The organism is Alistipes sp. AF14-19 (assembly GCF_003461645.1).
Taxonomy (GTDB): domain Bacteria; phylum Bacteroidota; class Bacteroidia; order Bacteroidales; family Rikenellaceae; genus Alistipes; species Alistipes shahii.
Genome location: NZ_QTXM01000008.1, coordinates 1 through 57,312, shown reverse-complemented (window position 1 = coordinate 57,312; position 57,312 = coordinate 1). Strand labels below are relative to the sequence as shown.

The 57,312-nt window shown below is 55.2% G+C and carries 58 protein-coding genes and 1 tRNA gene; 33 read left to right on the top strand and 26 right to left on the bottom strand.

Annotation, left to right across the window (positions count from 1 at the left end; translation table 11 throughout):
• Positions 1–261: 261 nt before the first annotated feature.
• From DWW03_RS16770 to recQ, 4 genes are all read right to left on the bottom strand, one after another.
• Positions 262–501 carry a hypothetical protein gene (locus DWW03_RS16770; RefSeq protein WP_118406646.1) on the bottom strand — a complete coding sequence of 80 codons (240 nt, stop codon included), beginning with the start codon at positions 499–501 and terminating at the stop codon, positions 262–264.
• Position 502: 1 nt separating this feature from the next.
• Positions 503–700 carry a hypothetical protein gene (locus DWW03_RS08665; RefSeq protein WP_015546701.1) on the bottom strand — a complete coding sequence of 66 codons (198 nt, stop codon included), beginning with the start codon at positions 698–700 and terminating at the stop codon, positions 503–505.
• A 3-nt stretch (positions 701–703) separates the two neighbouring features.
• On the bottom strand, positions 704–928 hold the full coding sequence (locus DWW03_RS08660) for a hypothetical protein (protein WP_022061753.1): 225 nt from the start codon (positions 926–928) through the stop codon (positions 704–706).
• A 188-nt stretch (positions 929–1,116) separates the two neighbouring features.
• Positions 1,117–3,309 carry a DNA helicase RecQ gene (gene recQ / locus DWW03_RS08655; protein ID WP_015546699.1) on the bottom strand — a complete coding sequence of 731 codons (2,193 nt, stop codon included), beginning with the start codon at positions 3,307–3,309 and terminating at the stop codon, positions 1,117–1,119.
• 98 nt (positions 3,310–3,407) lie between these two features.
• Between recQ and lptB the strand changes: the two genes are divergently transcribed.
• The 16 genes from lptB (at position 3,408) to DWW03_RS08575 (ending at position 18,936) form a co-directional block, all read left to right on the top strand.
• A complete protein-coding gene (gene lptB / locus DWW03_RS08650) occupies positions 3,408–4,202 on the top strand; it encodes an LPS export ABC transporter ATP-binding protein (protein WP_015546698.1) in 795 nt (264 codons plus the stop codon).
• Positions 4,203–4,204: 2 nt separating this feature from the next.
• Positions 4,205–5,449: a 3-phosphoshikimate 1-carboxyvinyltransferase gene (aroA, locus tag DWW03_RS08645; protein ID WP_022061752.1), complete on the top strand. Its 1,245-nt coding sequence runs from the start codon at positions 4,205–4,207 to the stop codon at positions 5,447–5,449.
• Positions 5,450–5,464: 15 nt separating this feature from the next.
• The gene (locus DWW03_RS08640; RefSeq protein WP_022061751.1) at positions 5,465–6,442 is read left to right on the top strand and encodes a chorismate synthase; all 978 of its coding nucleotides are present in this window, start codon (positions 5,465–5,467) and stop codon (positions 6,440–6,442) included.
• Positions 6,439–7,278 (top strand): peptide chain release factor N(5)-glutamine methyltransferase, encoded by an 840-nt coding sequence (prmC, locus tag DWW03_RS08635; protein ID WP_015546695.1) that lies wholly within the window; start codon positions 6,439–6,441, stop codon positions 7,276–7,278. The genes DWW03_RS08640 and prmC overlap by 4 nt, the downstream gene beginning before the upstream one ends.
• Entirely contained in the window at positions 7,260–7,772 is a 513-nt protein-coding gene (locus DWW03_RS08630) for a regulatory protein RecX (RefSeq protein ID WP_022061750.1), read from the top strand. Before prmC ends, DWW03_RS08630 begins: the two co-directional genes overlap by 19 nt.
• Positions 7,757–9,487 (top strand): M23 family metallopeptidase, encoded by a 1,731-nt coding sequence (locus DWW03_RS08625; RefSeq protein WP_022061749.1) that lies wholly within the window; start codon positions 7,757–7,759, stop codon positions 9,485–9,487. Before DWW03_RS08630 ends, DWW03_RS08625 begins: the two co-directional genes overlap by 16 nt.
• A 58-nt stretch (positions 9,488–9,545) precedes the next feature.
• Positions 9,546–9,929 carry a response regulator gene (locus tag DWW03_RS08620; protein WP_015546692.1) on the top strand — a complete coding sequence of 128 codons (384 nt, stop codon included), beginning with the start codon at positions 9,546–9,548 and terminating at the stop codon, positions 9,927–9,929.
• Positions 9,930–10,044: 115 nt separating this feature from the next.
• A tRNA-Arg gene (locus tag DWW03_RS08615) sits at positions 10,045–10,118 on the top strand.
• Between the two features lie 234 nt (positions 10,119–10,352).
• On the top strand, positions 10,353–10,901 hold the full coding sequence (locus tag DWW03_RS08610) for a 30S ribosomal protein S16 (RefSeq protein ID WP_022061748.1): 549 nt from the start codon (positions 10,353–10,355) through the stop codon (positions 10,899–10,901).
• Positions 10,902–11,017: 116 nt separating this feature from the next.
• Entirely contained in the window at positions 11,018–11,581 is a 564-nt protein-coding gene (locus DWW03_RS08605; RefSeq protein WP_022061747.1) for a ribosome maturation factor RimM, read from the top strand.
• Positions 11,582–11,583: 2 nt separating this feature from the next.
• Entirely contained in the window at positions 11,584–12,783 is a 1,200-nt protein-coding gene (gene mnmA, locus DWW03_RS08600; RefSeq protein ID WP_118406611.1) for a tRNA 2-thiouridine(34) synthase MnmA, read from the top strand.
• Positions 12,784–12,799: 16 nt separating this feature from the next.
• Positions 12,800–13,873, top strand: coding sequence for an SGNH/GDSL hydrolase family protein (locus tag DWW03_RS08595; RefSeq protein ID WP_229095986.1), 1,074 nt, complete (start codon positions 12,800–12,802; stop codon positions 13,871–13,873).
• 455 nt (positions 13,874–14,328) lie between these two features.
• Positions 14,329–14,568: a helix-turn-helix domain-containing protein gene (locus tag DWW03_RS08590; RefSeq protein ID WP_015546687.1), complete on the top strand. Its 240-nt coding sequence runs from the start codon at positions 14,329–14,331 to the stop codon at positions 14,566–14,568.
• Between the two features lie 12 nt (positions 14,569–14,580).
• Entirely contained in the window at positions 14,581–15,399 is an 819-nt protein-coding gene (locus DWW03_RS08585; protein ID WP_015546686.1) for a hypothetical protein, read from the top strand.
• A gap of 165 nt (positions 15,400–15,564) precedes the next feature.
• Positions 15,565–18,294: a pyruvate, phosphate dikinase gene (ppdK, locus tag DWW03_RS08580; RefSeq protein WP_118406610.1), complete on the top strand. Its 2,730-nt coding sequence runs from the start codon at positions 15,565–15,567 to the stop codon at positions 18,292–18,294.
• Positions 18,295–18,474: 180 nt separating this feature from the next.
• Positions 18,475–18,936, top strand: coding sequence for an outer membrane beta-barrel protein (locus DWW03_RS08575; protein ID WP_022061743.1), 462 nt, complete (start codon positions 18,475–18,477; stop codon positions 18,934–18,936).
• A gap of 259 nt (positions 18,937–19,195) precedes the next feature.
• On the opposite strand, the gene DWW03_RS08570 is transcribed toward DWW03_RS08575, so the two are convergent.
• From DWW03_RS08570 to DWW03_RS08550, 5 genes are all read right to left on the bottom strand, one after another.
• On the bottom strand, positions 19,196–19,717 hold the full coding sequence (locus DWW03_RS08570) for a hypothetical protein (RefSeq protein ID WP_022061742.1): 522 nt from the start codon (positions 19,715–19,717) through the stop codon (positions 19,196–19,198).
• Positions 19,710–20,012: a TRL-like family protein gene (locus DWW03_RS08565; RefSeq protein ID WP_015546684.1), complete on the bottom strand. Its 303-nt coding sequence runs from the start codon at positions 20,010–20,012 to the stop codon at positions 19,710–19,712. Before DWW03_RS08565 ends, DWW03_RS08570 begins: the two co-directional genes overlap by 8 nt.
• A gap of 1 nt (position 20,013) precedes the next feature.
• Positions 20,014–20,559, bottom strand: a complete 546-nt coding sequence (gene def, locus DWW03_RS08560; RefSeq protein ID WP_015546683.1) for a peptide deformylase — start codon at positions 20,557–20,559, stop codon at positions 20,014–20,016.
• Positions 20,560–20,693: 134 nt separating this feature from the next.
• Complete coding sequence (gene ruvX / locus DWW03_RS08555; RefSeq protein ID WP_022061741.1) at positions 20,694–21,113, bottom strand: Holliday junction resolvase RuvX; 420 nt, start codon at positions 21,111–21,113, stop codon at positions 20,694–20,696.
• A gap of 1 nt (position 21,114) precedes the next feature.
• Positions 21,115–22,659, bottom strand: a complete 1,545-nt coding sequence (locus DWW03_RS08550; RefSeq protein WP_022061740.1) for a glycine--tRNA ligase — start codon at positions 22,657–22,659, stop codon at positions 21,115–21,117.
• A gap of 341 nt (positions 22,660–23,000) precedes the next feature.
• On the opposite strand from DWW03_RS08550, the gene DWW03_RS08545 reads away from it, so the two are divergent.
• Positions 23,001–24,269 (top strand): BACON domain-containing protein, encoded by a 1,269-nt coding sequence (locus DWW03_RS08545; protein WP_229095987.1) that lies wholly within the window; start codon positions 23,001–23,003, stop codon positions 24,267–24,269.
• 69 nt (positions 24,270–24,338) lie between these two features.
• Here DWW03_RS08545 and DWW03_RS08540 read toward each other — a convergent pair whose 3' ends face one another.
• From DWW03_RS08540 to DWW03_RS08525, 4 genes are all read right to left on the bottom strand, one after another.
• Positions 24,339–24,977 (bottom strand): RadC family protein, encoded by a 639-nt coding sequence (locus DWW03_RS08540; RefSeq protein ID WP_022061738.1) that lies wholly within the window; start codon positions 24,975–24,977, stop codon positions 24,339–24,341.
• A gap of 154 nt (positions 24,978–25,131) precedes the next feature.
• On the bottom strand, positions 25,132–25,911 hold the full coding sequence (gene rnc, locus DWW03_RS08535; protein ID WP_083810279.1) for a ribonuclease III: 780 nt from the start codon (positions 25,909–25,911) through the stop codon (positions 25,132–25,134).
• A gap of 34 nt (positions 25,912–25,945) precedes the next feature.
• Complete coding sequence (gene fabF / locus DWW03_RS08530; RefSeq protein ID WP_015546679.1) at positions 25,946–27,193, bottom strand: beta-ketoacyl-ACP synthase II; 1,248 nt, start codon at positions 27,191–27,193, stop codon at positions 25,946–25,948.
• 43 nt (positions 27,194–27,236) lie between these two features.
• Positions 27,237–27,473 (bottom strand): acyl carrier protein, encoded by a 237-nt coding sequence (locus tag DWW03_RS08525; RefSeq protein WP_015546678.1) that lies wholly within the window; start codon positions 27,471–27,473, stop codon positions 27,237–27,239.
• A gap of 178 nt (positions 27,474–27,651) precedes the next feature.
• On the opposite strand from DWW03_RS08525, the gene pepE reads away from it, so the two are divergent.
• From pepE to DWW03_RS08505, 4 genes are all read left to right on the top strand, one after another.
• On the top strand, positions 27,652–28,353 hold the full coding sequence (gene pepE, locus DWW03_RS08520; RefSeq protein WP_022061736.1) for a dipeptidase PepE: 702 nt from the start codon (positions 27,652–27,654) through the stop codon (positions 28,351–28,353).
• A 16-nt stretch (positions 28,354–28,369) separates the two neighbouring features.
• Positions 28,370–29,212, top strand: a complete 843-nt coding sequence (locus tag DWW03_RS08515) for a prephenate dehydrogenase (protein ID WP_015546676.1) — start codon at positions 28,370–28,372, stop codon at positions 29,210–29,212.
• Positions 29,212–29,577 (top strand): YraN family protein, encoded by a 366-nt coding sequence (locus tag DWW03_RS08510; protein WP_015546675.1) that lies wholly within the window; start codon positions 29,212–29,214, stop codon positions 29,575–29,577. The genes DWW03_RS08515 and DWW03_RS08510 overlap by 1 nt, the downstream gene beginning before the upstream one ends.
• A gap of 112 nt (positions 29,578–29,689) precedes the next feature.
• On the top strand, positions 29,690–30,916 hold the full coding sequence (locus DWW03_RS08505) for a 3-deoxy-D-manno-octulosonic acid transferase (RefSeq protein WP_022061735.1): 1,227 nt from the start codon (positions 29,690–29,692) through the stop codon (positions 30,914–30,916).
• Between the two features lie 351 nt (positions 30,917–31,267).
• Here DWW03_RS08505 and DWW03_RS08500 read toward each other — a convergent pair whose 3' ends face one another.
• The 3 genes from DWW03_RS08500 to DWW03_RS08490 form a co-directional block, all read right to left on the bottom strand.
• Positions 31,268–32,962: an LruC domain-containing protein gene (locus DWW03_RS08500; RefSeq protein ID WP_118406609.1), complete on the bottom strand. Its 1,695-nt coding sequence runs from the start codon at positions 32,960–32,962 to the stop codon at positions 31,268–31,270.
• Between the two features lie 68 nt (positions 32,963–33,030).
• Positions 33,031–34,317, bottom strand: coding sequence for a histidine-type phosphatase (locus DWW03_RS08495; RefSeq protein ID WP_118406608.1), 1,287 nt, complete (start codon positions 34,315–34,317; stop codon positions 33,031–33,033).
• Positions 34,311–35,597, bottom strand: coding sequence for a serine dehydratase subunit alpha family protein (locus DWW03_RS08490; protein ID WP_022061732.1), 1,287 nt, complete (start codon positions 35,595–35,597; stop codon positions 34,311–34,313). Before DWW03_RS08490 ends, DWW03_RS08495 begins: the two co-directional genes overlap by 7 nt.
• Positions 35,598–35,670: 73 nt before the next feature.
• Here DWW03_RS08490 and DWW03_RS08485 point away from each other — a divergent pair, with 73 nt between their 5' ends.
• Complete coding sequence (locus tag DWW03_RS08485; protein ID WP_022061731.1) at positions 35,671–36,228, top strand: NUDIX hydrolase; 558 nt, start codon at positions 35,671–35,673, stop codon at positions 36,226–36,228.
• Between the two features lie 163 nt (positions 36,229–36,391).
• On the opposite strand, the gene DWW03_RS08480 is transcribed toward DWW03_RS08485, so the two are convergent.
• From DWW03_RS08480 to DWW03_RS08475, 3 genes are all read right to left on the bottom strand, one after another.
• Positions 36,392–36,835, bottom strand: a complete 444-nt coding sequence (locus DWW03_RS08480; RefSeq protein ID WP_022061730.1) for a nitroreductase family protein — start codon at positions 36,833–36,835, stop codon at positions 36,392–36,394.
• Complete coding sequence (locus DWW03_RS17070) at positions 36,793–37,068, bottom strand: nitroreductase family (RefSeq protein WP_022061729.1); 276 nt, start codon at positions 37,066–37,068, stop codon at positions 36,793–36,795. The genes DWW03_RS08480 and DWW03_RS17070 overlap by 43 nt, the downstream gene beginning before the upstream one ends.
• 89 nt (positions 37,069–37,157) lie before the next feature.
• Positions 37,158–37,628 carry an HRDC domain-containing protein gene (locus DWW03_RS08475; RefSeq protein WP_022061728.1) on the bottom strand — a complete coding sequence of 157 codons (471 nt, stop codon included), beginning with the start codon at positions 37,626–37,628 and terminating at the stop codon, positions 37,158–37,160.
• Positions 37,629–37,743: 115 nt separating this feature from the next.
• On the opposite strand from DWW03_RS08475, the gene DWW03_RS08470 reads away from it, so the two are divergent.
• Both DWW03_RS08470 and DWW03_RS08465 read left to right on the top strand, forming a co-directional pair.
• Positions 37,744–38,589, top strand: a complete 846-nt coding sequence (locus tag DWW03_RS08470; RefSeq protein WP_118406607.1) for a 4Fe-4S dicluster domain-containing protein — start codon at positions 37,744–37,746, stop codon at positions 38,587–38,589.
• Positions 38,590–38,591: 2 nt separating this feature from the next.
• Complete coding sequence (locus DWW03_RS08465) at positions 38,592–39,029, top strand: GNAT family N-acetyltransferase (RefSeq protein ID WP_022062032.1); 438 nt, start codon at positions 38,592–38,594, stop codon at positions 39,027–39,029.
• Positions 39,030–39,175: 146 nt separating this feature from the next.
• Here the strand turns inward: DWW03_RS08465 and DWW03_RS08460 are convergent, their stop codons facing one another.
• A complete protein-coding gene (locus DWW03_RS08460) occupies positions 39,176–39,610 on the bottom strand; it encodes an Hsp20/alpha crystallin family protein (RefSeq protein WP_015546665.1) in 435 nt (144 codons plus the stop codon).
• A gap of 216 nt (positions 39,611–39,826) precedes the next feature.
• Here DWW03_RS08460 and DWW03_RS08455 point away from each other — a divergent pair, with 216 nt between their 5' ends.
• On the top strand, positions 39,827–40,351 hold the full coding sequence (locus DWW03_RS08455; protein ID WP_022062033.1) for a GNAT family N-acetyltransferase: 525 nt from the start codon (positions 39,827–39,829) through the stop codon (positions 40,349–40,351).
• A gap of 63 nt (positions 40,352–40,414) precedes the next feature.
• On the opposite strand, the gene DWW03_RS08450 is transcribed toward DWW03_RS08455, so the two are convergent.
• The 4 genes from DWW03_RS08450 to DWW03_RS17065 all read right to left on the bottom strand — a co-directional run bounded on the left by DWW03_RS08450 (position 40,415) and on the right by DWW03_RS17065 (position 42,282).
• Complete coding sequence (locus tag DWW03_RS08450; RefSeq protein WP_015546663.1) at positions 40,415–40,645, bottom strand: helix-turn-helix domain-containing protein; 231 nt, start codon at positions 40,643–40,645, stop codon at positions 40,415–40,417.
• Positions 40,646–41,254: 609 nt separating this feature from the next.
• The gene (locus DWW03_RS08445; protein WP_118406606.1) at positions 41,255–41,671 is read right to left on the bottom strand and encodes an aspartyl protease family protein; all 417 of its coding nucleotides are present in this window, start codon (positions 41,669–41,671) and stop codon (positions 41,255–41,257) included.
• Complete coding sequence (locus DWW03_RS08440) at positions 41,652–41,996, bottom strand: hypothetical protein (protein ID WP_181989612.1); 345 nt, start codon at positions 41,994–41,996, stop codon at positions 41,652–41,654. Before DWW03_RS08440 ends, DWW03_RS08445 begins: the two co-directional genes overlap by 20 nt.
• Positions 41,962–42,282 carry a leucine-rich repeat protein gene (locus DWW03_RS17065; protein WP_118406604.1) on the bottom strand — a complete coding sequence of 107 codons (321 nt, stop codon included), beginning with the start codon at positions 42,280–42,282 and terminating at the stop codon, positions 41,962–41,964. The genes DWW03_RS08440 and DWW03_RS17065 overlap by 35 nt, the downstream gene beginning before the upstream one ends.
• Positions 42,283–43,145: 863 nt before the next feature.
• Here DWW03_RS17065 and DWW03_RS08430 point away from each other — a divergent pair.
• The 8 genes from DWW03_RS08430 to DWW03_RS08395 are packed head-to-tail and all read left to right on the top strand — an operon-like array spanning position 43,146 to position 53,373.
• Complete coding sequence (locus DWW03_RS08430) at positions 43,146–44,687, top strand: type I restriction-modification system subunit M (protein WP_118404477.1); 1,542 nt, start codon at positions 43,146–43,148, stop codon at positions 44,685–44,687.
• A gap of 46 nt (positions 44,688–44,733) precedes the next feature.
• Positions 44,734–45,726 carry a site-specific tyrosine recombinase/integron integrase gene (gene xerA / locus DWW03_RS08425; RefSeq protein WP_118404476.1) on the top strand — a complete coding sequence of 331 codons (993 nt, stop codon included), beginning with the start codon at positions 44,734–44,736 and terminating at the stop codon, positions 45,724–45,726.
• A gap of 13 nt (positions 45,727–45,739) precedes the next feature.
• Positions 45,740–46,510 (top strand): restriction endonuclease subunit S, encoded by a 771-nt coding sequence (locus DWW03_RS16880; RefSeq protein ID WP_250793515.1) that lies wholly within the window; start codon positions 45,740–45,742, stop codon positions 46,508–46,510.
• Between the two features lie 15 nt (positions 46,511–46,525).
• Positions 46,526–47,626: a YhcG family protein gene (locus tag DWW03_RS08415; protein ID WP_118404474.1), complete on the top strand. Its 1,101-nt coding sequence runs from the start codon at positions 46,526–46,528 to the stop codon at positions 47,624–47,626.
• Positions 47,627–47,636: 10 nt separating this feature from the next.
• The gene (locus DWW03_RS08410) at positions 47,637–48,440 is read left to right on the top strand and encodes a TIGR02391 family protein (RefSeq protein ID WP_118404473.1); all 804 of its coding nucleotides are present in this window, start codon (positions 47,637–47,639) and stop codon (positions 48,438–48,440) included.
• A gap of 47 nt (positions 48,441–48,487) precedes the next feature.
• The gene (locus DWW03_RS08405) at positions 48,488–49,693 is read left to right on the top strand and encodes a restriction endonuclease subunit S (protein WP_118406603.1); all 1,206 of its coding nucleotides are present in this window, start codon (positions 48,488–48,490) and stop codon (positions 49,691–49,693) included.
• Between the two features lie 10 nt (positions 49,694–49,703).
• A complete protein-coding gene (locus DWW03_RS08400) occupies positions 49,704–50,255 on the top strand; it encodes a restriction endonuclease subunit S (RefSeq protein WP_118406602.1) in 552 nt (183 codons plus the stop codon).
• Entirely contained in the window at positions 50,248–53,373 is a 3,126-nt protein-coding gene (locus DWW03_RS08395; RefSeq protein WP_118406601.1) for a type I restriction endonuclease subunit R, read from the top strand. Before DWW03_RS08400 ends, DWW03_RS08395 begins: the two co-directional genes overlap by 8 nt.
• Before the next feature lie 108 nt (positions 53,374–53,481).
• Here DWW03_RS08395 and DWW03_RS08390 read toward each other — a convergent pair whose 3' ends face one another.
• Both DWW03_RS08390 and DWW03_RS08385 read right to left on the bottom strand, forming a co-directional pair.
• Positions 53,482–55,404, bottom strand: coding sequence for a hypothetical protein (locus DWW03_RS08390; protein ID WP_118404470.1), 1,923 nt, complete (start codon positions 55,402–55,404; stop codon positions 53,482–53,484).
• A gap of 90 nt (positions 55,405–55,494) precedes the next feature.
• Positions 55,495–56,961: a mobilization protein gene (locus DWW03_RS08385; protein ID WP_118406600.1), complete on the bottom strand. Its 1,467-nt coding sequence runs from the start codon at positions 56,959–56,961 to the stop codon at positions 55,495–55,497.
• Positions 56,962–57,312: the final 351 nt, after the last annotated feature.

The following is a 57,312-nucleotide window of genomic DNA, read 5'->3' as shown; positions in this document are numbered from 1 at the left end:
CGCTCGCCTCGATTCAGAACTGAACATGCGCCGGCCGCCGGACAAGATTGTCCGGCGGCCGGCGCATGCAGGGGGGGGGCTGATCGGACAGGACCGAAGATTCGGAGCGACGCTCCGAGCCGGGGTCAACGTCCAAACGACCGGACGAGCGATCCCGGACGAAAGAGCCGCACGGAACCTGCGGACCCCGGAAAACGATTCCGGCCGGGTCACGCACCCGGAACCGGCAAAACGACCGACATCCTCCGGTTACAGCCCCGGTCAGCGTTTCGAACGGCGGCTGCGCTTCTTTTCGAGCCGCTGCCGCTCGCGATTTTCCCGGGCCACGCAGCGCTGCGTCAGGCGGAACGTATAGAGCAGGCCCACGAACCCGATACCGAGCAGCGCAACCCAGAACCACACGGCGATGCCGCGCTCCATGAATTCGATGGCATAGATGACGCCCGCGACAGCCAGCACCATCAGTACGAGGCGCAGGAGCTGCATAAGATTGGTTTTCATGTCAATCCTTATTTTGGGTAACTTTCCTTTTCCGGTGCTGCAACGCGCCGACGGTCATCGCGGCGGATGCCAGGGCCATGATCACGGGAACGTACCAGATGTCCCCTCCGTCGGCGACGGCGACCCGCCAGGCCGAAACCAGGGTCCCTATGAAAAATACGACGGCCATGACGGCCTGAAAACGGTCTATCGCACGCATCGGTCAAGGAATTTTGTGCTTGTTCACCTCATCGAGGTGTCTGCATTTCTTTTTGTTGAACTCGTTATACACCATTCCGACTCCGGCCGCGACGAACAGCACGCCCACGACCAGATCGAACGCATTCACGCAGTTGGAGCGCGTCACCCGCCAATAGACATTGGCCCCGAGCCACCCCAGCGCGCAGATCAGAAAAATCACGGCTAAAGTAAAAGTCTTCTTGTTCATAGGCGTCAAAATTAGGTTATATCGGTTAGTTACATCCTTGCCAGCGGCACCCGAAGGCCAACCCCGTTTCATCTGCTTTTTGATTCCGGAGGAACGGTTTCCGGGCTTCGGGCCCGAGCAGGAGCTGCAAAAACAGGACGGTCCCGGGCCGCAGACGAAGTGCGGAAAACACCCTGTAAAACCGAAAATCAGTTGCCCTGCTCGCACATAAACTTAATGCGCACCAGGCGTATCTCCTCCTCGGTATAATCGGCCCCCAGCTCCTCGATGGCCGCGTCGAGCGAGTCGCTCTCGGCGTCCTCCTTGAAGTAGAGGTAAATGTCCTCGATCTTGTCCTCGTCCATGAACTCCTTCAGATAGTAGGAAATATCGAGTTTCGTTCCGGCGTTGACGATGCCTTCGATCTCGGTCAGCAGTTCGTCGAAGTCGAGGTCCTTGGCGCGGGCGATGTCCTCGAAATCCATCTTGCGGTCGATCGACTGGATGATGAAGATCTTGTTGCCCGACTTGCTGGCCACGCCCTTGACGATCATGTCCTGCGGACGGATGATCTCCTTCTCCTCGACATAGGCCTTGATCAGGCGGATGAACTCCTCGCCGAACTTGCGCGCCTTGCCCACGCCGACGCCCGTGATGTTCTGCATCTCTTCGAACGTGATCGGGTACTGCACAGCCATGTCCTCCAGCGACGGGTCCTGGAAAATGACGAACGGCGGCAGCCCGTGCTGCTTGGCGACCTTCTTGCGCAGGTCCTTCAGCATCGAGAACAGCTCCTCGTCGGCCGCGCCGCCCTTGCCCATCGGAGCCACGGACTCGGACTCCTTCTCCTCCTCGTCGTAGTCGTGGTCGAGGGTCACGGTCACCGGGAACGGCAGGGCGATATAGCCCTCGCCCTTCTTGTTGACCGAAATCAGCCCGTAGTTTTCGATATTCTTGTCGATGAGGCCCAGTATCAAAGCCTGACGCAGCACCGCGCCCCAGAAACGGGCGTCGTGCTCGGCGCCCGCACCGAACCATTTCGACTTGTTGTGCCCGTAGCTCTTGATCAGGGCCGTGGTCTTGCCCACCAGAACGTTGACCAGATAGTCGGCCTTGAACTTGTCTCCGATGTCGCGCAGGGCTTCGAGCGCCATCTTGAGCGCAGCCCGGGCATCGACCTTCGGTTTGGGATTGCGGCAGTTGTCGCAGTTGCCGCAGTTGTCCTCGGTATAGTCCTCGCCGAAATAGTGCAGCAGCGTCTTGCGGCGGCACATCGAACTCTCGGCGTAGGAAACCGTCTCCAGCAGCAGCAGCTTGCCGATCTCCTGTTCGGCGATGGGCTTGCCCTGCATGAACTTCTCGAGTTTCTGGATGTCCTTGTAACTGTAAAAGGTCAGGCAGTAGCCCTCGCCGCCGTCGCGGCCGGCACGGCCCGTCTCCTGGTAATAGCCTTCGAGCGACTTGGGAATGTCGTAGTGGATGACATAGCGCACGTCGGGTTTGTCGATGCCCATGCCGAAAGCGATCGTCGCCACGATCACCTCGACGCGCTCCATCAGGAAGTCGTCCTGATTGGCGGCGCGCGTCGACGCATCCATCCCGGCGTGGTAGGCCAGCGCCCGGATGCCGTTGGCCACGAGCAACTCGGTCAGCTCCTCGACCTTCTTGCGGCTCAGGCAGTAGATGATGCCGCTCTTGCCCTCGTTCTGCTTGATGAAACGGATGATGTCGTGGTCGACGTTGTGCTTGGGCCGGATTTCGTAGTAGAGGTTCGGGCGGTTGAACGACGATTTGAAGACCGAGGCGTCGGACATGCCCAGATTCTTCTGGATGTCGAGCTGCACCTTGGGCGTGGCCGTAGCCGTCAGGGCGATCAGCGGCGCCGAGCCGATCTCGTTGATGATCGGCCGGATGCGGCGGTACTCCGGGCGGAAGTCGTGTCCCCACTCCGAAATGCAGTGCGCCTCGTCGATGGCGTAGAACGAAACCTTTATCTTGCGCAGGAACGCCACGTTGTCCTCCTTGGTGAGCGACTCGGGTGCGAAATAGAGCAATTTGGTCTTGCCGTCGAGCACATCCTGCCGAACCTGCGCCACGGCTGTCTTGTTGAGCGACGAATTCAGGAAATGCGCAATCCCCGACTCGGCCGAGAAGGTGCGCATGGCGTCGACCTGATTCTTCATCAGGGCGATCAGCGGCGATATGACGATCGCAACGCCGTCCATCAGCATGGCCGGCAACTGGTAGCACAAAGACTTGCCGCCGCCCGTGGGCATCAGCACGAAAGTATCCTTGCCTTCCAGCACATTGCGGATCACCGCTTCCTGGTTTCCCTTGAACGACGAAAAGCCGAAGTACTCCTTCAGCTTGTCATGCAGCAGGGAAGAATCAAATTGTTTCATTTCGCCGATAGTATGCTTTAAAAATCATAAAATTCAATGTAAAGATAAAAAACTTTTCGGAAAAAAACATAACTTTGTAAAAAAATTATCGAAACGCAATGCGTCTTTACACCAGCGAGCTCGTCAAGAAATACAAGGCCCGGACCGTCGTCGACCACGTGTCGATCGACGTCAACCAGGGAGAGATCGTAGGCCTTCTGGGTCCCAACGGAGCCGGCAAGACCACGACCTTCTACATGATCGTGGGACTGATCAAGCCCAACGAAGGGCGCATTTTCCTCGAAAGCGACGAAGGCCAGGCCTCCGAACTGACGGACCTGCCCGTATACCGCCGCGCCCAGCTCGGCGTAGGCTATCTGGCGCAGGAGGCGTCGGTATTCCGCCGCCTCTCGGTGGAGGACAACATACGGGCCGTGCTGGAGATGACCTCCTTCTCGAAGGAGTACCAGAACGAACGCGTCGAAGCGCTGATCGAGGAGTTCCGGCTGCAAAAGGTGCGCAAAAGCCTCGGCATACAGCTCTCGGGCGGCGAACGCCGCCGTACGGAGATCGCGCGCGCCGTGGCCATCAATCCGGCGTTCATCCTGCTGGATGAACCGTTCGCCGGCGTGGACCCGATCGCCGTGGAGGACATCCAGTCGATCGTGGCGACGCTCAAGCACAAGAACATCGGCGTGATCATCACCGACCACAACGTCGACGAGACGCTGGCCATCACCGACCGCACCTACCTGCTCTACGAGGGCAAGATCCTGAAAACGGGTACGGCCGAAGAGCTGGCCGCCGACCCGATGGTCCGCAAGGTCTACCTCGGGCAGCATTTCGAGCTGAAGAAGAGCCATCAGCTGACGCAGGAGATGAAAAACCGCAAGGGACAGGAGGTTAATGAGTAAATATGGATAAAACGGTTCCGCCGGGCCGCGTCAAAGGCACGCTGACGCCGCCCTGTTCGAAAAGCTATGCACAGCGTGCCCTCGCAGCGGCACTGCTCTCGGAGGAGGTTTCGGTGCTGCGCAACATCGAATTCTGCGACGACACGCGTTCCGCCCTGCAATGTATCGAGACGCTCGGCGCGCGGGTGCGCCGGGTCGACCCCACATCGCTCTCGATCGAAGGCGGACTGTCCCCGAAGGGCTGCGTGCTCAACGTCGGCGAATCGGGCCTCTCGACACGTCTTTTCACGCCCGTGGCATCGCTCTGCCCCACACCCGTCACCATCGAGGGGCGCGGCTCGCTGCTGCGCCGCCCGATGCAGATGATGTTCGAACCGCTCCGCCGGCTGGGCGTGCGGGTCCGCGACAACGGGGGATTCCTCCCCATCGAGGTCTGCGGCCCGATCCAGGGCGGAGAGGCCGAAGTCGACGGGTCGGTCTCGTCGCAGTTCATCACGGGGCTGCTGCTCGCGCTGCCGCTGGCCAGGCGCGACACCTCGCTGCACGTACGCGGAGCGGTCTCGACACCTTATTTAGATATGACTCTCGACACGGCCGCGCGCTTCGGCATCGAAATCAGCCAGCGCGACTACGAGGAGTTCTACATCCCCGGACGGCAGCGCTACCGTTCGACCTATTTCAGCATCGAGGGCGACTGGAGCGCCGCGGCGATGCTGCTGGTGGCGGGCGCCACGGCCGGAGAGGTCACCGTGCGCAACGTCTCGATGCTCTCGAAGCAGGCCGACACGGCCATCTGCACCGCGCTGGTGCGCGCAGGAGCCGCCGTGATCAACGAGGAGGACTCGGTGACGGCCCTGCACAGGCCGCTCCGGGCCTTCGAATTCGACGCCACGAACTGTCCCGACCTGTTCCCGGCGCTGGCCGCGCTGGCCGCCGCGGCCGACGGAGTGAGCGTCATCCGGGGAACCTCGCGCCTCGAATACAAGGAATGCAACCGCTCGGAGGCCATCCGCGAGGAGTATGCCAAACTGGGCATCGAGGTCGACACCTCGGAGGAGGATCTGATGAAAATACGCGGCGGAAAGGTCCGCGCGGCACGCACGCAGAGCCACGGCGACCACCGCATGGCCATGTCGCTGGCCGTCGCCGCCCTGCGCTCGGACGAAGCCGTGGAGATCGAGGGGGCCGAGAGCGTCGCCAAAAGCTATCCCGGGTTCTTCGAGGACCTGGAACATATTCGGGTCTAAAACACCAAACCGCCCATGAACCAATTCGGACACAATTTCCGGCTCGCCATCTGGGGCGAGTCGCACGGACACCAGATAGGCATTTCGCTGGACGGCGTCCCGGCGGGCATCCCGCTCTCGGAGGAGGACTTCGCCGAAGACCTCGCGCGACGCCGCAGCGGAGCGCCCGGCACGACGCCGAGGCGCGAACCCGACGTACCGCAGATCGTGTCGGGAGTCTACGACGGCTACACGACGGGCGCGCCGCTGACCATCGAATTCGCCAACACCAACACCCACTCGCAGGACTACTCGACCGTCATGCGCCACTACCGCCCCTCGCACGCCGACCTGGTGGCCTACCACAAATTCGCCGGATTCAACGATCCGCGCGGCGGCGGACACTTCTCGGCGCGCCTCACGGTGGCGCTGGTGGCCGCGGGCGTCGTGGCCAAAAAGATGCTGCCCGCAAGCATCCGCTTCGCGACCCGGCTGACCGAGATCGGCGGCTGCACCGACCCCGAACGTTTCAACGAGGTGCTGCATGCCGCGGCGGCCGACCGCGACTCGGTGGGCGGCATCGTCGAATGCCGCGTGCAGGGCGTGCCCCTCGGCCTGGGACAGCCCTTCTTCGACTCGGCCGAAAGCATGATCGCCCACCTGCTGTTCGCCGTCCCGGCGGTCAAGGGGGTCGAATTCGGCAGCGGATTCGCCGGAGCGCGTCTGCGCGGCTCGGAGAACAACGACAGCTTCACCGACTGCGACGGCACGACGGCGACCAACAACGCCGGGGGCATCAACGGAGGCATCACCAACGGCAACGAGATCGTGGTGCGCGCGGCGCTGAAACCCACGCCGAGCATCGGCCGCGAACAGATCACCTACAACCTGGCGACCAACAAGGTCGAACCGCTGGAAATCCACGGCCGCCACGACGTCTGCGTCGCCCTGCGCGGCGCGGTGGTCGTCGAAGCCGCCGTGGCCATCGCCCTGGCCAACTTCATCCGCCAATGACGCGCCGCGGGAGCATCGACGCGCTGGCCGCACGGCTCACGGGACTTTACGACGCACGCGAAGCCCGCAGCATCGCGCTGGCCGCCGTGGCGGAGCTTTCGGGGCTTTCGCCGTCGGCCCTGCTGACCGACCCGGAAGCGGAACTCGCCGTCGAAGGGCTGGAAGAGGCCGCAGCCCGTCTGGCTGCGGGCGAACCGTTGCAATACGTCGTCGGACACACGGAATTTTACGGCCGCCGCTTCGCCGTGCGCGAAGGGGTTCTGATCCCGCGGCCCGAAACCGAAGAGCTGGTCGACGCGATCCTGCACGGGGAGCGCGAAGCCCGGAGGCTGCTGGACGTAGGGACGGGCAGCGGCTGCATCGCGGCTTCGCTGGCTCTGGGGATGCCCGGGACGGAGGTCTTCGCCGCCGACATCTCGGACGACGCGCTGACCGTGGCGGCGGAGAATTTCCAACAACTCGGCGCGGCGGTCACGCTCCGCAAAGCCGATGCCCTGAACGGGCTGGAGGAGGCTTTTCCGGAGCGGTTCGACGCGATCGTATCGAATCCGCCCTACGTTCCCGAGAGCGACCGCGCGGCGATGCACCCCAACGTCCGCGACCACGAACCCGGCCTGGCGCTGTTCGTCCCCGACGACGACGCCATCCGTTTCTACCGCGCCATCGCCCGGGCGGGACGGCAGATGCTGACGCCCGGCGGACGTCTTTGGTTCGAGATTTACGAACGCGCCGCGGCGGAGATCGTCCGCATGCTCGGCGCCGAAGGATACACCGACACCGAGGTCCGCGAGGACCTCTTCGGAAAACCGCGCATGGTATGCACCCGGCTGAAATAAGGAAAAAACGCGACAAAACGCCCGACGAGGCGCTCGCGGCGCTGATGCGCCTCTGCGCCCGCGCCGAAAAGTCGGAGGGCGACGCCCGGCGGTTGATGCGCGGCTGGGGAGTGGCGGAAAAGGATGCCGAGCAGGTGCTCGGCCGGCTGGTGCGCGACCGCTTTATCGACGACAGCCGCTACGCCGAGGCCTTCGTGCGCGAAAAACTGCGGCTCAGCGGCTGGGGCGAGTACAAAATCCGCACGGCGCTCCAACGCAAGGGGGTTTCGAAGGAACGGATCGACGCGGCGTTGTCGCAGGCCGACCGTCCGGCAATGGGCGAGCGGCTCGCGCAGCAGCTCGAACGCAAGGCCCGGACGGTGAAATACACCTCGCAATACGAACTGAAAACCAGACTGATACGCTACGGGCTTTCGCTCGGATACGACTACGAGGCCGTCATGGACGCAGCCTCGGCAATGGTCAGGGAGACGGACACATGCAACGATTTCTAATACTTTTTTTGCTTACGACGGCCTGCCTCGGGGCACAAGGCCAGCAACTCGCCCCCAACGACTACATCTACCCCCTGCGGGAGCTCAAACAACGGCTCTACTCGGCCAATTTCGGCGAAATCCGTCCCGGGCATTTCCATGCGGGCGTGGACATCAAGACCGACGCCGAGGAGGGCAAACCGGTCGTGGCCGCGGCCGACGGCTACGTTTCGCGCGTGGTATTGCAGGCGGGCGGCTACGGGCGCGCCGTCTACCTCACGCTCCGCAACGGCACGACGGTCGTCTACGGCCACCTCCGGCGTTTCCGCGACGACATCGAGCGGCACGTGCGCAGGGAGCGTTACGAACGCCGTTCGAACGGCGTGAACCTCTGGTTCGGTCCCGGAACCTGGCCCGTGAAGCAGGGCGACGTGGTGGCTTACTCGGGCGACAGCGGTTCGTCGGGCGGCCCGCACCTCCATTACGAAATCCGCGACACGGAGACCCAGCGGCTCTACAACCCCGTCCGCGAAGGAATCATCCGCCCCAGGGATGAATATCCGCCGCGCATCGTGCGCCTGCACTACGTCGAGGTCGACACCGTGCAGGGCGTGCCCGTGCGCAGCGTCCCGGAGAGCTACGCCGTGGTCCGCACGGCCGCAGGCCGTTACGCCCTGACCCACGACGGGCCCGTCGGCGTGGGCCGCAGGGGCTATTTCGTGGCCGAAGTCACCGACCGCCGCAACGATGTCTGGAACTCCTTCGGGGTATGGCGCGTCACAGCCTTCGCGGACGGCATCCCCTGCTTCGAATTCCGCATGGACAGCTTCACCTACGACATATCGCGTTGCAGCGATGCCGTGAGCTGTTACCCGATACAAATCAATTCGCACAACGAGGCGATCCGCCTGGCCCAGCTGGAGGGCGCGCCCGACAGTTTCTACCCGACGATGGCGGAACGCGGGCTGATACGCACGGCGGAAGGGCAGGTGCGCCGCATCCGCATCGAGGCCGAGGACGACTGCGGCAATGTCTCGACGCTGGAATTCGCCGTCCGCGGACGCGCCGGGGAGTTCCGCGCCGAGGCCGACACCACGGCCGTGACGCTGCGGCCCGACCGGACTTCGGTCCTGCGCGTCGGACGCGAGGCGGAGGTCCGCATTCCCGAAGGAACGATTTACGAGCCGATCTTCGTCCGTCCCGGACTCGGAGAGGCCCCGCAGGCGGATTCGGGCGTCGTCGTGCTCTCGCCCGCCTACCGTTTCTTCGACCCCGCGACGCCCCTTTTCCGCGCCGTGGAGGTCACGCTCCGCGGCAGCGTGCCGCGCCCGCTGCAACTACGCGCCCAACTGGCCGTACGCACGCGCAGAGGCTCGCTGGCCTGCGTCGGAGGCGCATATGCCGACGGCGCGGTGACGGCTTCGGTGCGGACGGCCGGAGACCTGGCGATCGTAGCCGACACGCTGCCGCCCGCGATCCGTCCGCTCTTCGCCGAAGGCGCCGACCTCACCCGGGCCGAAGGGGTGCGGTTCCGCGCCGCGGACAACTTCTCGGGCATCGCCTCGTGGAGGCTGCACATCGACGGCAAATGGGTTCCCTGCGACCGTTTTCCGATGAAAGGAACGCTGGTTCATTTCTTCGACGCGCCGGCGCAGCGGCGCACCCACGCCGTGCGTCTTTCGGTCACCGACGGATGCGGAAACGCAACGCATTTCGAAGGAACATTTTACCGTTGACGAACGACGGTTTTGGAAAAAATTTCCTATATTTGCGGGAACTGCAACGTAATACACAATGACAGACAACAATACATCCGAACGTAAGCCGTTGATCCTGATTGCAGAAGACGTGGAAAGCAATTACAAGCTGCTGGAAATAATCCTCAAGAAAGAGTATGACCTGCTCTGGGCGAAGAACGGCAAGGAGGCAGTGGCGTATGCGCTATCGCACAATCCCGACGCCGTATTGATGGATATTAAAATGCCTGTGATGGACGGTATCGAGGCGCTGAAGGAGATTCGGCTCCATACGGACAGTCTGCCCGTCATCATGCAGACGGCCTATGCTTTCGACACCGACCGGCGCGTCGCCGAGGAGGCGGGATGCAACGGATTCATCACCAAGCCCGTCATGCCGCGCGAACTGAAAATGTATCTCGACAAATACCTCACGAAATAGAGCCGGGACCGTTTTTCCGGAGTATGGCGGACCGTCCGGGTCCGGAGCAAGAAATCGGACGATAAGTTTGCAGTTGGCCCGAAATTTCTTACTTTTGCAGCGTTGTTTCAACGATGGTCTCGTAGCTCAGTTGGATAGAGCAACAGCCTTCTAAGCTGTCGGTCGTGGGTTCGAATCCCGCCGGGATCACAACGGACGGATTGGTTTTCAGGCAATTGAATTCAATCCGTCTTTCATTTCCGACCCGCCCCGCAACAACCCGAAGCGGCCCGTCCCATTCTTCCGGACAACCCCGTCACAGCCGTGAAATGCAGTTTTTTAGGGCATTTATTTTGCCGGGCGGAATATTTTCCCTACATTTGCAGGCTTAAAAGCCCGAAGGGGTGAGCGTTTTTTATTAATTACAACAAAATTTTATAGCAAATGGCTGTTAAAATTCGTCTGGCACGTCACGGTAAGAAGGGTTATGCCTTCTATCACATCGTTGCCGCAGATAGCAGAGCGCCACGTGATGGTAAATTCATCGAGAAGCTGGGAACCTACAACCCCAACACGAATCCTGCTACGATCGACCTGGACTTCGGGAAAGCCCTGGATTGGTTACAGAAAGGCGCACAACCTACGGACACCTGTCGGGCTATCCTCTCGTACAAGGGCGTAATGTACAAGAAACACCTGCTGGGCGGCGTCGCCAAGGGTGCGTTCACCGAAACCGAGGCAGAAGCCCGCTTCAACAAGTGGATGGAAGCCAAAGCCGGCAAGATCGAAGCCAAGACCAACAAGCTGGCCACCGACGCCAAGTCGGCCGAGAAGGCCCGTCTGGCTGCCGAGGCCAAGATCAAGGAGGAGCGCGCTGCCGCAATCGCCGAGAAGAAGGCCGCTGCCGAGGCTGCCGCCCGTGAGGCCGCCGAGGCTGCCGCTGCGGAGACTGCTGCCGAAGAGGCCGCTCCGGAAGCTCCCGCCGCCGAATAATAAGGCGACACAGGGAAGGGACGCGGCAAGACGTTTCCCGATCCGAATAAAAACGGTAAACTTCCCACGGGAAGATTACCGTTTTTTTTGTATTTTTACGCCATAATTCAACCGACATGATCGTTCCCGCAGGCAGAATCAACAAACTTTTCGGCACGGAGGGCGGAGTGATGCTCTCGCTCTACCCCGCTTTCCCCGAGGATTTCACGACCGACACCCCGCTGCGCGTCACCATCGACGCGCTGGAGGTTCCGCTCTGGTGCGAGCGTTTCGAACGCCGCGGCCAGTCGGGAGCCACGGCGACATTCGCCGATTTCGACACCGAGCGCAGGGCGCAGGAGCTTGTCGGGCTGGAATTCCGGATCGAGATGAACGGCGAAGAGGACGACGACGAATTTTACCTCGAAAACCTGATCGGCTTCGCGGTCGTGGCCGAAGAGGCCGGAGCCTCGTCCGGAAGGGCGGCGACCGCCGCCGGCGAAACCGGGTCATGCGCCTCCGGGAAACTCTGCGGGACGGTCACCGACTACTACGACAGCGACGCCAATCCGCTGTTCGAACTGGAGATCGGCGGACGGCAGGTGCTGGTCCCCGCCGTCGAGGAGTTCATCGCCCGCATCGACTTCGAGGGGCGCACGATGCACCTGGTGCTGCCCGAAGGACTCTTGACATTGGAATAAGGATGGCACGGGTGGTAATCGGACTTTCGGGCGGCGTCGATTCGTCGGTGGCGGCCTGGCTCCTCAAGGAGCAGGGGCATGAGGTCGTAGGGCTTTTTATGATCAACTGGCACGACACGACGGGAACGCTCGAAGGCGACTGTCCGTGGCACGACGACCGGGTTTTCGCCGAACTCGTGGCCAGGAAACTCGACATCGAGCTGCACGTGGTCGACCTCTCGGCAGACTACCGCACGCGTGTCGTGGATTACATGTTCGCCGAATACGAACGGGGCCGCACGCCCAATCCCGACGTGCTGTGCAACCGCGAAATCAAATTCGACGTATTCCTGCGCGAGGCGCTGAAGTTGGGCGCCGACTACGTGGCCACGGGCCACTACTGCCGCAAGGCGGAAGAGACGCTGCCTGACGGGAGGACGATCCATAAGCTGCTCGCAGGCAGCGATCCCAACAAGGACCAGAGCTATTTCCTCTGCCAGCTCTCGCAGGAGCAGCTCAGCCGGGCGTTGTTTCCCGTCGGCGGGCTGCTCAAACCCGAGGTGCGGCGCATCGCCGAGGAGCAGGGTCTCGCCACGGCCAAACGCAAGGATTCGCAGGGCATCTGCTTCGTGGGCAAGGTCGACCTGCCGACCTTCCTCCAGCAAAAGCTCGCCCCGAAAAAGGGCAACATCCACGAAATACTCCCCGCATGGCCGAAATACGTGCGCGAGGAGGTCCCGGCGGAGGGAGAGCCGACGACCGGACAACTCGCGGCGCTGGCCGAACCGTGGCATTACACCGTGCGCGACGGCAAGAAGATCGGCGAGCACAACGGCGCCCATTACTACACCATCGGACAGCGCAAGGGACTCGGCATCGGAGGCCGCAGGGAGTCGCTGTTCATCCTCGCCACGGACACGGTGCAGAACGTGATCTGGGTCGGCGAGGGCGACGCCCACCCCGGGCTGTGGCGCCCCGCGCTGCACATCGCGCCCGGCGAAATCCACTGGGTGAACCCCGCCCGGGAGCTGACCGCCGGGCAGAGCGCCCGGTTCTCCGTCCGCATCCGCTACCGCCAGCTCTTGCAGGGCGCGCGGCTGTTCGTCCGCGACGAAGGGGCTTACCTCGTTTTCGACCGGCCCCAGCGGGGCATCACCCCCGGACAGTTCGCGGCGTGGTACGACGGCGACCAGCTGGTCGGATCGGGCGTGATCGAAGGCTGACCAACTCAAACCAACCATGATAAAACACCTATTATTCATTGCAGCCGGGCTGTCGATGTTTCACGCCGCATCGGCGCAAAAGTACGTCGACGCCTCGACGCTGACCATCATCGGCCGCACCTGCCCGATGGAGGGGCATCCCTATTACCGGGTCGACACGACGCGCTACCGTTTCGACAACGCCACCATCCGCCACTACTGCGGCTACCCGGCCGGCGTGGCCGTGCTTTTCACCACCGACAGCCGCCGGATCGAGGCCCGCTGGACCACCGCACCGCGCAGCTACGGCTGGAACATGACCCCGGTCCTGCAACGCGGCATGGATCTCTACGTCCGCGAAAACGGCGTATGGACGATGGCCGGTGCGGCACGTCCCGGATTACAGGACCGGCACGCCAGCACCATCGTCGAGCACATGGACGGACAGCCCAAGGAGTGCATGCTCTACCTGCCGGCGTGGAGCGAACTGCTGACGCTGGAGATCGGCGTGGACGAAGGTGCATCCGTCACGCCGCTCGAATCGCCTTACAAGCACCGCGTGATCGTCTTCGGATCGAGCGTCACCCACGGAGCTTCGGCCAGCCGCCCGGGCATGACCTATCCTGCGCGCATGAGCCGCATGACGGGCATCGAGTTCGTCAATCTGGGGTACAGCGGCAACTGCATGCTCCAGCCCGAATTCGCGCGGCTGCTCGCCGAGACCGACGCCGACGCCTTCCTGTTCGACGCCTTTTCGAACCCCTCCCCGAAGATGATCCGCGAGCGCCTCGACGCGTTCGTGGCGACGCTCGTCAAGGCCCATCCCGACAAACCGCTGATCTTCATGCAGACCCACTGGCACACCGCAGGCAACCTCGATCAGGAGGCCGCGAAATTCCACCGCGAGCGGATCAACACCGCGGACGGGATGATGCGGCGGCTGGCGAAGCAATACGACAACGTCTACTTCCTCGACGGCGAATGGTTCTTCGGCCGGGACGCCGAGGGAACCATCGACTGCGACCACGGTTCCGACCTGGGCTACGACCGCATGATCTCGGAGCGGCTGCCCCGTATCCGGAAGATCCTGCGCAAATACGGAATCCGGTAGTCCGGGCGCATTGCGCCGGGTTTCGCAATCCGGCGACTGAATCCCTGCGTTTTCAACGCGGGGATTTTTTGCGTATCTCCCGGCTGCAAAAGATATTTGCACTCTTCGACTGGTGTTGTTTGCCGCTTTTTGGTCGGCAAAGCAGCCTTAACCGCGGCGTATGCCGCGGAGGCTTTGTACCTTTTGGTGGCAAAAGGTACCCAAAACCGCTCGCAAGAGCGGTCGTAGGCTTCTGTGCTTCCCACTTGTCCCGGACGCATCCCTCCCGGTGCGGATAATCTTCCGGGCGCACCGCGCCCGTCGTTCGCCCCCAGGGGGGGGGCTGGGGCGAACGAAACACAAAATGTCCATAAATCCGATAAAAGAGACAAAACATCTACCTATACGTAAGCGAATTTAAGTTATAACTAAACTTTCACTCTGGCATCTTTTTTAGTTTTACAACATCTAAACAGATGTTTGTGAAACCGAAAAGCGCGTTCGATAAATACGTCAGTGCAGCTGTCCGCAAAGAGCGGATGGCTCAACGTGTTTCACAAGCGACTTTAGCCTACGGAATCGGGGTGAGCGACGGATTTATCAGCCAAGTGGAAAGCCCCAAAAGTCCTTCGAAATACAACCTCAACCACATCAACGAAATCGCCAAATTCCTCGGCTGCTCGCCCCGCGATTTCCTGCCCGAACAACCACTCTAAACCGGCGGAACCATGTGGCTGCGTCTGCTGATAATTCTCAATTTTTCATTCTTAATTTTTAATTGCCACTCTTACGGGCAACGCCCCATAGGAATCGCTTTCTACGACGTGGACCGGATTTACGACACCGTCCCGGCGCTTTTCTACGACGACGCAGACTACACGCCCGAAGGCCGTCTGCATTGGACCGCAGAGCGTTACGCGCGTAAAATCCGCAACACGGCTGCCGTGATCGACTCAATGGCCCTGCCCCTGGTCGCCCTGTGGGGCGTCGAAAACGAACAGGTCGTGCGCGACATCGCCGCCGCCTGCCGGGGCGACTACTCCTACCTCCACCGCACGCTCAATTCGCTCGACGGAATGGATTTTGCGCTGCTCTACTACGGAGACCTCTTCTACCCGACCCGCGACGAGCCGGGACGCCGCTACCTCTACGTCGAGGGCGAACTCGGACGCGACACCGTGGGGCTGGCGCTGTGCGGCGACGCACGCATGGCCCAATGGGTCGTGCGCGACCTGCGTGCGGAGCGTCCGCACGTGAAACTGATCGTGCTGGGACGCTCGGATCTCCCCGACCCCGGACGCTGGGGACTGCGCGACGCGACCCGGCGCGCCGAACAGGCCGGACGGGGCACGGTACGACGCGGCGGACGGTGGCAGATGCGCGACCGTATCCTCGCGGACACGGCGCTGACCACCTCGGAGGGCGACGTTTTCGCACGCCGCTATCTGGTTGACCAAAAGAGCGGTAACCCCCTCACGACCTACTCCCGCGGGGTTTATCGCGGCGGCTACGGTTATTCGCTTCCGGTATTCATTTACATCCGGTAGAATTTTTTGGATATTTCGAAAAGTTTTCGTATTTTCGCAATCCCTTCGACGGAAATGCATTTTACGGATGCGGTAACGGAAACGTCACCGCAATTTTTCGGCTTTAAGGGTAAGGTAAAAGAAAAAATTTTTATATTTATACTATAATTCAAAACCAAAAAAGTTATGGCAGACGTAAAACGGGTCTATACCTTCGGCAACAAAGAGGCCGAAGGAAACGGCAAAATGCGTGAACTGCTCGGCGGCAAGGGTGCGAACCTTGCGGAGATGAACCTTATCGGCATCCCCGTGCCCCCGGGATTCACCATCACCACGGAAGTGTGTGCGGAATTCTACAAGCACGGCAAAGAGGCCGTCATCGAGATGCTCCGCCCCGAGGTCGAAAGGGCGATGAAGAACATCGAGAAACTGACCGGCATGAAATTCGGCGACAAGGAGATGCCGCTGCTCGTATCCGTACGTTCGGGCGCACGCGCCTCGATGCCCGGCATGATGGACACCATCCTCAACCTGGGCATGAACGACCAGGCCGTGGAGGCCGTGGCCAAGCGCACGGGCAACCCGCGGTTCGCCTGGGATTCGTACCGCCGCTTCGTACAGATGTACGGCGACGTGGTGCTGGGCATGAAACCCGTTTCGAAGGAAGACCACGACCCGTTCGAGGTGATCATCGAGGAGCAGAAGGCCAAGAAGGGCGTGAAGAACGACACCGACCTGACGACCGACGACCTCAAGGAGCTGGTGAAGAACTTCAAGGCCGCCGTGAAGAAGCAGACCGGCGAGGATTTCCCGACCTGTCCGTGGGACCAGCTGTGGGGAGCCATCTGCGCCGTGTTCGGATCGTGGATGAACGAACGCGCCATCCTCTACCGCAAACTCAACAACATCCCCGCCGAGTGGGGCACGGCCGTATCGGTACAGGCCATGGTATTCGGCAACATGGGAGAGAATTCCGCGACGGGCGTAGCCTTCTCGCGCGACGCCGCAACGGGTGAGAACCTCTTCAACGGCGAATACCTGATCAACGCCCAGGGCGAGGACGTCGTAGCCGGCATCCGCACCCCGCAGCAGATCACCATCGAGGGTTCGAAGCGCTGGGCCGTGGCCCAGAAGGTTTCGGAGGAGGAGCGCAAGGCGAAGTTCCCCTCGCTCGAAGAGGTGATGCCCGAGGTTTACAAGGAGCTGGACGAAATCCAGCACCACCTGGAGCAGTACTTCAAGGACATGCAGGACATCGAATTCACGATTCAGGACGGCAAACTCTGGATGCTCCAGTGCCGCAACGGCAAGCGCACGGGCGCGGCGATGGTCAAGATCGCCATGGACATGCTGCGCGAGGGTCTGATCGACGAAAAGACCGCCGTACTGCGCTGCGAGCCTGCGAAGCTCGACGAACTGCTCCACCCCGTCTTCGACAAGAAGGCCATCGCCAATGCGCAGGTCATCACCAAGGGCCTGCCCGCATCGCCGGGAGCCGCCACGGGTCCCGTGGTGTTCTTCGCCGAGGACGCCGAGAAGGTGCTGGAGAAAACCGGCCAGCGCGCCATTCTGGTGCGCATCGAGACTTCGCCCGAAGACCTCAAGGGCATGCTCGACGCGGCAGGTATCCTGACCGCACGCGGCGGCATGACCTCGCACGCGGCCGTCGTGGCCCGCGGCATGGGCAAATGCTGCGTATCGGGCGCCGGCGAATTGCAGATCGACTATAAAGCCCGCACGATCCAGGTGAACGGATTCACCGTGAAGGAGGGCGACTGGATCTCGCTCAACGGCTCGACGGGCGAAGTATACCTCGGTCAGGTAGCCACCAAGGCCGCCGACCTGAGCGGCGACTTCGGACAACTGATGGACCTCGCCGGGAAATATTCGGTGCTGAAGGTCCGCGCCAACGCCGACACCCCGAAAGACGCCGCACAGGCATTCGCCTTCGGCGCCGAAGGCATCGGACTCTGCCGCACGGAGCACATGTTCTTCGAGGGCGACCGCATCAAGGCCATCCGCGAGATGATCCTCGCCGACGACGAAGCCGGACGCCGCGTGGCGCTGGCCAAGCTGCTGCCGATCCAGCGCGGCGACTTCGAGGGGCTGTTCAAGGCCATGAACGGCTACCCCGTGACGGTGCGCCTTCTGGACCCCCCGCTGCACGAGTTCGTTCCCCACGATGAGAAGGGCCAGAAAGAGATGGCCGCCGAAATGGGCGTGCCCCTCCAGAAGATCGTCGCCAAGGTCGAGTCGCTGGCCGAGTTCAACCCCATGCTGGGACACCGCGGCTGCCGTCTGGGCAACACCTACCCCGAGATCACCGAGATGCAGGCCCGCGCCATCATCGAGGCGGCCATGAACGTCAAGGCCACAGGCATCCCCGTTCACGTGGAGATCATGGTGCCGCTGGTGGGCAACCACAAGGAGCTGCGCTACCAGAAGAACATCATCGACACAACGGCCGAGCAGGTGTTCTCGGAGCGCAACGACAAGATCGACTACATGGTCGGCACGATGATCGAGGTGCCGCGCGCCGCCGTGACGGCCAACCAGATCGCCGAAGTCGCCGAGTTCTTCTCGTTCGGAACCAACGACCTGACGCAGATGACCCTCGGATTCTCGCGCGACGACATCGGCAAGTTCCTGCCGGTATATCTGGAGAAGGGCATCCTGAAAAACGACCCGTTCCAGATCCTCGACCGCAACGGCGTGGGCCAGTTGATCCGCGAAGCCGTATTCAAGGGCCGCGGAACCCGCGAAAACCTCAAATGCGGTATCTGCGGCGAACACGGCGGCGAACCTTCGTCGGTGGAGTTCTGCCACTACGCAGGTCTGAACTACGTGAGCTGCTCGCCCTTCCGCGTGCCCATCGCACGCCTGGCGGCCGCACACGCTGCACTCAATCAGAAGTAGCATTTCACGCCCCCTCGGGGCGACACACTCCGGAGGTCCGCGCACGATTGTCGCGGACCTCCTTTTTATTTATAAAAAAGTCGGGTTCATTGAATATATTTGGCCGCAATCGGGAAATTTCCTATATTTGTTTTGGCAAACAGTTTGAAATAACGTTTATTCAATATAAAAAAACGAAACATGAAAAAAATTCTTTTAACGGCGATCGTCGCGCTGTTCGCAGTAACGGCAGCATCGGCGCAGGACAAAGGCAATTGGGCGCTCGGCCCGCGTATGAACATCTACACCAACACGGGTGACGCCGTGGTGGGTCTGGGTGCATTCGGACGTTACAGCTTCACGGACAACTGGCGTATCGAACCGTCGCTGATGGCGCTGCTGCACAGCGGCTGTTCGATCGACATCAGCGTCGACGCGCAGTACGTCTTCCACTTGGGCGAAGGCTGGAGCGTTTATCCGGCAGTGGGTTTCACGGCCAATGACATCGGCAAGTGGGCCGCAGGCCTGAACATCGGCGGAGGTTTCGACTTCGAGGTAGCCCGCAACTGGGACCTTTCGGCCGGCCTGAAATGGCAGCCCATGTTCGACGACTGGCGCAAGAACCCCGTAGTCATCAGCATCGGCGCGGCATACAAGTTCTAACCATAGACGCCTGAAAACAGCGACCGGACCCGATTCATTTCGGGTCCGGTTGTTTTTTTGACACCGGCGCACGAGGCTGGATGCATCGCTTCCGGCCCGCGCGACGCAGCGCCGTGCACCGAGAAACGACAACCCTCCGTTTTTGAGTGTCCCGAAGCGGATTTCGCCATAACGCAGTCCGGTCCGGACAGGAGATACAACCGCATTTCCCGTCCGGACCGGACAAAGCAGGGCGAAAGATGCCCGCGAGAACCGAAAACTACTGTTCGTTTACACGAATCATATCGAATATCCGATACCCTATCGGCGCGTAACTGCGCCATGCGGAGCGTTTGGCGCGATAAACGTACGGCTTTCCCCCGACGTAAACCGTCACCTCGGGCAAAGCCCGCTCGTCGAAGAAGCCGCAGAGTTCCGACCCGTCGGCATCGAAGGTGTACCGGTGCTTCCACTGCTTCTTTTCCGGTTCGAGGTAGAGTTTGTCCACCGGGCCGGACATCACCGCCGCATCCGCCGCGAAACGCACCGAATCGGCCGGCACGGCCTGCGCCATACGGCATGTGAAATTGATCGTGGCGCGCCCGCCGCGATGCTCCTTGTAGGTGATGTCGAAAGTCAGGTCGCCCGCTTCCCGGTTCTCGAAAAGCGTCACGGGAAAGGTGTGGTAGATCACCCCGTCGGTCTCGGCTTTCGAGACGTAATGGTTGCGGATATTCTGCGCCGGGAGCGTCGAGGCTCCGGCGATGCAGAGGGCAGCCGCCAGCAGGAGACGTTTAGTCACCGTAGACGATGATCGTGTAGATCGTGTAGACGCCGACATAGGACTTGGCCTGGTAGTCTACGTGGTGGATGCGCGTGATACCGGCTTCGCGGGCCGCAGCCTGGATGCTCGCATCGCCCAGGGCGACGACACCTACATATCCCTTGGCCTCGGCCGTGCCGACCTTGCTCGACCCGGCGTTGCCCGTCACGGCCAGCCCGTCCTTCACATCGGTATAGATTCCGCCTACGAGGGGCGATTTGACGCATCCCGCCAGCATCATCGCGGCGAATGCAAAAGCGAAAAGTTTTTTCATGCTATCTGGTTTTATAGGCACAGCGGTATTTCCCCTTCGCAAGGTTCAGCAGTTTGCTCTTGAGCAGCTGGCGGCGAAGCGGTGCGATCCGGTCGGTGAAGACCACGCCTTCGATGTGATCGTATTCGTGCTGGATGACCCACGCCTTGAGTCCCGTGAACTCCTCGTCGTGCTCGACAAAGTCGGTGTCCATGTAGCGCATGCGGATCGACAGCGAGCGGGCCACGTCGGCATGAATCCCGGGAAACGAGAGGCAGCCCTCGTTATAGGTCTTCTTCTCCTCGGAAAATTCGTAAATCTCGGGATTGACGAAGGCGCGCTTGTAATCGGCGCACGACGGGTCCTCCTCGGCCCACGGAGTGCAGTCGACGATGAACAGACGAATGTCCTTGCCGATCTGGGGCGCAGCCAGTCCGACGCCTTCGGCCTCTTCGAGCGTGAGGAACATGTCCTCGGCGAGTTTTTTCACATCGGGGTAATCGGGCGCAATCGGCTCGCATTTGCGGCGCAGCACCTCATCTCCGTAAATTACAATCGGGTATATCATAACAAAATCTATAAACAATTTTTCGCAGGCAATCTTGCTTTCGCCCGCCGTTATCGCGGTCTACGACCGCGTTTACAAGTCTGACCCCACCCCAAAACCCTCCCTCGGGAGGGGCTTATCGCGTCGCGTCCGGGTTATCGACAGGAAATGCTTTCCATATAGGACTGGAGGATAATCGTCGCGGAAATCTTATCCACCAACGCCTTGTCGCGGCGGGCCATCCTGCCGATGCCGCTTTCGAGCATCGTGCGGTGGGCCATCACCGAAGTAAAGCGTTCGTCGTAGAAAACCACCTCCTTGTCGGGCCACGCCCGCCGCAGGCGGCCGGCCAGCGGCTCGATGAATCGCCACGTCTCGGAGGGCGTGCCGTCCATCCGCGAAGGCTTCCCCACGACTATCGTACTAACGTCCTCCCGGGCGAAATATTTTGCCAGCCAGGCCTCCAGCCCCTTCGTCTCGACCGTCTCCAGCCCTCCGGCGATCAGGCGCAGGGGATCGCTCACGGCGATTCCCGTGCGCCGGGTCCCGTAGTCTATGGCAAGAATGCGTCCCAAATCAGAGGTTCAGCGTCCTGAACAACTTGCGGTAGGAGCACTCCTCGTCGACCATCGCGTGCAGCGACTCGATCTTGACGCGCTCCTGGGCCATCGTATCGCGGTGGCGGATCGTCACGGTCCCGTCCTCCAGCGTCTGGCCGTCGACCGTCACGCAGAACGGCGTACCGACGGCATCCTGACGGCGGTAACGCTTGCCGACGGAGTCTTTCTCGTCGTAAACGACATTGTAATCGTATTTCAGCAGGTCGACGATCTTCTGCGCCACTTCGGGCATGCCGTCCTTCTTCACCAGCGGCAGCACGGCCACCTTGACCGGAGCCAATGCGGGCGGGAATTTCAGCACGACGCGCGAATCGCCGCCTTCGAGCGTCTGCTCGGTATAGGCCGCCGACATCACCTGCAGGAACATGCGGTCCACGCCGATCGACGTCTCGACCACATAGGGTACATAGCTTTCACCCGTCTCCGGATCGAAGTACTGCAACTTCTTGCCCGAAAACTTCTGGTGGCTGCCCAGGTCGAAGTCCGTGCGCGAGTGGATGCCCTCGACCTCCTTGAACCCGAACGGGAAGTTGTATTCGATGTCCGTCGCGGCGTTGGCGTAGTGGGCCAGTTTGTCGTGGTCGTGGAAGCGGTAGTCATCGTCGCCGAAGCCCAGCGCACGGTGCCAGGCCATGCGGGTGTTCTTCCACTCGTTCCACCACTTCATTTCGGTTCCGGGGCGCACGAAGAACTGCATCTCCATCTGCTCGAACTCGCGCATGCGGAAGATGAACTGACGGGCCACAATCTCGTTGCGGAAGGCCTTGCCGATCTGCGCAATGCCGAACGGGATTTTCATGCGCCCGGTTTTCTGGACGTTCAGGAAGTTGACGAAGATACCCTGCGCCGTCTCGGGACGCAGGTAGATGGTATTGGCGCCTTCGGCCGTAGAACCCATCTGGGTCGAAAACATCAGGTTGAACTGCCGCACCTCGGTCCAGTTGCGTGTGCCGGAGATCGGGCAGGCGATCTCGCAGTCGACGATGATCTGGCGCAGCTCCGCAAGGTCGTTGGCGTTCAGCGCATCGGCGAAACGCTTGTGCACCTCGTCGCGTTTGACCGCGGTCTCCGCCACGCGCGGCGACGTTTCGCGGTATTTGGCCTCGTCGAACGACTCGCCGAAGCGCTTGCGGGCCTTCTCGACCTCTTTTTCGATCTTTTCATCCTGTTTGGCCAGCCAGTCCTCGATCAGCACGTCGGCGCGGTAACGCTTCTTCGAATCCTTGTTGTCGATCAGCGGGTCGTTGAAGGCCGACACATGGCCCGAGGCCTCCCACGTCTTGGGATGCATGAAGATCGCGGCGTCGATGCCGACGATGTTCTCGTGCAGTTTGACCATCGAATCCCACCAATATCGCTTGATGTTGTTCTTCAACTCCACGCCGTTCTGACCGTAGTCGTACACGGCTCCCAGACCGTCGTAGATTTCGCTCGAAGGAAACACGAATCCGTACTCCTTGCAGTGCGCTACCAGCTTTTTGAAAAGTTCTTCCTGAGTCATCGTATTCTCTGTTGTTTACTGTTTTTCCAAATGACAAAAATACAAAATAAATGACAACAAGGGTCTTCGATCGGGATTTTATTTCTATATTTGTATCGGCAGCCTGCGAGGGCCGCCGACATACGACAATAAAAAGCGCATCGGCTTTTTTCTTACGGGTGAAAATTGGACACTTTCACAGAACGATAAGGAACAAAGGTGATGCCTTCGCTGTTTTCAGCGCGGGCATATTTCCCTATCCTACCGTTCGGGTCGTCCAATACCTCACCTGTGGATACGAAATCTTGCCTGCGCCTTTTGTTTACCGGGACGGGAACAACCCTTTAAACAAAATAAACGAAATGAAAACAGCAAAATTCTTCATGGCGTTCATCGCCGCCGCGCTGCTCGCGTCATGCAGCGACGACAAGGATTACTCGGGCGATTTCGGGCAGATCAAGGTTCCGGACACGCGCCAGTTGGAACAGACGGTCTCCGCCGACGACACGCAGAGCGCACGGGGCGTGACCTTCACCACCGAAGGGGCATGGACCTCGACGATCGCCGAGACCCGCGCCGAAGCGCCCGCCTGGATTTCGATTTCGCCCGACCGCGGCGATGCGGCAGGCAGCTACACGCTGAAAATCACCCTCGAACCCAACACGTCGGGAGCGTCGCGCACGGCGACAATCGTCATCACGTGCGGCACGTCGAAGATCGAGATCACCGTCACGCAGGAGGGCGCGGACGACCCCATCGAATCGACACCGGCCAACCGGATAATGCGCATCGACAGCCGCCAGCAGACAATCCGAAACAGCGGCGATTCGGACCCGGAACGATGGACTTCGACCAGCCGCTTCACATACGACGATGCCGGACGCCTCACGTGTTACGAATGGGACGACACCCCGGAGAACTCGGCCGACGCCATGGATGAGGTCCTCCGGATCAGCTATCCCGACGCCAAGACCCTGAAACTGTCCGCCGAAACGACAGAATCGCCCGAAAAGGGATCGTACACCGTTACGCTCGACGATGCAGGGCGCGCCGTCGCCGCACGCAGCGACAACGGTCCCGAACGCTGGACCTTCGCCTACGACGGCAACGGATGCTGCAAGGAGTGCACATACAGCGGCGACGAATATCACTACTACCCGCGCACGGTCTGCCGCTGGACCGGCAACGACCTCACCGGTCTCGACATCTACCAGGGCAAGGAGGTCGATTTCAGCTACGAATTCGAATACCACGCCGACCGGCCCAACACGCCCGCATTGTGCAACCTCGACCTCAACGCGCTCCTGTTCGACGTATGTCCCGACATCGAGGACGCCGATTTCTTCATGGGGTCGGTACTCTCCGGAATCGGACGGCTGGGCAACCGCAGCGCCCATCTGACGAACACGAACCCGGACGAGAGCGTGTTCTCGGTCGAGTCATTACCCGACGGATCGTTTATCAGTTTCAGAGTCCTGAACGAGCAGATCGAATGGAAGCAAGTTGGCGGACGGGTTACCGAGGCTATCTGGATTCAGGAGGTGGAGTGTTTCCAGGAAAAAGACGGCAAGGAGACAGTCATCCCCGAACGAGGCTACACAGAAATCGAAACGCACCAGATCTTCTATTGACGGGCTTTTCTCCCAAAAACCGAACGGCGGTCCGATAAGGACCGCCGTTCATTTTACCTGCCGGAACCCTTACCGCCCCATCAGCCCCTCGCGCAGGAACGAGAAATCGCCGTCGCGGGCGATGATGATGTGGTCCAGCAGCCGGATGTCGAACAACGCCGCGGCGCGCGCCACACGTTCGGTCAGCGTCTTGTCCTGCCCGCTCGCCTCGGGCGTTCCCGAAGGGTGGTTGTGCACCAGAATCAGCTGCGTGGCGAGCAGTTCCAACGCCCGTTTGACGATCAGCCGGTGGTCGACGACCGTGCCGGTCACCCCGCCCTGACTGATGCGGTAACGCTCGATAACCCGGTTCGACGAGGTGAGGTAGACGACCCAGCACTCCTCGTGGGAGAGGCGTTCCAGCTGCGGCCGGAACAGCCGCACCACATCGTCGCCCGTATTGATGAAATCGCTCCCGGAACCCCCGGAAGCGACAGCCCGCCGTCCGAATTCCGCCGCGGCCAACAGCATCCGCGCCCGTTTCAGGCCCAGTCCCCCGACCATGCGCAGGCGGGCTTCGGGCTGGTCGCCGATACGCGCCAGCGAACCGTCGTAAGCCGACAGCACCACTTCGGCCAACTGTTCGTCGTCGGTGAGCAGGGCAAGCAGCTCGCGGTCGCTCAAGGCCTCCACGCCCCGCGACGCCATTTTATCGAGGATATTCTTCATAAAAGCAGAAAGTGACTATATACGAATTCATACCGTTTTCATCCCGGCAAGCCGGTACAGCCGCCTGCGGAGGGTGTTTGAAACCGGGTCCGAATCCCCATCTGCCGGGCGGGCGCAGAACAGGACCGGAAATGCAACGGATTGCCACCGCCCTCTAAAACCCGCTTCCTGAACGGGTGCCTTCCAGACGGTCGACCTTGTCCAGCAGCGAAGCGCACTGCTCGTCGCTCATGTACTGCGACACGGAGAACGCCGCACGCTGTTCGGCCTCCTTCTTCGAATCCCCGGCTCCGTGGCCGACCTCCATGCCGTCGACCAGCACCGTGCAATAGAAAACCGGATGGTTCGAAGCGTATTCCTTGTCGTGCTCCGTGCGGAACTCGACCTGGTGGCGGTTCTTCTGGCTCCACTCGATCAGGCGGCTCTTGAAATCGCTCTCCGACTCGGTCAGTTCTTCCAGATTCAGGAAACGGAAATAAATGTTATTGATCAACAGCCGGTTGACGAACTCGTACCCCTGATCGAGGTAAACCGCCCCCATCATCGCCTCGAAGGCGTCGCCGTAGATATGCTTCTGGGTAATGCCCGTGCCGCCGTTCGAAATCACGTGGACATCCAGACCGAGGTTCACGGCCAGCGCGTTGAGCGACTGCCGCGAGACGATCTTCGACCGCAGCTGGGTCATGAAACCCTCGTCGCGGTCGGGGTATTCGATGAACAGATAGTCCGAAGTCACGGCCTCGATCACAGCGTCGCCCAGATATTCCAGACGTTCGTTGTTGATCGCGCGGCCGTCCTCCAAAACCAAAGAAGCTGACTTGTGAATCAAAGCCAGCTTGTAGAGTTCGACGTTGTGCGGAATGAATCCGAACAGATCGTCGACAATTCTGTAATATGCCCGGTCACGCCCGAAATTCCGTCGGATAGGACGCAGTAAAAAGTCAATCACGGCGCGGACGTTACAGGGATCAGAGTTTGCGGAAAATAACCGTCGAGTTGTGACCGCCGAATCCGAACGTATTGCTCAACGCACACTTCACGTCGCGCTTCTGCGCCACGTTAAGCGTCAGATTCAGTTTTTCGTCGATCTCGGGATCGCGGTTTTCGCAGTTGATCGTGGGGGGAACCACGCCGTGCGTCAGCGCGAAAATGCACGCCAGAGCCTCCACGGCGCCGGCAGCGCCCAGCAGGTGTCCCGTCATTGATTTGGTCGAGGAGATGTTGACGTTGTAAACATGGTCGCCCAGAACGCCTGCCACGGCCTTCAGCTCGGGAATGTCGCCCGCGGGGGTCGAAGTTCCGTGCACGTTCACATAGTCGATATCCTCGGGAGCGATGCCCGCGTCCTTGATGGCGTCGCGCATCGCCTTCATGGCGCCCTTGCCCTCGGGATGGGGAGCCGTGAAGTGGTAAGCGTCGGCCGAAGCGCCTCCGCCTACGACCTCGCAATAGATCTTCGCGCCGCGCGCCTTGGCATGCTCGTACTCCTCCAGGATCAGCGCACCGGCGCCCTCGCCGATCACGAAGCCGTCGCGGTCCTTATCGAAGGGGCGCGAAGCGTGCTGCGGATCGTCGTTGCGCGTCGAAAGCGCCTGCATGGAGTTGAATCCGCCGACCGAAGGCTCGTTGACCGCAGCCTCCGAACCGCCGGCCACCATGACGTCGGCCTTGCCGTAACGGATGGCGTCGAAAGCGGCCGTGATGCCGTGGTTCGACGAAGCGCACGCCGACACCGTACAGTAGTTCGGACCCATGAAGCCGTACTTCATGGAGATGAAACCGGCTGCGATATCGGAAATCATGCGGGGAATAAAAAACGGGCTAAACCGCGGGGTTCCATCCCCGGCGGCCCAGCCCAGACACTCATCGAAGAAAGATTTGATTCCTCCGATGCCCGAACTCCAGATAACGCCCACCTGCTCCTTGTCGACCTTCTCGAGATCGAGGGCAGAATCCTCCACGGCCTGCGTGGCCGCGATCAAAGCATATTGTGTAAAGAGGTCGTACTTACGCACCTCCTTACGGTCGAAATACTGGGTCGGATCGTAATTCTTTACTTCACAAGCGAACTTGGTCTTAAATTTTTCGGCATCGAAATGAGTAATGGGTGCGGCACCGCTGACTCCCTTCTCCAGATTCGAAAAATACTCCTCTATACTATTACCGAGCGGGTTTATCGTACCGATGCCCGTAACAACTACTCTTCTTCCTGTCATAAATTTAAGGCTTTATCAGCCGTGAAACGTTGTTTAAGGGAAATTATTTCTTGTGTTCCTCGATATACGAGATCGCGTCGCCGACGGTAGCGATCTTTTCAGCGTCCTCATCCGGGATCTGGATATCGAAAGCCTTCTCGAACTCCATGATCAGCTCTACAGTGTCGAGCGAGTCTGCGCCCAGGTGGTTGGTGAAGCTTGCTTCGGGGACTACCTCCGACTCCTTGACACCCAGTTTGTCGACGATGATCTCGACAACTTTTGATTGAACTTCTGACATAATTTTAATTTTTTAGTTAAACAATTATTTGGAAATAGTTCTTTTACATTTCCAGAGCAATTTTGCGCAAAAGTAACACTTTTTTTATTACTTTTGACAAAACGGCCTGTTTTTTTATTCACAACTTTTTCGACATTTAGCACAAAAATTTAATTAATACATTCAAAACCACAACCTTATGAAATTGCTTCTGATCTCGAATTCGACCAATGCCGGCGAGGAATACCTGCGCTATCCGCTGCCAGAGATAGGGCGTTTTCTCGACGGGGTGCGCGAAATCGTCTTCGTTCCCTACGCGGCCGTCACGTTCTCCTACGCCGATTACGAAAAAAAGGTGCAGGCGCGTTTCGCCGAACTGGGCATCCGCGTGCGTTCGGTCCACCGGGCCAAGGACCCCGCCGCCCTCGTCCGCGGGGCCGAAGCGATCTGCGTCGGGGGCGGCAACACGTTCGCCCTGGCCAAAAAGATGCAGCAGCAGGGGCTTATGACGGCCATCCTCCGCAAAATCAAGGCCGGAACGCCCTACGTGGGCTGGTCGGCAGGCAGCAACGTCTGCTGCCCGACGATCTCGACAACAAACGACATGCCCATCGTGGAACCGGAGTCGTTCAAAGCCATCGGAGCGGTCAAATTCCAGATCAACCCCCACTACCTCGACGCCAACCCCGCGGGGCACGCCGGGGAGACCCGCGAACAGCGCATCCTGGAGTATATCGAGGCCAATCCGCGCCGTTGGGTGGCCGGACTGCGCGAAGGCTGCATGCTGCGCTGCGAGGACGGGAAACTGGAGCTGATCGGCCGACGCCCGATGCGGATGTTCCGCAAAGGAGTCGAAACCTTCGAGGTCGAACCGGGCGGCGACCTGTCTTTTTTATTATAAATAGGTATATCGTTTTATGAAAGTACTGATTGCGGGTCTGGGCCTTATCGGAGGCTCGTTCGCCCTGGCCCTTCGCGACCACGGCATCGCAGAGGAGATACTCGGGGTCGAAAGCTCCGAAGAACACGCTGCCGAGGCGTTGCAGCTGGGCCTTGCGGACCGGATCGTGAGTTTCGAGGAGGGTGTTCCGGAAGCCGATCTCGTGGTGCTGGCCACCCCCGTCGACACCATCCCGCTGATGGCTGTCAAGGCGCTCAACCGCGCGGGCGGCAGGCAGGTGGTGATGGACATGGGTTCGATCAAGGGCGAGTTGTGCGAGGTGATCTCGATGCACGCCCGCCGCGGACGCTTCGTCGCCGCGCACCCGATGTGGGGTACGGAGTACAGCGGTCCGAAAGCCGCCCAGCGGGGCGCGTTCACGGGCCGCAGCGTCGTGCTGTGCGACACGGTGCGGAGCGACAAGGACGCCCTGGCCACGGTCGAAGGCATCTTCCGCACGCTGGGCAGTCCGGCCGTCTACATGGACCCCGAAGAGCACGACCTGCACGCGGCCTATGTCTCGCACATCTCGCACGTCACCTCGTTCGCGCTGGCGCTCACGGTGCTCGAAAAGGAGCGCGAGGAGCGTCACATCTTCGACCTGGCGGGCGGCGGTTTCGAGAGCACGGTGCGCCTGGCCAAGAGTTCGGCGGCAACGTGGGTCCCGATCCTGTTGCGCAACAAATACAACGTGCTGGACGTGCTGCGCGAACACATACACCAGTTGCAGATCATGCGCCGGATGCTCGAACGCGACGACGCCGAGGGGCTGAAAAACGCCATGGAGCGCGCCAACACCATCCAACGCATCATCCACTGATGACCGCGGCAGCCGAAACGGGCCGGGCCGGCGAACGCGCCGCGACGGAATACCTCCGACGTGCGGGGTACGAAATCTGCGCGCTCAACTGGCGGCAGGGCCGTTACGAGCTGGACATCGTGGCCTGCCGGGAAGGCGTGCTGCATTTCGTGGAGGTCAAGACCCGGCGCTCCGGGTCGCTCACGCCTCCCGAGGCAGCCGCCACGCAGCGCAAGTTCCGGGCCTTGTCGCGCGCCGCCGCCTGCTACCTGCGCACCGTGGGCTGGGAGGGCGAAGTGCAGTTCGATCTGGCGGCCGCCGAAGCCGCCGCCGACGGGAGCGTCCGCGTCGAACTGATCGAAAACGCGCTGGAATACAATTGGTAATTTTGCAGTTCCGACAAATTGTACTATCTTTGCCGGACTGAAAAAGAACAGCCTGACGTCGGGTCACCGGGCGCAGGCGTTAGAAACTGAAAACTCAACACCGTAAATACCGATGTGGTTCTATAATTTCGGTCTGATTCTCTACGTTTGGGCCATCCGTCTCGTGGCGCCGCGCCATCCGAAGGCCCGCCTTTGGATCGAAGGCCGCAAAGACCTCTTCCGCCGCATGCGGGAGGCAATCGCCCCCACGGACAGGATCATCTGGATACACGTCGCGTCGCTCGGAGAGTTCGAACAGGGCCGCCCCATCATCGAACAGCTTCGCAAGACGCACCCCGAATACAAGATTCTCCTGACCTTCTTCTCGCCTTCGGGCTACGAAATCCGCAAGAACTACAAGGGCGTCGACTACATCTTCTACCTCCCGATCGACACGCCGGGCAACGCCCGCCGCTTCCTCGACGCCGCGCACCCCGAAATCGCCATCTTCGTCAAATACGAGTACTGGCTCAACCTGCTCCGCGAACTGCGCCGCCGGAAGATCCGCACCTACGTCGTGTCGGCCATCTTCCGCCGCAATTCGGTCTTTTTCCGCCCCTACGGCGGCATGTGGCGACAGGCGCTGGAGTCGTTCGACGTGATGTTCGTGCAGAACGAGGAGTCGAAAAAACTGCTGGCGACGCTGGGCTTCGACAACGTGCTGGTGGCCGGGGACACGCGCTTCGACCGCGTGGCGGAGATCGCCCGCGCGGCCAGACGCATCGACGTCATCGACCGCTTCAAGGGCGACAACCGCCTGTTCGTGGCCGGATCGACATGGGAGCCGGATGAAGAGCTGCTGATCCGGCTGATAAACGACAATCCCGACGTGAAATTCGTCGTCGCACCCCACGAAATGGACGAGTCGCGTATCGCACGGCTGATGGCCGAAACCAAAGGCGGCGCGCTGCGCTACACGCAATGCACGCCCCGCACGACCTACGGTTCGCGGCAGCTGCTGATCCTCGACACGGTGGGGATTCTCGCCTCGGTCTACGGCTACGCCACCTGGAGCTATATCGGCGGCGGCTTCGGCGTCGGCATTCACAACACGCTCGAAGCCGCGACGTTCGGACTTCCGGTGGCCTTCGGTCCCAACTACGAAAAATTCAAGGAGGCCCGCGATCTGGTGACGCTCGGCGCCGCCCGGTCGGTGACCGACTACGAGCAGTTGCGCACGTGGTTCGTGCCCCTGCGCGACAACGAGGAGTTCCTGCAGAAAACCAGCCGCATCGCCAAGGATTACACCACCCGCCACCAGGGAGCCACAGGCATCATCGTCAAAACGATTTTCCACTAAATAGCCGGCAGGCCCTCGCGTTCCGAACCGGACCGGAGGCATTTCCGCCCCCTTCCCGCCGTCGTTACAACAGCGGTCGGAGGCTGCGCGCGAACAACGGGCCGCCACAGCAGTCGCATCACACGGTCGCCGCCAAAGCGGCGGACAGCCCCGTAAACCGGGCATCCCGGCTTTCCGGAAAGCCCTTCATGCCGCAAGCGGCAAATATGCGGGAGAGCCTCCGCCTGGTCCCAAATTCAAATGAGGAGATTCGCGCACCGAAAAAAACGGGGCGGATGGAACGTACGTCACGCACAGTCCATCCGCCCCGTTTAACAGTTTGTGCGGAAAGCCGCTCACAAACCGGGAACGTCAACGCCCGAACAGCAGGGTCGCATCCTTCGGACGCTTGTACCAGTCCTTTTCACGGGAACCGCCCGAAGCGCTTTTGAGGAACCAGTAGCAGTCGTCGATGCTCTGCATCTCCTGCGGCCATTCGAACTTCCACGAGGCGTCGTCGGGGTCCGAAAGCGGAATGTCCAGCACGCTGGGATACTCCGCCGTATTGAAGCTCGACGGATAGATATAATACTCCGATTCGTTTTTCAGCCAGGGGACCACGTCGCCGTAAAGCGTTTGCACGACAGGCTCGCCGACGGGCTCGAAAGCCTGCGCCGCATAGACGTTCCGATAGCCCTTCAGGCCGGAAAGGAACGGCTGGAAACCCTTCGAATCCCGGAATCCGAAACTGTTGGACATATGCGATCCGGTCGCCATCAGCTGCACGGTGATCTGCTTGGCCCGGTTTTTCGACTGGTAGTAATCCCTGATCTCATATTGAACCACCGCATCGTTGAAGTCGAAATCGCCGCGGTACGGATAATTGTCCTCGAACAGGTAAAGCCCGACGGAGGTCTTGCAGGCGATCTCCTCGGGGTCCTTGTTGCCGCTGTTGCCGATCTCGACCTCCTCGCCGGGGGCGATGGTCCTCGGGTTGCTCTCGATCATGCAGAGAATGTCGTTGTAGTCGCCGTCGTATTTCGCGCTCTCGGTCACCACGCGGTTCTCCATGCCGAGGATGTTGCCCTGAAAATCACCCTCCGTGACGTGGCAGATATAACCGTTGGCCAGATGCCGGTCGACGATCCGGAACGTCTTCTTGTCGTCCTGGTACGTCAGCGTATAATCCTGCACGCGCTCGTTGAGCCGGAGCGTGGTGAAACGGAATCCGCCGTTGCTCACCGTGCTGTTGCCGATGTAAACGAATCCGAGGTTCAACCCCTTGGGGAATACGCCCAGTTTGTAACGCTTGTAGGAGGCGATATTCGACGAGAACTCCTCCCGGGTGTAGAAAACCCAGCTGCGCTGCGCCCGGACCTCGGAATAGGGAATCGCGACCACTTCGCCGTCCTTCACCCCGTAAAAGGTGCAGTCGCCGAGCGTCAGCCCATCCTGTTTCGAAGAGGGATAGGTGTAGAACCAGAGTTTGCCGAAAAGCTGGCTCTGGCGGCAGCCGCCGTCGCCGAGAAACGTGAGCCAGATCTCCGCCTCGTCGAAATCGCCCGAACTCGGCGTCCGGTCGATCACCAGGTCGGTGCACTTGAAAAGGTCGTCGCCCCGGACGTTATTGGTCTTTTCGGGAAAATAGATGCTGTTGACGGCCGTCATAACCCGGGCGCTGACCGGATTCACATCGGCGGCGCGGCTCTGCGGGCCGGGCCGGGCAGCGGCCGAGATCGACAGGTTCCCCACCTCGTAACTTTTCATCTCGCCCTGCGCCACGACATACAGCCTTTCAACGTCCTTCGGCACGTCGAGCGTGATCGAAACAGGCGTAAAACCCGTCAATGCAGGCTGTTTCACAAGCGACTCCCCGTCGTAGGGATTCCCGAAATAGACCGCATAATACTCGCCGGCAACCTCGGAAGCGATATTCACCGCCACGGTCGTCCGGTTGTCGAATCCCCTGGCATACTTTTCATAAAATTCGGTATTATCAACATCCTTGTCGATACACGACGCGGCCGACAATGCCGCGAGCACGAATGCCAGTCTGGAAATGTACATGGTTCAAACCTTTGATCGCTCAAAGATATACATTTCCGCCCAAAAACCAAATCAATTCGTCATCTTTTTCAGTTTTCCGCTCCGTACAACGCTTCACAGTATCTCTTCAGCTCTTTCCACGGATAGTAAGGGCCTCCGGCGAGGGGCAGATTGGCGTCGCGCTCATTATGCAGCACGCGGACGCGCACGTCCCCCGTTTCGGGATTGCGGAAGAAGATGAACTGGACGTTGGTTCCCATCGGCGTCACCGTATGGGCGTTCCACGCCGCAGCTACATCGTCGAGCGACTCCACGCGGGCATAGGCTCCCTCGGCGCGCAGCAGGGCCAGCAGCGGAACCACATAGGTGTCGTGACCGAAACGCAGCGAGGCCGAAAGGTCCGATTCCCCCGCAACGACGCGGTCGGCCGTCTCGACGATATTGCGCAGCAACGGCCTGGCATCGGCGACGAGCGGATCGCCGAAGCGGGCCGAAGGTCCCATGATCAGGTAACGGCGGACGTTCTCGCACTCCCAGAGCGCATAGAGTTCCTCTCTGGTGAAGATTTCATAGAACGGCTCGATGCCCAGATGGCTGACGTCCTGCGTGATGGCGGCCAGCATGAAAAGATCCTCCATCAGATCCAGCGGCTCGTCGATGCACCCGGGGTCGGTGACGAGCGACTTCACGAACCGGTCGGGGTTCACACGCACGCGGGTCAGGCTGTCCGCAACCGCCGAAGCGGCCCCGCGGCTTGCCTTGAGCGAGGGTCCGTTGGCCAGATAACAAAGATCGCGGGCGCTCGCATCGCGCGTGGCGCGGATCGCGGGATTCAGCTCCTTGAGACGTTCGTTGAAAGCCGCCATGCTCAAGATACAGCGCGGAACCTGCGTCGAGCGGCTCTCGATACGGCACACGCGGCCCCCGTCGGTCGAGAAAACCCCGGGATAGGCGGCGAACATCCGCTCGGCGATGCCGCGGTGTTCCTGTACGCCGCGGGGCGAAAGGTCGCCGTAGCGTTTGCAGGCATCGGCGGCCAGCGTCTCGACCTTGGCCAGCACCTCGCGGCCCTTGGGGGTCAACGCCCCGGCCTTGTCGGCTTTGCGCAGCGCGGCGAGCGGCTCGGCATAAGCCTCCTCTTTCGAGTGGTAGCGGCTTCCGTGACGGCCGTAGTGGCTGATGTAGAACGGCTCGTAGCCGTCGGGAACCGGAGCGGCAGGACCGGGCAGGTACTCGTAGGAGTGGTAGATGCTCGCGGTGAGTTCGGGACGGGAGGCCAGTTGGGCAGGGGTGGGCTGCGCAGCGGCGCAGGTCGCGGCCAGCAGCAGCAGGGCCAGCAGACGGGTTTTCAGTGTAAGATATTTCATAGTCAGCATTTATTGGTCATAATCCGGAGTACGAGGCTGTCGGTCTCGTTCATGCCGTCGCGGCCGATGGCGGTGAGGTTGCGGATACATTTGTCCACATCTTCCTCGATGATGCCCTCGACCGGGGTGACGCAATGGCCGTCCATGGCCATCATGGCCGACAGCACGGCCGTCGAGACGCCGCTCGTGAGCTTCATCGCACAACTGGGCTTGGCTCCGTCGCAGATCATGCCCGTCAGGTTGGCGATCATGTTCTTCACGGCCGCGGCCGCCTGGCCGTAGCCGCCGCCCATCAGGTAGGTGATGCCGCAGCTCGATCCCGTGGCCGCCACCACGCAGCCGCACAGCGCCGACAGACGTCCCAGGCTCTGCTTGATGTAGATGACCGTGAGGTGGCTCAACGTCAGCGCCCGGATCATCTGCTCCTCCGAGGCGTGCGTCTCCTCGGCGTAGACCACCACGGGCAGCGTCGCGGCGATGCCCTGGTTGCCGCTTCCCGAGTTGCTCATCACGGGGATCATCGCCCCGGCCATGCGGGCGTCGCAGGCGGCGGAGGTGTAGGATAGTATCCGTGTGAAGATGCTGTCGCCCATCACCTTCCGCTCGCGGTCGCAGCACAGCGTGCGGCCCACGCAGTGACCGAACTCGCCCGCGAAGGAGCGTTCGGCGGCGGCCTTGTTCAGGCGGCTGGTTTCGAGGATGAAGCGCAGTTCGTCCAGCGGCGAGGTCATGGCGAAATCCCATATGCGCGCGAGGGTCAGGGGCACGTCCTCCTCCTCCCCGCCGCCCGCCGCCGGGGTCCGCCTGTCGAGCAGCGTCTCGCCGTCGCGGCTGACGAAGACGAAGGAGGTATGTCCCCCGGCGATGACCGCCACGGCCCTGTGGCCGGCGGCTTCGGCCTCCGCCTCGATATAGAGTTTTTCATCGACGTCCTCTTTCAGGCAGATCGCGATGCGCCGCCCGTCGATCATGCGGCGACCGCGTTCGACGGCTTCGGGCGTCACGTCGCACAGCACCTCCAGCTGATATTCCGAACGCCCCACCAGCGCCCCGAGGGCTACGGCGATCGGCAGTCCGATCATCCCCGTACCGGGGATTCCGACACCCATGGCGTTCTTGAGGATATTGGCGCTCAGGCGCACCGTGATTTTTTCGGGTTCCCCGCCCAGCGTTTCGGCGGCACGGGCCGTGCACAATGCCACGGCGATCGGTTCGGTGCACCCGATGGCGGGGACCACCTCCCGGTTGATGAGGTCTATGATTTGGTTGCGTTCGGCTTGAGATAGCATGATCGGCAAATTTCTTGAATCGCAAATATAACAAAAAAACACTATTTTTGCCCTATCCGAAAGCATTACAATGATGGAAAATCCGAAAAACCGCAAATGGAAAGTCCTCACGAGCGAATATCTCGCCCGCAAACCGTGGTTCACCGTGCGCCACGAAAGCCTCGAACTGCCCGACGGACGCCGCATTCCGGATTACTATGTGTTCGAATATCCCGACTGGATCAACGTCACGGCCGTCACCCGCGACGGACGGTTCGTGCTGATCGACCAGTACCGCCACGGGCTGGGCGAAACCTCGTATGAAATTCCGGCCGGCGTCACCGAGCCGTCGGACGCCTCGCCGCTCGACGCCGCGCAGCGCGAACTGATGGAAGAGACGGGCTACGGCGGCGGCCAGTGGCGTCTGCTGACGACCCTCTCGGCCAACCCCGCCACACAGAACAACCTCACCTACTGCTACCTCGCCACGGGCGTCGAACCGCTCGGCGAACAGCGTCTCGACCCGACGGAGGACCTGCGCGTGCACCTCTTGACGCGCGAAGAGGTGCTGGAGCTGCTCCGCACCGACCGTATCCGGCAGGCCCTGATGGCCGCGCCGCTGTGGCGTTATTTCGGAGAAGGCAACGAGTAGCCGCCAGCCCCGGATTCGGGCGTCGGGCCGCACCCGACGCATCGGATAGCCGGCCTTCAGGCGGTCGACGTCCGAAGCGCGGAGACAAGTCCCGGCCGGTCCATCGGCGACACGAAAAAGGGCGGCCCTTTCGCAGGGTCGCCCTTCCCGCCGGCCGGAAGGCCTATTTGCCGACGGTCTGCGCCAACGCCACGAACCAGCGCGCCGGCTCCAGCCCGAGGGCCGCCAGCAGTTCCGCCTCGGGAACGCTGCCGCGCGTGATCGAGCGCAGGCCGTGCCCCGCCGTGTAGAGGTTGACATTCTCGGCATAGCCCGCGGCATCCTGCCCGCAGAGGTAGCGGACGTGCTCCGCCGGGATATTCCGGCCCTCGTATACCGTCCGGTCCGCCAGATAAACCAGATTCAGCGGCGCGGCGAAGACGAAGTCCTGCATCCCGGTCAGTTTGCGGCGGTCGCCCTCCAGCACGCGCACCAGCTTATGCGTCCGGGCGTCGTAGCGATAGACGCCCTCGGCGAAAAACGCATAGACACGCACCGGATAGAGCGCCAGCGCCGAAGGAGCCGTCAGGCGGTCCTGCCGGGGCGGTTGATGCCGGCGGCGGCCCACACCACGCCCGAAAGCTCTTCGAGCGTCAGCGGCGCGGCCGCATATTCGCGCCACGAGCGGCGGTTGGCCAGCGCCTCGTTCACACTCGTCCCACCCACGGTGTCGGGGGCCGCGAGAACGATCTCCGGGCCGTGTTTCACTTCGGTTTTCGTCGCCGCGGCCTTGCGGGCCGACGGACTTCCGCAGCATGCCGCCATCAGCAGCGCCGCACAGGCAATCAGTTTCGTTTTCATCTTTCCCAAAATTTAGTTGTATCGCAGCGAATATAGAAAAAAATTCCGGTCCGCACCCGTTTTTCCGGCACGAACTCACTTCCGGACATTCAGTCGAAATCCGCCTCTGCGACCGAACCGAGCACGGCAACGATCTCCTCGCCGTAGCGTTCGGCTCTGCGGGAACCGAATCCCGCGATCGAAAGCAGGTCGGCAGGCGAGGCGGCTCCGCTCCGGGCCACGTTGAGCAGGTCGCGGTTCGAGGCGATGACAAAGGGCTTGCAGCCCATTTCGGCCGCACGCCGGTCGCGCCACACGCGGAGCGCCTCGAAGCGTTCGCACTCCCCGGGCGTGAGTTCCGCCCCCGCGGGGAGGTGCCTGCCGGCCAGCGCGGCGCGCATCGCGGGTTCGTCGGCGGTCTTCTCGTTGAAAATGACAAGCAGCATCCACGCACTGCGGCTGCGCAGGCATCCGCAGTGCAGACGCGGCACGCGGACGGCCGAAAGGAATTCGTTCACCGTCCGCTCGTCGTGTTCCCGGAAAGCCGGGTCGACGCGGATTTCAAAAGTTTTGATCCTCATAATCTGTCGTTTAAAGTTGCGGGGCAAATATAAGCCAAAGAGCCGTAATCTGCAACAAAAGGTCCGAGGCACGGGATTTTTGATTATCTTTGCCCGTAAGTCAACACCCAACGCCATGAAACCGGAAACCGTCTGCACCGTCGTCTTCTCGCCGACGGGCACTTCGAAAAAAATCGCCGAGACCGTAGCCCGGAGCATCGCCTCCGACGCCGGGACCGAAGCCGCCGCCCTGAAAACCATCGACCTGACGCACGCCGCGGCACACTCCGCCGCACTGTCGGCCGGCGCCGTGGCGGTTATCGCCGCCCCCGTCTACGGGGGACATGTGGCCCCGACGGCCGCAAAAAGACTGGAAACGCTCCGCGGCTCGGGAACGCCCGCCGTGGTGATCGCGGTCTACGGCAACCGGGCCTTCGAAAAGGCCGCCGCGGAGCTGGCCGCGCTCGCCGCCCGGCAGGGATTCGTCCCCGTGGCCGCAGCAGCATTCGTCGGCGAGCACTCGTACAGCACCCCCGAAACCCCCGTCGCCGCAGGACGCCCCGACGCGCAGGACCTCGCCCGGGCCGCGGAGTTCGGCGCCGCGGTGCGCAAAAAACTCGCGGCGGGAACGCCTGCCCCGGTCGACGCCGCAAAACTGAAGGACGTGCACACGCCGCTCGTGCCGATGCTGCGCTTCATCCGTTTCGTCGTGGGCTACCGCCGCCGGCAGAAGAAAAACCCGGTCGTCTACCTGCCCGCATGCGATGCCGACCGCTGCACCCATTGCGGCCGCTGCGCCGCGATCTGCCCGACGCAGGCCATCGCGCGGGGCGACGAGGCGCACACCGACCCTGCGCGCTGTATCCGCTGCTGCGCCTGCGTCAAGGGATGTCCGGTCGGAGCACGGAGTTTCCACACCCCCTTCGCCGCAGCCCTCGCACGCAGCTTCACCCGGCGCAAACAACCCGTAACGATCTTATAATCATGGTCGAGCGTCTCGCATCTCCGGCTGCGCACGAACTCGACGCACTTACCGATCTGTGGGAGAGGTCGGTACGCGTCACGCACGATTTTCTGGCTCCGGAGGACATCCCCTTTTTCCGCCGCATGGTGCGCCAGGAGGCGCTTCCGGCTGCGGAAATCTATGTCATAAGGGATTCCGGAAACGGATTCGCAGCCTTTGCGGGCATCGGAGCCGACCGGCTCGAAATGCTGTTTGTCGCGCCCTCCGCGCGCGGAAAAGGTCTGGGGCGCGAACTCGTGGAGCACGTCGCGGTCCATTGCGGAGTGCGACGCGTGGATGTGAACGAACAGAACGCGCAGGCCGCGGGATTCTACGCACGGATGGGTTTCCGCATCGTCTCGCGCGACGCCCTGGACCCGTCGGGTCGTCCCTACCCCATTCTCCACCTCGAACGCTGACAAACGACGGGCCGCCTCTCGGCCGCCCGTTCCGCCCGTTCCGCATACCCGCTGACCGCCAGCGGCCCGTCGCCCACTGCGGCCGTCGCAAAAAAAGGAGAACCCGTTCAACGGATTCTCCCTCCCCATTATAGAATGGCCGCAGGCTATCTGACCTCGATCTGGCGGGCCGCAACGGCGGCTTCCGTCTCTTTCTTCTTGGGAATCTCGATGGTCATCACGCCGTTCTCGACCTTGGCCGCGATCTTCTCGCGCACGACGTTGTCGGGCAACAGCAGGCTCTGCTGGAATTTCGTGTAGGAAAACTCGCGGCGCAGATACGTGCCCTTCTTCTTGTCCTCCTCCTTCTGCTCGGCCTTTTTCTCCATCGTGACGATCAGCTCGTTATCCTCGTTGATATGCACCTTGAAATCCTCCTTGGTCATACCTGGGGCGGCGACTTCCACCTTGTATTCGTTCTCATCCTCGATGATGTTGACGGCCGGAGCCGTGGTGTTGTGGCGTTCGGCAAGCCAGTCGTTGCCCAGAAAATCGTTGAAAATGCTCGGCAGCCAGTTCTGATTACGTCTTACAGGTACCATAGTTTTGTCCTCCTTGGTTTTATTTGGTTTAACATTTCGTTTCATCTCTGCGCCTCTTATGAAGCGCTTTCGTATCCGATACGGTCAAATCCTATGCCAGTTCGGAGAAACTGAAAAAATGTCATAAATTGTCACAAACGCGGCACAAAATTGCCGAAAAGACAGAAAAAATGTCCTGACAGTATGGCGTCTTAAATATTTTCCTATTTTTGCAACATGGACAACGAATTGATTTTCCGGCAGGCACAGTCCTGCGAAACGGACCGCATCATGCAGATCATCCGCCAGGCACAGGCCCGGATGCACGCGGCAGGCAGCCGCCAGTGGCAGGACGGCTATCCCGCCCCGGGACATATCTCGGCAGACATCGGCCGCAACCGCGGCTATGTATTGTGCAAACCCGGCGTGGAAGGCCCGCTTTCAGTGATCGCCTACGGCGCGGTGGTGTTCGACGGCGAACCGGCCTACGACGCCATCGACGGACAATGGCTCACCGACGAGCCGTACGTGCTGGTGCACCGCATAGCGGTCGCCGACGGGGAACGGGGCCGCGGCGTGGCGGCGGAATTCCTGCACCGTGTGGAGACACTCGCACAGGAACGCGGCGTCAAAGCCTTTCGCATCGACACCAACTTCGACAACCAGACCATGCTGCGGCTGCTCGAACGCACGGGATTCACCTATTGCGGGAAAGTCGTCTACCGGAGCGGCGAACGGCTGGCTTACGAAAAACGAATCTGAAAACACTCCGACACAAAAAACAGAACCCGAGGCTCCACTCCCCGGGTTCTTTCATTTCACTGTTCAGCGCGTCACTATCTTCTTGAAGAAATCCTCCAGAGGAACATTGTAATAATCGCACAAATCAGCCAGCGTCGTCAGTGAAATGCTATGCCTTCCGCTTTCGATCCGCCCGATGTTCAGGTCGGTGTCGAACCGGACATTTTCTTGAGTAAGGCCTCTCTCCCGGCGGACTGTTTTCAGCCGATCCACTACTTGTTTCACCAGAATCTCATTACGCCGCTGCCGTTTCATAATGCAAATTTCCGCAATTATGCACTCAATTTTTACTACACACTTGTAGCACAGCGACTAAAACGACACCTTCAAGCGTGTAGTTGCCGGAAGCACAACGAATACAAATCCATTCAAGCCACTTTTCGGCCTTTTTGAAATATGCAAAAATAAAAAAATTGTTGTATAAAGCAGCGAAAACAACCGGAACAGCGGCGAAAAAGCTGATGCCGGGGACCGTTCGTCACAGTTTTCACAACCCGGTCTTCGGATCGCCCCCGTCTTCCGAATGTGCACCGTATGCGCTGCAAATCCGGCCCCGTTCGACTCCCGCAGAGTAGCGGTGAGCGCCGACTGGAAAAGAAAAACGACCTGCATTTCTGCAAGTCGTTGATTTTTAAGTGGTACCACCAGGAATCGAACCGGGGACACAAGGATTTTCAGTACAAACCATTGAAAATCACAACAGTTACACCGTCTGTATCTTAAGATTCATTTCCAATTTATCCACCTATTTTGGGTAAGACACAGGGAAAAACAAGACGTTGGGTTAAACAAAATTCATTACATATTTGTACACCTATCTCTCTTATCATTATAAGATTTAGGTGTTCAATTCAAAAGAGGTTATTAAGGTATGAACAGACATAGTTTTTCAAAGTCAAGCCCCCATTTCTGTTGCTCCATAAAAGAGCATCCCAACAGACCGTGAATCTGTATGCCCGATTCTTCCTCCACTTTTCCAAAAGCCGAGGATAAATCCATCACCGAGAAATCTGCTTTGTACTCCCGTTCTTCCAGAGAGAAAGTCAATTTAACAACATCTGTGGTCTGGAGTGTTCCATCTATCCCGAATTGCTGCTGTTGGGCTGTTCCTCCCGAAAGTTGGAAGAACTCAGCCACTCTTTTATCAAGGACATTGATGTTACTCCCCGTATCAAGCAAAAAGCACAGGTTCTTGGCCTGTGCTTTTACTATGAGGAGGGGTAAACCTACTTGGATTAGACTCTGTTGGAGTAGAATTTTATTATTTTCGTTCAATCTCATCTATTTCATCTGTACTAAATTCAATTTCAATGACTTTTGATTTTAGAGGCGATATACTATTATCATAACCTGCAACTCTTATCACTCCATAAGTATTGAACTGGTTTTTCATATTCTGCAATGCTGTTTTTAAATCCATAGATAAAACATGCAAAACAGTAACCCCAGTTTGGTATTTCTCATAAGATTTAGTATCAGGCATAAAACTCACCCCAACAGCATGGCGTTGCATTTCTACAAGATTGAAAATCCTCTCAATCGACGGGTGCTCGTTATTCTGCATATTATGATTATTGTATCGTTTTAATTGATGAATAATATTCACTCCACGAACTATTTTTATATGCTTCAAGACTCTGAGAGGGGACATACAATACAAAATTCTTACATCTGAAATCATTTAATATCGGAGGAATAGAGGGATAACAATAAATATTCGCCAAGTTTATGCAATAATACATATCAATCATCTCCACACTTGCGGGAATTTCAATGGAAGTTAAAGCTTCACAATCACAGAACACACCTTCGACCATATATTTTAATTGCGATCCCTTTTCGAAAGTCACACTTCTCAAAGAGGAGCAGTTTCCGTATTTGCAACCAGTTATTTCTCAATAGTTTGTGAGTAATAAGTCAGAAATATGGTCGTAAACTTTAATGGTACATTCTAAAGGGTGAAGATTTAACGCTTTTATTGTTTCTTAACTCGTTGGGAGTGCCAATTTGGGCGTTATCTTCTCTTTTCGATGCAATTTGGGTTCCGCTATTCCACTTCTATTTGGACTTTATCTCCTAAGCCACTGCAAAGGTACGATATTTTGCCGGATAATCTTCCTTGACCATCTCATTTGTGGATTATTTTGCCGCACAGCAAATGTACTAATGCCGCAATACCAACGCAGCAAAGGGAAGGAGGAAAAAGGAATCTATTATTTTGGAGGGAGTGCAGTCTTCCGCTTGCCTTATTTGTTCTTGCTAAAATTAGCCCGCTCCGAAAAAATAATGGTGTGTAATCGGTTTTCAGACCAAGAACTATTGTTTGAGTTGATATTTCTATTATTTCGTCAGTCGTTTGTCTCCGTTGCCGGATGCTTCATTAAGCCAAGCCGATGAATGGGGAAAGGTTTGGGGGCTGTTTACTCTCCGCAGGAGGAAGAAACTGCTCCAAACGGTTTACCGCTTGACCTTTCCATATTCAATGAGGCTGGCTACCTTTGCATCCGACATGAGGAGATAAACGACTGAATGTACTTAAACCAAAGATGGTACCTGTACTTTGCATGTACACTTTTTCTTGGATTATGCAAGGAAAACCGGGGAAAATGTATTACCTTTGCAATCAAAATACAACTGCGCTAATGACCTGAAGAATCAAAACGATAAAGCAACATACGAAACTCCTTCGCTGTCTTATGGGCTTTGGTCAGCCTCGCAGGGATAGCGGTGGAGTTTTTCGCTTTTATATACGATAATGGCAAAGAAAGCAAAAACAAAGGACGTAGTAAAGAAAACCATCGAGCAAACATTGTGGGATTCGGCAAACGAATTACGTGGCAATCTTGATGCAGCCGAGTATAAAAGTGTGGTACTTGGACTTGTGTTCCTAAAATATATCAACGACTGCTTCAAAGTTAAGCATGACGAACTTGTTGCTGAAGGTGAAGGCTTTGAGGAAGACCCAGACGAATATATTGGCGATAACATATTCTTTGTTCCTGTCGATGCTCGTTGGGAGAAAGTTGTCAATGCCTCACTTACTGCCGAAATCGGAGCTGTCGTTGATGCGGCAATGGAAGCATTGGAGAAAGAAAACAAGCAGCTCAAAGGCATTCTTCCCAAGAACTATGCTCGTCCAGAACTAGATAAACGCCGCTTGGGTAACGTAATTGATATTTTTGAAAACAACCTCCACTTTACAGGTTCGGAAGCTCGTGATGTGCTTGGACGTGTATATGAATATTTTCTTGGAGAATTTGCCCGTGAAGAAGGCAAGAAAGGTGGTGAGTTCTACACCCCTTCATGTGTAGTCCGTACCATAGTTGAAGTTATTCAGCCTTATAAGGGAAAAATCTTTGACCCTGCTTGTGGTTCGGGCGGTATGTTTGTGCAGAGTAGTAAGTTTATTGAACGCCATCAAGGTAATATCAATAAAATATCCGTCTATGGGCAGGAACTTAACAGCAATACGTGGAAATTAGCACAAATGAACCTTGCCATTTGTGGAATTGAAGCCAATTTTGGCGACAGTTTCGGAGATTCCTTTCACGATGACAAACATCCATTCTTAAAAGCGGATTTCGTAATGGCAAATCCACCGTTCAATATCTCCAAATGGGGCGGTGACCAATTACGTGACGACCCACGTTGGCAATACGGCATACCGCCGGAGGGGAACGCCAACTTTGCATGGATGCAACACATGTTGTATCACTTGGCAGACAATGGACGCATCGGCTTGGTTCTTGCCAATGGCTCGCTATCCTCTCAACAAGGTACAGAGGGAGATATTCGTGAAAACATTGTCAAGGCCGATTTGGTGGAAGGTATTATCGCCATGCCATCCCAATTATTCTACAATGTGCAGATTCCTTGCTGTTTATGGTTCTTGACAAAGAGTAAAGCACAACCGGGCAAGACGCTTTTCATAGATGCTCGTAACATGGGCTATATGAAAGACCGCACACACCGTGAACTCTCTTGCGGAGAAGAAACGGAGGAGCATGGCAACGACATCGCACGTATCGCAGATACTTTTGAGCAGTTTCGTGCTGGAACGCTTGAAACCGAAAAGGGATTTTCAGCCATTGCAACAATCAAGGATATAGAGAAGCAAGATTTTATCCTCACCCCCGGACGTTATGTCGGCATAGCCGAAGTGGAGGAAGACGGCGAACCATTTCAAGAAAAAATGGAACGCCTCACTTCCGAACTGTCTGATTTATTCGCCCAGTCGCACACGCTCGAAGACGAAATCCGCAAGCAATTGGCAAAAATCGGCTTCACCGTCAAGTGATATAGCTTCTACTCTTCGTTAGGTTCACCATATAATAACGAAGAATATGAAAGAAAAATTAATTCAGGAAATCAGCACCGCAATGACAGAAGTGTTAAGTTTTGAACAAGTAGCTCACCTTAATAGTGTATTGCTTCAAGTAGTAAGCCAATACACTATTACTGAAGATGGCGAGACACTGCACGAAAATGCAGCGTCTAACGACCGTCTGCTTGACATATTCCTGTCCGCGAAGCAAGTGGAGGGTTGCACAACACCTACAATCAAATACTACGGCTCTACCATTCGGCAGTTATTTAAGAAGATGCCTAAAAAGGTCACCGACTATACTACCGAGGACATTAGAGCCTACCTTGCCGTATTCCAGCGAAAAAACAAATCAAGCAAAGTGACCATTGATAATATCCGCCGGATTTTTTCTTCGTTCTTTGCTTGGCTCGAAGAAGAGGACTACATTGTCAAAAGTCCTGTCCGCAGAATACATAAGGTGAAAACAGGAACACAGGTCAAGGAAGTATTGAGTGATGAGAATATCGAGCAACTCCGTGATAGTTGCACTAAAATCCGTGACCTTGCCATTATTGACTTACTGGCTTCAACAGGTATGCGTGTAGGCGAATTGGTAAAACTCAATCGAGAAGACATCAACTTCACAGAGCGTGAATGTATCGTATTTGGCAAAGGCAACAAGGAACGCATCGTTTACTTCAATGCCCGTGCAAAGATTCATCTACAACAATACTTAGCTTCTCGCAAAGACAGAAATAAGGCTCTTTTTGTCTCTTTAGCTAAACCGCATAAACGCTTGGAGATTTCGGGGGTAGAAACTCGTCTGCGCAAAATTGGCCGCTCTGCAAAGATCGTGCGTGTTCATCCTCACAAGTTTCGCCGTACATTGGCAACAATGGCTATCGACAAAGGTATGCCTGTGGAACAAGTGCAACGCTTACTTGGTCATGTCAAGATTGATACTACCATGCACTATGCAATGGTGAATCAAAACAATGTCAAACTCTCACACCGTAAATTCATAAATTAGCATGTGGTATTGTTTGACACATAACAGTGGCTCATCTTTCCTGAAAAACAGACAAGGAAATGATAATTTAGAGCAGCAGGCGCAGGCGTTGTTCAAGTCGTGGTTCGTAGACTTCGAGCCATTCAGAGGCGGTGAATTTGTAGATTCAGCTCTCGGTAGTACCCCCAAAGAGTTACCAATAGTTTACATCGAAGATATACCTCACAATATAGAAAGTGGAAAAAGACCCAAAGGTGGTGCAACCTTTGAAGGCGTTCCAAGCATTGGGGCGGAAAATATCAAAGGATTGGGGTATTATGACTATTCTAAGACAAAGTACATTCCAAAAGAATATGCTCAAACTATAAAAAAGGGAAAGATAAATGGATATGAGCTATTGATTTACAAAGACGGAGGCAAACCGGGATATTTTATTCCAAATTTCTCTATCTTTGGAGAAGGATTTCCTTTCAACGAAATGTATATCAATGAGCATGTCTTCATCTTGGACTTAATGGATAACGCTTATAATGCGTTTGCATATTTTTATATGCGTACACCATACATTATGAACCAATTAAATTCAATTGGAGGAAAGGCTGCAATCCCCGGTATAAATACAAAAGATATTGAGTGTCTTCCAATATACTCAAATGAAAGTCCGTATGTAAAAAGGTATGGAGACATAGTTCTTCCTTTTATCAAAACGATACTTTCTAACAGTCTTGAAAATGCAAGGTTGGCAAAGATGCGTGACACGCTTCTCCCACAGCTAATGTCTGGTGAACTAAAAATTAGTGAATAAAAACGGAGAAATAAAATGGTTAAATCTATCGGCATATTAGATAAGGATTACACTTTATGGGTTAAAGAGCTTGTAAAGCGTTATCGTGGCAGCCAAATCAAGGCGGCTATAAAAGTGAATAGAGAATTGCTTCGCTATTATTGGGAACTCGGTAAAGATATTGAAGAAAAGCAAGCAGATAACAAGTATGGCAGTAAGTTTTACGCTACATTAAGCCGTGACTTGCGCCATGAAATGCCTGATGTGGAAGGATTATCTGAAACATCAATCCGTTACGCAAAACGTTTCTATACTCTTTATAAACAACAGATTGCAATTCTTCCACAAATTGTGGAAGAATCTGAGAAAGAAAATCTTCCACAGCTTGTGGAAAGATTATATTCTGATTTATTCTCTATTCCTTGGGGACATCATCGTTATATCATAGACAAATGTTCGACTGATTCAGACAAGGCTTTGTTCTATGTCCGCCAAACATTAGAGAATGGATGGAGCAGGGATATATTACTCAATGTATTAGGCACAAATCTGTATGAGCGCAGCGGAAAGGCTCTCACAAATTTCAAGAGTACGCTCCCTGATGTGGATAGCGATTTGGCGCAGGAACTAACACGCGACCCCTACGATTTCTCATTCACGGGATTACGAGGAAAATATAATGAACGACTACTAAAAGATACATTGCTCACCAATATCACAAACTTTCTGTTGGAACTTGGCACAGGTTTCGCCTATGTAGGCAAAGAATATCGCTTGCAAATAGCAGAGAAAGAGAAGTTTATAGACTTGCTTTTCTACAATCTTAAATTGTCTTGCTATGTGGTAGTAGAGGTAAAAATCGGAGAGTTTGACTTTGCTGATGCCGGTCAATTAGGCGGTTATGTTGTTGCTTGCAATCATCTTCTTCGCAAGGAGGGGCGCGATAATCCGACAATAGGATTACTCATTTGCAAGCAGAAAAGCAATACGTTGGCTCAATATGCGTTAGAATCAAGTAGTCAGCCTCTCGGAATATCCGAATATGAGCTTGAAAAACTCTATCCTGAAAAGGTTGAAGGAACAATGCCATCAATCAAAGAGATAGAAGCCACATTAGATGGTCAAACAAACAGCTAAATTCTCATTTATGGAACAGCATATTTTGACACCAGTAGTAATCGAATGTATTGCCAATGTCTTGGGCGATACATCAGAAGGTCTGACTGGATCGGAGATACATAAATGCCTTATTCAATCAGGTATTGAAGATGTTGACCCTACAAACACAAAACGATATCGACTTTACAATGCTTTTGCTAAAGCATGTAATGAATCAAAATGTTCAAATTGCGTTTTTACGTTTATTTCCGTGGCGCTTGCCCCAGAACGTTTTGTGTCTGAAAAGGAACGTTTTGAATCATTGAGAGATAAAATAAATCAGCAGCTTGCTTTTTGCGGCTACAAATATAATGAAGATGGCAAATTTTCTAAGACCCAAAAGGCAAGTAGAATTACAGATGTAGAAATAAAAGCTAATAATCTAAAAGTTGAAGTAGAAAAGCGTAAAGCTCACTCTGAAATATTAAATTATTGTAAGGCGGAACTTCTGCAAAACAACTATTTTCATGCTGTTTTTGAAGCAAATAAGGGATTATTCCAAAGAATAAGAGATTTGTCGGGCTCGAAGGAAGATGGAAATAAACTTATCGAACAGGTATTTAGTAGTAACCCCGTATTGATTATCAATAGTTTTATTTCTAAATCCGAGAAGGATGAACATTCTGGCTTCGCAAATTTGTTAAAGGGATTGTGTGGTATGTTCAGAAATCCTGAAGCACACGAGCCTAAAGTCTTATGGAATATAGAAGAACAAGATGCTTTGGAAATATTGGGAATAATATCCTATTGTCATAGGCGATTAGATAATGCTCAACGGATTAGGTTAATTTGATGCTCAAGTGCTATATGTAGAACGAATGTATCGTAAATGTTTGTATTATGGAATTAAAGAAAATACATATATCAGATATTGGTAAAATTGTTACGGGAAAAACACCAAGGACATCAGTTGCGGAGAACTATGATGGATATATACCTTTCTTGACCCCCTCAGACGACCTCTCTCATAAGTCTGCCCCTAAAACGACTAAGACACTTACAGAACAAGGACTAAATGAAGTAAGAAATTGTTTACTTCCGTCACGTTCTATATGTGTGAGTTGTATAGGCTCTGATTTGGGAAAGGTGGTAATGACCAAAGAACCGACTGTTACGAATCAGCAATTTAACTCAATTATTCCCAATAAAAACTTCAATGCGGATTTTGTTTATTATTTTATGACATTGGTTGGTAGAGAGTTGAATTATCTTAGCAAAACTTCTACTGCTGTGCCTATCATTAACAAGAGTTCGTTCTCAAATTATGAAATTGAAGTTCCTGATTTGGAAACTCAAAATAGGATAGCCTCTATTCTTTCCTCTATAGACTCGAAAATCGAGCTGAACCGCCGTATAAATGATAATTTAGAGCAGCAGGCGCAGGCGTTGTTCAAGTCGTGGTTCGTAGACTTCGAGCCATTCAGAGGCGGTGAATTTGTAGATTCAGAGCTTGGATTGATACCCAAAGGTTGGAGAGTTGTTAGCTTAGGTGAAGTCACAAAGCAAATAACAGAAAAGGTTGGCAATCGTGAAGATGTGACAGTGCTGTCTCCTATAAATTCAGGAGAATTGGTATTGTCAGAAGAATACTTCACCAAACAAGTATTTAGCAAAGACTTATCAAAATATCTAATTGTCAACCCTTTATCATTTGCTTATAATCCAGCTCGTATTAACATTGGCTCAATCGGGTTAAATACTTTCGACTTTGTGGGTTGTGTTAGCCCAGTCTATGTCGTTTTTGAGTGTGAACCTAATTACCAGTATTTCTTCGACTTTTTCAAAAGAACAGCTATGTTCAAAGACGAAGTTGCTTTAAGAGCTATTGGTGGAGTCAGACAATCGCTCGGCTATAATGATTTGTCGCTTATAAAAACAATATACCCAACATCTGATGTTGTAGTTGAGTTTAATAACCTCTATTTGAAAATGAAAGAGGTTATGATAAAGAATACGGATCAAAATGAAAAATTCATTTCTTTGCGAGATTCGCTTCTCCCGAAGCTGATGTCTGGCGAGCTAAAAATTAACGAATTTAATTGCTAAATTCTCATTTATGGAAGAATATAATAAAATTGAAATACAACATATTTGTTCAAATATATGCAGTGGTGGTACGCCCAAAAGCACCGTTATGGAATACTATGGCGGAAATATTCCTTGGCTTAACACAAAAGAAATTAATTTTAGCTGCATATATGAAACTGAAAAAACAATAACAGATGAAGGACTTAATAATTCATCCGCTAAATGGATACCTGCAAATTCTGTAATTGTTGCAATGTATGGTGCAACTGCAGGGAAAACAGCTATTACAAAGATTCCACTTACCACTAATCAAGCGTGTTGTAATCTAACCATAAATCCTGTCAAGGCAGATTATAGATTCGTTTATTATGCCTTATATAATGACTATTCTCACCTAGCTTCTCTTGCAAATGGAGGTGCTCAGCAAAATCTAAATGCGCAACAAATAAAGGAATTTGAGATCCCTTTTCCTCCTTTAAAAGAACAAAAACGTATCGCAAACTTCCTATCTTCCATTGACGATAAAATCGAGCTTAACCGCCGTATAAATGATAATTTAATTCCAACCTATTATGCCTAATACGTTCCATTTTACAGAAGATTCATACGAGCAGTCGATAATCTCTTTGTTCAAGGAAATGGGCTATGAATATCATTATGGCCCGGAACTTGAAACCGACACCTGCCGAGAACTCACTGATGCCACCATACCGGGAGCATTGCGTAAGGCGATGTTGCTTATCAATGGAACAGACAAAGTTGGAGCCGTTGACGAAGCTATCCGACAAATACGTGAATTATTCAGCCAGCCTTTGGTTAGTGCAAACGTGACCCTTACCGATTGGCTACAAAATGGCTTGGACGTTACGTTCAAAACTGACCAAGGAACACTGCGCAGTGACCATATTAAAATAATAGACCCCGTTAATATAGACAACAACTCATTTGTTGTTGCCAATCAATGGACGATCGTAAACGGTAATTCCACCAAACGTGCCGATATTGTGGTGTTTGTTAATGGCCTGCCTGTCTCTGTCATTGAGTTGAAGTCTCCTTCCCGTGAAGTTACCAATTCGGAGGAAGCCCATCAGCAGTTGCAGAACTATATGCGTATTGTTCCGCAACTCTTTACCGCTTGCCAAATGCTTGTGATAAGCGACATGGCAGACACTCGTGTAGGTACGATTACGGCACCGCTTGACCGGTATATGGAGTGGAAAACCACAGACGGGAGTTATGAAAGTACAGTATTTGCCGACTTTGAGACTTTCTTTAATGGTATCTTCACCAAACATCGCTTCATTGATATTATTGCAGACTTCACCCTCACTATGGGTGTGGATAAAAAACTCCGCATCCTTGCTGGTTATCATCAGTATTTTGCCGTAAAGAAAGCTCTTGACTGCACAAAGCAAGCCTTACAACGCAATGACGGTAAAATTGGTGTATTCTGGCACACGCAAGGTTCTGGTAAAAGTCTTTCAATGGTATTCTATGCCCATCAGCTTTTGAAGAATCTGTTGAGTGCGACCTTGCTTGTGCTGACAGATCGCCTCGATTTGAACGACCAACTTCATAACACTTTTGCGGCTTGTAGCGATTACTTGCGCCAAACGCCAATAAAGGCTACTGACGGCGAACACTTGTATGAACTGCTGGAAAAGCGTAAAAGTCATGGTGTTATCTTTGCCAATATCCAAAAATTCAAAGACCGTGACAAACTAATCACCAATCGTTCCGATGTGATTGTGATTAGCGATGAAGCCCACCGCACACAGTCAAATACCAAAACGAAAGTAGATACAGAAACAGGTGAACTGAAACTCGGTTTTGCGGCTATCGTGCGTAAACTTTTGCCTCATGCTGCATTCATCGGCTTCACTGGTACACCTATTGAGCAAGACGACAACGATACAAGAGAGGTCTTCGGCAACTATATCGACATCTACGACATGACCCAAGCCGTGGAAGACGGTGCTACAGTCCCTGTATATTACGAAAGCCGCTTGTTGAAATTGGATTTGGATGCCGACACGCTTAAATTGCTGGATAACGAGTATGAGAAACTTGCGGAAGAAGGAGCGGAAGAACAGGACATCAAACGCTCAAAGGATGAAAATGCACGTCTTCACGCCTTGCTCTCAGCTCCGCAAACCATAGACTCTCTATGTAAGGACATCATAGACCATTACGAGAACAACCGTGCCGACTTGCTTACGGGCAAGGCTATGATTGTGGCGATTGACCGTGCTACAGGAATTGATATTTACAAAAAGCTGATAGAACTTCGTCCTCAGTGGAAAGACATTATTTGTGTAGTCATGACACAAGGAAACCAAGATCCAGTAGAATGGAATGATATTATTGGGTCTGGCGCACGAAAAGAGGAACTGGCTCGTCAGTTCAAGGATAACAATTCACCGCTGAAAATCGCTATTGTCGTGGATATGTGGCTCACAGGTTTTGATGTACCCTCGCTTGCCACGATGTACGTTTATAAACCTATGAAGGGACATAACCTGATGCAGGCTATTGCTAGGGTAAACCGTGTTTTCCCGGAAAAGAGCGGTGGTTTGGTAGTAGATTATATTGGCATAGCCAAGGCTCTAAAAAAAGCCATGCACGACTATACAGGACGTGACAAAAAACGCTTTGGTGACCCGAACATCAAGACAACTGCTTATCAGCAATTTGTTGCTGCACTAAAGCATTGCCGTGAATGTATGGATGATTACGACTATTCCGCTTTTGCCGACTGTTCCAACTTGCAACGAGCCAATCTTATAAGAGGCGGTGTGAATGTACTGCTTGACAAAAATAATCTTGTTTCCTCTCAACCTACTACCCAGACTGATGAAAACGGCAACATTATTTTAGTGGATGCCGTTTCTGCAGAAGCTCAAAAGGTATTTATGGAAGAAAGCAAACGTCTAGCGCAAGCCGCATCGCTTTGTCGTAGTCTGCTGACTCCTGCGGAACGCTATGAAGAAGCATACTTTGAAGCGGTTAGGACGTTGCTTTTACGCCTTACGGGAAACAAGAAGATTACCCGAAAAATCATAGACGAGCGTATTACACAGTTGCTCAAAGTGGCTATCAAGGCTGACGGCGTGGTGGAAATACTCAGCACTAAGGGAACTGAAATTTCTCTTTTTGATGAGAATTTCTTGAAAGAGATTGCCGAGATGAAAGAGAAAAACTTTGCTCTCGAACTACTCAAACGCTTGCTTGAAGAACATATCAGAAAACACGCAAAAAAGAGGATGGTTGAAGCCGAGAAGTTCAGTGAGATGCTTGATGCCCGACTTGCCGAATACTTGCGTGGCTTGATTTCCAACGAGGAAGTAATCAAAGAGTTGCTAAAAATGGCGCAGGAGCTGAAAGCGAATGCTGAGCAAGCGTCAGAGTTGGGACTGACAGAGGAAGAGCAAGCATTTTACGATGCTTTGACAAAACCGCAAGCCGTAAGAGATTTCTACGAAAACGACCAACTTGTTGCTATGGCTAAGGAACTGACCGAAGCCTTACGTAGCAGTAAAACGATTGACTGGCGGCAGAAAGAATCGGCTCGTGCCAAGATGCGCTCTATGGTAAAACGATTGCTCAAAAAGTACAAGTACCCGCCTGAAGAACAAGAAGCAGCCCTCGAAACCGTTATCCGTCAATGCGAACTATATGCAGATTCTGATGATAATTAGTACACAATAATTATTGCAATAATAATTCTGTAATATAAAAGCTACAGGTTGACATGAACCTCAAAAGTTAGACAAAAAACTTTCTGGGTTCATGTCAATTTGATACATTCACTCCTTTTCGGAGCTAAGATTTATTGGCAGATAGAAATCCTTAGCATATTCCTCATCAATATCACTAGATCCGCCGATAATCATCATTGGCTTATTGGCAATTACCTTATCAGCCAGATTCTCATTGAGAAATTGACCCAGCAAATCAAGTTCATCATGAAATGTACTATGATTAGTATTAATAATCTTTCGCATGTCAAGATAAGATAAAAATTCATCTTCTGATTCAACAAAGTCAGCAACAACCATCAAGTCAAATAATGACACAACCCATGTATCACGGAAGCGTTCCTCCATCAAACTAGCAGCCACAAGTTTATCCATCTGTCCCAACAACGAAGAATAATGCTGAAAGGTTACAGCTATCTTGTATATTGGTTTTGTCTTGTTAATTAAAACTGCCCCTTGTTGTGTGCCAAATATAGGTTCTGTTGAGTTATTGATAAAATCAACTGACCTGCAGCATTGTTTACATGCCTCAGCAACAGAGGCCTTGAATTTATACTTGGCTCCATCCAACCTAACTCTGTCCTTATAAGAAAGTTCATGGGCTTTAACTTCTATAATATAGACGGCCTTATCTGAAACGCCAAGAATATCTAGTTCTGGATTCTTTTCTACCTCATCCTCTACTATCTTGTAATGTACAGAAGAATAAAATGTGACATCTGACAGAAATGACTCCATAACAGACTTTACTTTATTCTCAATATAAAAGTCTCGGCTAATCGGACTTGTATTCTGCTGGAAATTCTTCTGGTAATAGGCTCCATCGCGCATCATAAGTTTTTCTGCAATCAAGAACAGATTTCTATGAGGAATCATAGGAGTAAAGCAATAGTATTTATCACCATCTTTAACAAATGGTTTCTCAAAAATACTATGACCATTCATAATACTGCCTTTGAATTCGCTTTCTGCAAGAAAAGCAGAATTATCGCCAAATTCCATAGAAAGAGAATCTAGAATTCTTGTTTCCACTTCGTTTTGAGGATAAACCCAAAATATCTTATCAGAATTCCCATAATCATTTGGTTGATACATTAGGAAATGCATACCGTCTTCCGTGTGTGCTACATCCGGGTTTGCCTCAAAGAACGCGCCAAACAGACCTTTTGAGAAATCTCGATTCTCTAATGTAGCTTCATCGTCAATAGGACCAAATGTCTTTTCGTCCCATTTCTTCCACCGTTCATGCATTTTTGTTATGCCATAGATATTCTCTTGACTAGCAATCTTGCATATAACTCTATTTTCCAGATCCATAAAGAATTCAAATAGTTGGTCAACACTATATCCAAATTGTTGTTGGTAAAAGGTTGTATGAGGGAAGAACATTTCTTTAAATACTTCATATACATGATTTTGATAACCATCACCACGAACAGCTATAGTATCCATATGAATCATCCAATCAATGGACTGCATAGGATCATCAACTAAAGGCATATCTTGATAGATATATGTCATGAACAAGGCCCTCAATCGATTTCTCAAATCCTTAACTACTTCATCTGTGGGATTATCTATGCCATCATTTGGCATTGAAAGACCAAAGTTCATTGCATATTCCGCTATCACTTCAGCATTTTCGTCCAGATGCATCTCTGTGCCATTCATCTGTGCCATAAAATACTTTTCAAGATTGGGAAGGTTATCTAATAAATATAATCCAATGCTTCCAAGCAACTGCACAGAATCATATTTCCTGAAATAGCCCTCAATCGTCTCAATATGCTCTCTTAAAGTTGCATTGACAGTATCTTTATCCTTAAAGACCTCAAGCAAGCGTTTACCCATAGCGCGCATTTGTGTTTCAAATAGATTAAAGCCATTGATGGATTGCTTAGCCATTACCTTTTGTTTCTTGGTTTTAGGCTGCTGTCTTTTCTTCTTGGTATGTTTTTTCTTTTTAGTCATAATCTTCTTTAATTTATTTACAAAGTTACTCTTTTTATTCGGTTGTACGTCAAAATCTTACGATTATTATCACTGACATAGCATTATCGGTTATCTTCCCATTGAGAAGCCCCTCTTTTGCTGGTAGTCGTAGCGACCTTCCACCACATTTTCGACCTCTCGTTGGGCTTTGACCTGCTCACGGCTATCCAAGTTTCCTTTTTGCTTGGCTGAAATATACAGGAAATCCCCGGCTGCACGGTGAGATTGTTTGTCACTCCCAAACAGGTTAAGCGCACTCTTGATGTCCGATACCTGCTCCGAGTCAAAACGTGGCTTGTAATAATCCTTTGCCAAACGGATGATGCCGTTTACAGCCTTGCGGAAGATGTCGCTTGTTTTGAGTAGCAGAAAACTGAGACAGCCAATAATATGGTTCTGCCAAGCAATCCGATTTTTAAGTCTTGTGGTTTCCTGCGTATGCTCTGCCTCCTTGCGGTTCAGTTCGGACTGGTGCTTACCCTCCAGCTTCATCAGTTCACGGTGATGGTCGCTCTGCATTGTCTGGATTTTACACTGCAACCTCTCGATAGTGTTCTCGTGCGTGGAAATCTCATCACGCAAATCCTCAATTTCGCTTTTCAGAGCTTTTGACCTGCCTGTAGCCCAGCCGACAGCGACATCCAAAAGTTCGCTCCCTTTTTCCTTGTTCAGTTTGGAGCGTTTCTCGCTGATAGCCCTGTCAAGGTCTTCACTCTGTTGTTGCTTTTGGCTGGCTTGCTCCATGAGAGCGTTGGTAACATTTTCCGCCTCCTGCATCTTTTGATTCGCCTGTTCCAACTGATGCTCACGGTATAGTCTTGTGGCATTAAGGCGGTTCATCTCCTCTTTCTGTTTCTCTATGATGAAATCGTTGCGTTCCAAATGTTCCTTGCCTGTCTCGGCTTTGGATTTTCCTCGTTTCATAGAGAGTAAATCGGCTGCCAAGGTTTGCATCTCTGTCATATCCTCGTCATTGAGCTTTCGGCTCTTTCCTGTGTCGTGGTTCATCCAATCGAATACGATATGAGCGTGGTAGTTCGGTTTGAACCACTTGCCACTGATTTGGAAACTCTCTTCGTCCTCAGCTTCGGGCTGTCCGCCCAGCCAATGCCCCTCGTCCTTGTGCAGGAAGATTTGAAGCGGAGTGATGCCCCAACGTTGTTGACATTCCTCGCCAAACTTGCGCACATCTGCCAGTGTAGTGTCCGGTCTGATGAGAAGTACACCCTCACGGATGGGAGAACATCCTGCCACTTTGATGATTTTACCGTTCTTGCCTTTGCGCTCACGCTCTTTCTCCTGCATGGCACGGCCAGTCTTTTCCTTAACCATCCGCTTGATGTGGTCATAGTGCGCTTGCAAGTCGGGGTTGCCGAAGCCGGGATTTATCCACTGCTCGTTGTCGGCAGAGAGTTCAGGCACGATGTAGATTCTGGACTCGCCGATATTACGCATATACTCGGCAGTTCTTCGGTTATGAGCCCCACTTGATTTGACATTGCAGGACTTGATATGTATGCTTGATTTTGTTGCCATTTTCTTAAAATTTGATTTGGGTTGTTTAACTGAATTCATTTGCTCCGCTCATAACCGCAGAGGTTACTTTCAGTGACCCTCGACTGCATTCTGCATAGGTTAAGCAAGCTTACCTCTGCTCTCATTTGTACGAGGGTTCTTAGGGGTGTAACCCATAAGCGGAGATTGCAAAGAGAAGGTCACTCTTTGCTCTGGGTTCTCAGGGGTGAAACGCCCTGAGTGGGTCAAGGGCAAAGCCTTGTGGGTTATTAGGGCAAAGTCCTAATCCCCTCGGGAGAGCCCACAACTACGGAAGCGAAGCGTGTAGTTATAGTGGGCTATATCAATGGCAAGCCATTGTCTGCAAACTCC

Coding starts and splice junctions, on each gene's coding strand:
- DWW03_RS16770 (WP_118406646.1), bottom strand. CDS start 501: ATGAAAACCAATCTTATGCAGCTCCTGCGCCTCGTACTGATGGTGCTG.
- DWW03_RS08665 (WP_015546701.1), bottom strand. CDS start 700: ATGCGTGCGATAGACCGTTTTCAGGCCGTCATGGCCGTCGTATTTTTC.
- DWW03_RS08660 (WP_022061753.1), bottom strand. CDS start 928: ATGAACAAGAAGACTTTTACTTTAGCCGTGATTTTTCTGATCTGCGCG.
- recQ (WP_015546699.1), bottom strand. CDS start 3,309: ATGAAACAATTTGATTCTTCCCTGCTGCATGACAAGCTGAAGGAGTAC.
- lptB (WP_015546698.1), top strand. CDS start 3,408: ATGCGTCTTTACACCAGCGAGCTCGTCAAGAAATACAAGGCCCGGACC.
- aroA (WP_022061752.1), top strand. CDS start 4,205: ATGGATAAAACGGTTCCGCCGGGCCGCGTCAAAGGCACGCTGACGCCG.
- DWW03_RS08640 (WP_022061751.1), top strand. CDS start 5,465: ATGAACCAATTCGGACACAATTTCCGGCTCGCCATCTGGGGCGAGTCG.
- prmC (WP_015546695.1), top strand. CDS start 6,439: ATGACGCGCCGCGGGAGCATCGACGCGCTGGCCGCACGGCTCACGGGA.
- DWW03_RS08630 (WP_022061750.1), top strand. CDS start 7,260: ATGCACCCGGCTGAAATAAGGAAAAAACGCGACAAAACGCCCGACGAG.
- DWW03_RS08625 (WP_022061749.1), top strand. CDS start 7,757: ATGCAACGATTTCTAATACTTTTTTTGCTTACGACGGCCTGCCTCGGG.
- DWW03_RS08620 (WP_015546692.1), top strand. CDS start 9,546: ATGACAGACAACAATACATCCGAACGTAAGCCGTTGATCCTGATTGCA.
- DWW03_RS08610 (WP_022061748.1), top strand. CDS start 10,353: ATGGCTGTTAAAATTCGTCTGGCACGTCACGGTAAGAAGGGTTATGCC.
- DWW03_RS08605 (WP_022061747.1), top strand. CDS start 11,018: ATGATCGTTCCCGCAGGCAGAATCAACAAACTTTTCGGCACGGAGGGC.
- mnmA (WP_118406611.1), top strand. CDS start 11,584: ATGGCACGGGTGGTAATCGGACTTTCGGGCGGCGTCGATTCGTCGGTG.
- DWW03_RS08595 (WP_229095986.1), top strand. CDS start 12,800: ATGATAAAACACCTATTATTCATTGCAGCCGGGCTGTCGATGTTTCAC.
- DWW03_RS08590 (WP_015546687.1), top strand. CDS start 14,329: ATGTTTGTGAAACCGAAAAGCGCGTTCGATAAATACGTCAGTGCAGCT.
- DWW03_RS08585 (WP_015546686.1), top strand. CDS start 14,581: ATGTGGCTGCGTCTGCTGATAATTCTCAATTTTTCATTCTTAATTTTT.
- ppdK (WP_118406610.1), top strand. CDS start 15,565: ATGGCAGACGTAAAACGGGTCTATACCTTCGGCAACAAAGAGGCCGAA.
- DWW03_RS08575 (WP_022061743.1), top strand. CDS start 18,475: ATGAAAAAAATTCTTTTAACGGCGATCGTCGCGCTGTTCGCAGTAACG.
- DWW03_RS08565 (WP_015546684.1), bottom strand. CDS start 20,012: ATGAAAAAACTTTTCGCTTTTGCATTCGCCGCGATGATGCTGGCGGGA.
- def (WP_015546683.1), bottom strand. CDS start 20,559: ATGATATACCCGATTGTAATTTACGGAGATGAGGTGCTGCGCCGCAAA.
- DWW03_RS08550 (WP_022061740.1), bottom strand. CDS start 22,659: ATGACTCAGGAAGAACTTTTCAAAAAGCTGGTAGCGCACTGCAAGGAG.
- DWW03_RS08545 (WP_229095987.1), top strand. CDS start 23,001: ATGAAAACAGCAAAATTCTTCATGGCGTTCATCGCCGCCGCGCTGCTC.
- DWW03_RS08540 (WP_022061738.1), bottom strand. CDS start 24,977: ATGAAGAATATCCTCGATAAAATGGCGTCGCGGGGCGTGGAGGCCTTG.
- fabF (WP_015546679.1), bottom strand. CDS start 27,193: ATGACAGGAAGAAGAGTAGTTGTTACGGGCATCGGTACGATAAACCCG.
- DWW03_RS08525 (WP_015546678.1), bottom strand. CDS start 27,473: ATGTCAGAAGTTCAATCAAAAGTTGTCGAGATCATCGTCGACAAACTG.
- pepE (WP_022061736.1), top strand. CDS start 27,652: ATGAAATTGCTTCTGATCTCGAATTCGACCAATGCCGGCGAGGAATAC.
- DWW03_RS08515 (WP_015546676.1), top strand. CDS start 28,370: ATGAAAGTACTGATTGCGGGTCTGGGCCTTATCGGAGGCTCGTTCGCC.
- DWW03_RS08510 (WP_015546675.1), top strand. CDS start 29,212: ATGACCGCGGCAGCCGAAACGGGCCGGGCCGGCGAACGCGCCGCGACG.
- DWW03_RS08505 (WP_022061735.1), top strand. CDS start 29,690: ATGTGGTTCTATAATTTCGGTCTGATTCTCTACGTTTGGGCCATCCGT.
- DWW03_RS08500 (WP_118406609.1), bottom strand. CDS start 32,962: ATGTACATTTCCAGACTGGCATTCGTGCTCGCGGCATTGTCGGCCGCG.
- DWW03_RS08495 (WP_118406608.1), bottom strand. CDS start 34,317: ATGCTGACTATGAAATATCTTACACTGAAAACCCGTCTGCTGGCCCTG.
- DWW03_RS08490 (WP_022061732.1), bottom strand. CDS start 35,597: ATGCTATCTCAAGCCGAACGCAACCAAATCATAGACCTCATCAACCGG.
- DWW03_RS08485 (WP_022061731.1), top strand. CDS start 35,671: ATGGAAAATCCGAAAAACCGCAAATGGAAAGTCCTCACGAGCGAATAT.
- DWW03_RS17070 (WP_022061729.1), bottom strand. CDS start 37,068: ATGAAAACGAAACTGATTGCCTGTGCGGCGCTGCTGATGGCGGCATGC.
- DWW03_RS08475 (WP_022061728.1), bottom strand. CDS start 37,628: ATGAGGATCAAAACTTTTGAAATCCGCGTCGACCCGGCTTTCCGGGAA.
- DWW03_RS08470 (WP_118406607.1), top strand. CDS start 37,744: ATGAAACCGGAAACCGTCTGCACCGTCGTCTTCTCGCCGACGGGCACT.
- DWW03_RS08465 (WP_022062032.1), top strand. CDS start 38,592: ATGGTCGAGCGTCTCGCATCTCCGGCTGCGCACGAACTCGACGCACTT.
- DWW03_RS08460 (WP_015546665.1), bottom strand. CDS start 39,610: ATGGTACCTGTAAGACGTAATCAGAACTGGCTGCCGAGCATTTTCAAC.
- DWW03_RS08455 (WP_022062033.1), top strand. CDS start 39,827: ATGGACAACGAATTGATTTTCCGGCAGGCACAGTCCTGCGAAACGGAC.
- DWW03_RS08450 (WP_015546663.1), bottom strand. CDS start 40,645: ATGAAACGGCAGCGGCGTAATGAGATTCTGGTGAAACAAGTAGTGGAT.
- DWW03_RS08445 (WP_118406606.1), bottom strand. CDS start 41,671: ATGAGATTGAACGAAAATAATAAAATTCTACTCCAACAGAGTCTAATC.
- DWW03_RS08430 (WP_118404477.1), top strand. CDS start 43,146: ATGGCAAAGAAAGCAAAAACAAAGGACGTAGTAAAGAAAACCATCGAG.
- xerA (WP_118404476.1), top strand. CDS start 44,734: ATGAAAGAAAAATTAATTCAGGAAATCAGCACCGCAATGACAGAAGTG.
- DWW03_RS08415 (WP_118404474.1), top strand. CDS start 46,526: ATGGTTAAATCTATCGGCATATTAGATAAGGATTACACTTTATGGGTT.
- DWW03_RS08410 (WP_118404473.1), top strand. CDS start 47,637: ATGGAACAGCATATTTTGACACCAGTAGTAATCGAATGTATTGCCAAT.
- DWW03_RS08405 (WP_118406603.1), top strand. CDS start 48,488: ATGGAATTAAAGAAAATACATATATCAGATATTGGTAAAATTGTTACG.
- DWW03_RS08400 (WP_118406602.1), top strand. CDS start 49,704: ATGGAAGAATATAATAAAATTGAAATACAACATATTTGTTCAAATATA.
- DWW03_RS08395 (WP_118406601.1), top strand. CDS start 50,248: ATGCCTAATACGTTCCATTTTACAGAAGATTCATACGAGCAGTCGATA.
- DWW03_RS08390 (WP_118404470.1), bottom strand. CDS start 55,404: ATGACTAAAAAGAAAAAACATACCAAGAAGAAAAGACAGCAGCCTAAA.
- DWW03_RS08385 (WP_118406600.1), bottom strand. CDS start 56,961: ATGGCAACAAAATCAAGCATACATATCAAGTCCTGCAATGTCAAATCA.